This window comes from Carboxylicivirga longa (genome assembly GCF_050589825.1).
GTDB classification, from domain to species: Bacteria; Bacteroidota; Bacteroidia; order Bacteroidales; family Marinilabiliaceae; genus Carboxylicivirga; species Carboxylicivirga longa.
This window is the reverse complement of the sequence record NZ_JBNGOZ010000031.1, coordinates 1-46,669: the sequence shown is the minus strand read 5'-3', so window position 1 is coordinate 46,669 and position 46,669 is coordinate 1. Positions and strand designations below refer to the sequence as shown.

Genomic DNA, 46,669 nt, shown 5'->3' with positions numbered 1-46,669 from the left:
ATGAAAAACAAAAAGGCTAATCAACAAAGATTAACCTCATATATTGTTCTTCATAAGTATCACTTCTGAAAGTGCCTGCCGTAATAAGCACGAAAAAAAGCCGCTCTAACAGAACGGCTTTTGAGATTATATGGCTTAGCAATTAGCTACTGTAGCTGTTTAACAAGCGAAAGAACAGCCTTGGCGCATCCTTCCTGTCCGCCTTTAAACGAAAAATACAAGTGGTAAACGCCGGTTTTACGACAGATGAACTGGAATGAATCATACAGTTTACCATTATGGAAATTACTACTAATAAGTTTATCGCCTTCCTTAAGCTGCATAATCATTTTCTCGGAATTGGAAGGGCCATTAACGATGTTAAACTTATACTGCGTATTACTATTCAGTAGCACCGTAAATTTTACGAAACCGGTTTTGGTGTCTTTCTTCTCTTTCACCATCTCCACTGAAAAATCTTTGATGTACTGGCTCGATCCCATTTCCTTCAGTGCCGTCTTAAGCAAATCATCACCACATTGCGCTGATGCACTAAAGGCACTTATTACAAAGAGAACTAGGAAACTATAAAATAATTTTTTCATGGTATCAATTTTATATTGGTCTGGGTTAGAACATTTGCAAAAATAACTTTTTTTCAAACACGCAGACTTTACGACACGATGAATTCTCTCAAGGACTTAATTTCGGCGTTTATATTTGCCACCTGCTCAGGTGTGATTTCTACGTGGCTAATTTCGTCCTGCACAATGATTAACTGACCGTCCTGCTCAATGGTTTTAGGCTCGGCAAACTCGGTTGTGATTTTAACCCCCTCGTAAGCAGCTCTTAACTTACCCAAGCGTTGTGCCAACTCAGCGAAATCAGGGTCGCTACCATAGTTTTTAATGATGATCTCGATGATATTAATAATGTCCTTTTGCTCGGCTAAACGATTAACCAGGCTCTCGTTATTAGTCTGTTCAATCACATTGCTTGTCAAATACAAACCTTCAATCCAGGCACCTGTTACGATCAGAGATGATACATTACTACGCTTCTGACTGCGCAGGTAAGAATCCATCTGGTTAAAGCTTGAAATAGAGATCTGCATCAGCGAATCCAGGTTATTATGGTTGGTAGCCATGCGCTTTAGTGAGTTAAAATCGAAGAACTGACCCACTTTAATGCCTTCCGAAAGTGTTTTAATAGCTACCAGGTACGATACTACAATATTGTTTTTATCAAAGGTATTGATGTAACCCAGGTCAGCACTGTAAACACCAAGGTTTAAAGCACGCTTGTAGCTGGTGTTGTAATCATCCACCTTGTCGGTGTTATTCAATATTTTCTGTGAGAAATCAACGCCGGTAGCTTTTATTATTGAAGCCATCTCCACCGGTGATGATATATTTTGAATAACATCGCTCATCACTTCTTCCGATAGCTCCAAAGTACCACTCTGAGCTGGGGCAGAAAGTGTTAACTCATCCTCACTACTTTTCTTCGATGAACCGGAACATGCGGACATAAGAAAAACTCCGGCAATCATCATGGTTAGGTAACTAAATTTTCTCAACATTATCGTACGTTTTAAATTTCGATTGAAGCAATTATACTCCATTAGATAGTAAAAGGTTACTTTTTAAACAGTTTTAATTCGCCAATGGCATCCATCCCTTTTTTCAGCAAGTCGAAATAAAGCACAGCATACAGCATTAAGGTGAGCAGCCATACCACGGCAATATTAAACCACAGTGTGTCATAAAAAGAACCGGCAAAATGCTTTTGCGGAGCAAAGAAATGCGTGCGGAAGGACACGGCCGATTCGGGTTCGGGTACCTGATAGATAGGATCTACTACCTGAATGAGTTTATCGCCATCGCGCAGTATCTTATTCTTATCAAAGGTCTTACGAACAATGTCCGATATACTCTCATTAAAATAGGCATTTCGCACGGCGTCGAACTTTTCGCGGTTATTGCGAATATTCTCCGACATAAAGCGATTAATGGTCTGATCGGCCAGGTTAAAAATATCACGGTAATGCGCCTTAAGCTGCTCGATATAGGCGCTTGCCTTATCGGCAACGGCCACATTAAATGCATCGGGATGCAACTGATCCAGCGCCTCAAACTTGATGGACGGAACCCGCTTCATCTCCCTGCCCAGCTCGTTGCGAAGCAAAGCCAGATCGTTTTTGCAGGTCTCACTGCTCACATCGGCCTTACGACAATTGTCAAGCACCTCCTCCAACTCGGGCAAATAATAGACATTCTTAAAATCAGAACTACTCTGCTTCAGCTCTACCTCGAAGATGTTCTTCTTAAAGTTATTGTGCTTGTACTGATGTACAATAAGTCCCTCGTAAATATAACGCGATGGCATCACCTCAGCAACCAGGGGCACTTTATCAATACTGGTAAAATCTTTGTTAAGCTTATCGAAGGTAAACATAGCACCACCCAGCACCATCTGTGGTATCATTACCAAGGGGATAAGAATGTATATGGTGACAATAGAATTGAAGGATGCTGACAATATTAAGCCCAGGATATTGGCAAAGGCTGATACTGAAAAAAGTGCTAACCAAAATTCAAAATTCATTCCTCTGATGCCCAAAATGGTGTTGGCCACAAAAACAAACAAAGTCATCTGAATAGCCGACATAACGAACAGGATCAAAACCTTAGATGCCAGATAACTGGAGCGACTCAGGTTCAGAAACTTTTCCCGTTTTAATATTTTGGCATCTTTAAAAATCTCTTCGGCACTGATTATCAACCCGAAGAAAAGCGCCACAATAATACCCATAAAAATATAGGGTGCAATATTCTCATTCTCGCGGAATACATAAACGTTAGATTCCGGATCGACGATATAGCGAATTAAATACGCCAGTATAAATCCCAGAAAGGGCGCTTCCAGCAGGTTAAGAAGGATGTACTGCTTATTACTGATTTTCGACTTAAAATCGCGTAGCGTGTAAATAAAAAACTGCTTGAACCACGAGGGTATATCCAATGATTTAGGTGGGGTAGAGGTAACCTGTTCCACCTCAGGCAGCTCAATGTTTTGCTTATAGTGTTCGTGCCACTCCTGCGGCGAAGTTTTACGCTTATTGGTATAATTACCATACTCATCAATTACATTGGCATCGATGATGTTGAAAATAAGCTCGGGGTTAAGATTACCGCAAGTAGCACACTCCCCTTGGTCACTGTTGATTTGCGCATCCAGCTGTTTAAAATAAATGAGCGACTCACTGGGGTTTCCGTAATACACAGGATATCCACCCGTATCAAGAATGTACATTTTATCGAACATCTTATAAATATCCGACGAAGGCTGGTGAATCACTACGAAAATGAGCTTTCCTTTCAGCGCCAGCTCTCGCAACAAATTCATCACATTCTCCGAGTCGCGCGATGACAAACCGGATGTGGGCTCATCGACAAACAGAATACCAGGCTCGCGAATCAGCTCCAGCGCAATGTTCAGTCGCTTGCGCTGTCCCCCGCTAATCATCTTATTCAGTGGAGAGCCCACTTTAAGGTTACGCCGCTCATACAGCCCCAGACTGGTGAGGGTATTGTTCACCATGGTCTCAATCTCGTCCTCCGCCTTGTCCTTAAAGCACAGTTTGGCATTGTAATAGAGATTCTCATATACCGTCAGCTCTTCAATCAGCAGATCATCCTGCGGTATATACCCAATTACACCTTCTACCTTATCCCGCTCGTGGTGCAGGTTATAACCATTAATAAGTACCTCGCCCTGTGTGGGTGTTTCATTACCACAAAGCACATTGAGCAGAGTGGTTTTACCGGCACCGCTGGCCCCCATTATACCAATGAGCTTACCTTGCTCTTCTGCAATATTAACGTTGCGCAAGCCGATGCCTCCCGTCTTAAACTGGAAGCCCACATCATTGACCTCATAAGAGATTTTTGACACGGCCGAATCGGACATAAAGCGCGACACCACGTCAGTATAATAAACCGGCTGTCCTTTGGGTAACTTCACAAAACTACCTTTGGGAAACAGATAGATGCGACGGTTATTAATAAGCAAACCATTCAGGAAAATATCCTGATTACCGGTGTAACGAACGAAATAAAGCCCGGCACTATTGACCCTTAATATCAATACATTGCCATCAATATCACCCGCTTGAATATGCTTGGCCTTTTCAAATTGGGGAGCCTGATGATTGACCACTAACACATCATCCAAGTCAAGCTTCGACAAGTCATTATTAACCGTATAGGTTTCAATGGCCTCAATCTCGTCCTGGGGCAACTTAAACACATCGGCCACGGTATTAATAATGGCCATTCGCTGTTCGGTAAACTTTCGGTCGGCATTAACGAGCTCGTACAAACGAAGCAGCACTACTACCTTTTGCTCCTTATTGAGCTTCTTATTAATCTTCTTACAGATTCCGAGAATCTTCACGGAATCCTTCATGGAAGTTAGTTTAACTTTGCCTTCCTTATCGTCTCGGCCCAGCTTCGAATCTTTAGAAAATTTTAAGAAGAGCGAATAATATTCTTCAACAGCTTCGGCATTGAGTTGCTGCTCAAGGAACGTTCTTACATACTCTGTCTCATTCGCTTCAACACCACCATCCTGTTTGGCAATCAAGCCAAACAGTTGCATCAGTGCTTTCAGAATCTCTTCACTCATACTTCAATATTCTCTAAAAAATAAATGTTCTAGTCGGTGTAGGAAATATAATCAAATGGAATTTCAACAATGTCGGCATACTCCTCGCCGGCTTCTTGCATATCTTCTTCCTCTTCGTGATAATGCCATTTGATCACCACATCATGGCCATTCTCAACAATCTCTTCAAACTTCAGTAGAATATCCAGAATAACCTTTGACGAAGCGGTATTAAAATACTCCAGTTTAAAATTAAACTCTGTTTTATCGGCCGGTGCTTCGGCATAGCCGTCAATCCAATTCAGGATGGGTTCATAAAACATGTTTACATCTTCGGGTAAAGAACGACCCGAGATTTCGAATTTACCATTGTCCTTATCCAGAATTACATTTGGGGTATCGTCAGTGCCCGCAATATTAATTACTTCCATATTGTTTTATCCGATTAGTTACGTTCTACAGTTGATGTTAAGATAAAAAAGCTTACCTCTTCATTAAGTTTCTTAAACTCAAAATTGAGCTTACCACCGGTTTTTTTGGCAATATCGATAAAACCAAGACCGGCACCTCCCTTTTCCGATATCCGTCCTTCACGCATCTGCTTTTTATATAGCTCTGATAAACCCTTCTTATCTAGACTATTCACATGCTCCAGACTGGCTTTTAATTCAGGGACCTTTTCGTTTTTAATAACATTACCTGTAATAATGTTATAGCTACTCTCGCCATGACTTACCATCACGATGCCGCGACGTCCGTCCTCTTCCTCATCCAGCGAATCAGCGTGCTTACTAATGTTCTGAAGACACTCTACCATCACATTGAATACTTTGCGTTGCACCGTATTCGATTCCTGGCTTTTCTCCAGACTTCTTTCGGTTAACGAAGTAAAGGTCTTTGTAATTTCCTGGGTCACTTCGCCCTCGTAAACCAAATTGATTTCATTGGTTTTCATGGTCTTGTACATCTGATATGCAAAGTCCAGAAAACCATGGTTTTCTTTAATCTTATCCATACTTTGAAGTGTGTTTTGCTTACTACTTCTCTATCTTATGAAGATAACATGAAATGCAAAAGTAGAAAGAACAATGAAATTAACATGGCCTTTCTCCCATTGATTTTTACACTTCATGACCGATATTTCTTATTCACACTGGTCATCTTCGACAAGATAGAAATTTTCTTACGCTACCTATCTGTGCTGTTACGCAAAAACCAGATAATTGTTTGAATATTTTCCGCAAATTGACCCTTTGCCTTGACCAATGATCAAATTCCCATACAGAAATAGCTCACATACAGTAAAATAATGAATTATCTCACAGGGCATTAATAAGCAAAAAAATTAGCCAGGCGACTCCCAGGCTTGAGATTGCGCTGATCGAAATAAAGCATCCAATACCTTCTGATTTAGAACCGCATCATTATCCTGAACTAAAAAATCCTCGCGCGATGATAAGCAATCAGCAAAAGCATCAAACATAAGACCATACTGATCTACCGGATCGAGGAATACATCACGGGTGCCATTGGCCGCATCTACGGTTACTTTTGCTGCCACATCATGATGACTGTTGAAGGGCAGATGCACGGTTATGCGACCGGACGATGCCAGAATATCTACCTGCTGAAAGGCCTGAGCACCGGTAGCCACAGAAAATGAAGCATGAGCCGTTCCGAAGTCAAGCAAGGCACTACTCAAACAATCTGTTTCAAACTGAGGATGGATATTGAGCATACCCATTACACGCTGTGGCTCTTTACCCAACAAAAATCGGGGCACTGACACCGCATAGCAGCCAATATCACGTAGTGCACCACCGCCATATTCTTTGATGTTGCGAATATTGGTTGGGGAAGCATTGTTGTATGTGAAAACGGTATGAATCGATTGTATTGAGCCAATATTATTGGTGCGTATAATTTCCTGCACCTTTCGCCACTGAGGATGATACTTATACATAAAAGCTTCCTGCAACAAAACATTGTTTTGCTGACAAATAGCAACAGCAGCCTCCGTTTCAGCGGCCGTCATACAAAGGGGCTTCTCGCACAATATATGCTTACCGGCAGCCGCTGCTTTGCTTATCCATTGGGCATGCAGATGATTGGGCAAGGGGATATATACGGCATCAATGTCCTTATCTGCCAGCAAATCTTCGTAGCTGGAATAGTGCTTTCCAATGCTCCATGAGCTGGCAAAATCGGCAGCTTTAACTGCATCTCTTGATGCTATGGCCTCAATACTCACCTTATCAAGCTTACTGACAGGCAATATAATACGCTTAAGGAAATGATTGGAAATACCCAAAACACCCATACGAAGTTGTTGCATAGCATTTTTATTTTAGTTCACCTGATAATTATATACATAGTTTTCCGCACCTCCCACAAGCAGGTTGAAGCGAGATGCTGATGACTTTAGAAAACCTATACTGAAACGAGATCGTCCTTTGAGGGGAAAGCCTTTATAGGTTTCTCCATCCGCGTTAAGCAGGAAGATACGAGTACCCTGCTTTTCTGATACACCGAACTTGGTATTACTCGCAGAAAACTGATAACGATCTACGTGCAGATTTATTTCTTCCTCAAAAGCCTTTTCGAACACCTCTTTGCCCTTATTCGTTAGACATGTAACCCGGTGCGGCTCTGTAATTAAATAATGAGGTGCCCCTTTCATGGTAAATGCACTTAATGCATGATCCCCATCAATATCCATAAGCTCACGCTGTCGTACTTTTCCGCTGGCCAGATCAATCTTAACCAACTGACCACTACTTGAAGTCGTTACCAGGCAGTCTCCTTTTTTATTTTCGCCTTCAATAAAATAAGGTGAATGGACATTTCTTATAAACTGTTTACTGAGCCTAACACGTTCGGCACCCCTTCTACTGCAAATGTAGTTGCGCTTATCATCAGCAAAGGCGATGTAATCTTTTCCATTAGAGCGAAAATGTTGAATGGGCATACTTACCCGGCCATCCGTTTTATCGAACCGCCAACCGGTGTTTATATTTCCATCGCCATCAAAGAGGTAAATCTTTCGATTGGCACAGGCCACAAAAAGGCGATAGTTACGATTGTTATCGTAATCAAAAACCGCCATACCATTGGTTGCCTCGGATGGTAGTCTCACAGGAAACTTCGCCACGTGATTACCATTTCGATCAAGCAGATAAAGTGATTTCTTCGTATTAAAAAGATACTGTAACTTATTGTTACGGTAATAATCTACCTGTGTAACCTCACTCAGTATGGGTCCGTCCAATGGTTTTTTCCAAAGTACACGCCCATTGTTACTCATCAGGTAAAGGTTATTTTTCTTATCCTGCACAATCACTTCACGTTCATTGGTGTAATGATTTTTGACAAGAGCAGGCTTAAGGCATACGGTAGAGTCAAGCAAGCTTTGCCACACGGTGCGGGGCTCAGATTCGCGAGCTGGCATATACTGCAAAAACCCTGTGGCATAAGTCATGTTTCCTGTACCACTCAGTTGAAAGCCTAAACCATAAAAATTGGCAAGAGCCTCTTTTTGATCATCTCCGAAATCACTGAATAAGGGAGCGAAGGCTTGCCCCAGCAATGGTTGAAAATGTGCGGTTTCACAAAACACAAACGCATTCTCGCGATTGGAGAAATTACGCAAAAAGGACTGATGCGTCTTGCTGTTGCTCAGTGTTTTATTCAGCATATTATCGTAAATAAACTGCTCAATTACCACGGGAGCATCAGCAATTAAAAGGTTATCCTCGTAAAAAGCTACGTACCTTTGCGGAACTTTCGGAAAGAGAACGCCCAACAAGTCCTTAATCATATCATCCGAGAAACCCCGGTAAATAGGGTAACGGATACCACTATCGGGCTGATACACTCGCGCCACACTTTGCCCTCTTCCTTCACCTTGCATCTGACGAAGCATCTCCAGGCATACGTCGCGGCCTACACTCTGACTTTTTAGCTTAAGAACAAGCAACCCATTGGCTTCGGGCTGCAGATAATTATAATCGCCAAAGGCGAGCCCCAGCTCTCCATTCAGCAAGTCAAAAAATTTATCCTCGGGATTAAACTGATACTTTTGTTCCAAACGATGCACCGCCTGCTGATAGGTGTCCCGGTTATTATCCTTATGAAAAGCAGCCACTCGCTTTTTTAGTTCACTTCCACTACCCAAGGAATAGGACATATAAGCGCGCGTATTTTGTGGTAATACTTGATGCAATTTACTACGCTGTGGCTTGGCATCGTTCATTAAATAAGGAAGAATTCCTTTATTGTTTCCATTGATAAAGCCGTTAAAAAGCAGAGACTTTTCATTGATATCTATATCAAACTCACCCCAGGTACTTTGCTGCTGAAGAATACCCATGCTCTGCTGAAAGGAAGCAGCAGCGAATGACTTGAGTACAGCCGGCAGACGCTCAAAATTAAAAAACACATTTAGCTTTGTGCCCGCACCAATTGTCTTATAAATCTGTTTAAAGTCGGCCGCATCGGTCCAGTTACTACCGGTTTGCTGCTGCCTAATGGAAGCCTCAATCAATAGACTGGAGCGACTAAGCAACAAAAGACCTTTGTTGATATTAAGATACCAATTTTGCCCCTTACCTGCGATATGATGAATACGTTGGGCATTATAATTACGGCTATTATGAGTAAATCCAAACTGAGACGCTTGTGTAACTATGCGCTCTATTTCACTTTCCTTCCGGCGGTTGGGCAACTCAAACATGAATAACGCACTTACCTGATCCTTCCCTTGAGGATGCAAGGAGCATTTAAGGGGACAAGCTCCAATAACATTGGAGATAGGAATACCTTCACTAGTCTTGAGAGAATCAAGGCCTGTCAAGTACTTCCGCAATCCACCTCCAAGCGCAGAATGTTGCAACTCCTGACCATACGCAATGGTATTATGCATGGCCTCGCTGATAAATTCAAGACTCTCGGCTTTAATGATAATAGCCACATCTGCAGGAATAGCTGACAATGCACGTCCATTATCGTATTTTTTATCACGATTTACCTGAAATAGAATATATCCGAGTAGTAAACAACAAATAGCAACAGTAGCCAGCGCCCAGCCTTTCTTCATACAAAAACGTCAGATTGGTTTAACAAACATGTGAACTTACGATATAAGTGCGTTTCTACAAAACTAATTTTGATAACTTACATGCGCAAATATCACTAACAATTTATAAGCCATCATTGCCTGACGAAAAGATGTTGTGGCTATCATCGCGAACCCCTGTCTTAATATCACAACAACCAAGAATAGAATGAAAAAGCAAGGATGTAGTGAAGTGCTTAGCAGAATTCTCTTTGGCACTTCGATACTTTGCCTTGTTCTTACTTTTAAACTTCTCTGACATCCATATGAAGCAAGCGGCATCGTGCAATACATGATGTTCTGCAGCATGCAACCACATCCCATCCTCACCAAGTAACTCACCATGATCAGACATATAGATCATAATCGCATTATCATCTTCCAAACGTTTGATAAGCTCATCAATAAAATAGTCCATAAACAGGATAGAATTATCGTAAGCATTAATAATTTCATTACTAGAATTATGATGAATCGATCGTGATTTTGTAACGGGTACAAAATGCTTAAAGGAGTTGGTATATCGATAATTGTAATACCAATGTGAACCGATGGTATGTAAACAAGCAAATGTCCTTTGACCATCAAAGGGCATAATCTCGTCTAAATGGGCAAGAATATTTTCATCTGTCCATTTCTTATCGGAATAGCTACTGGAAGTTAGCGCAACGTTCTTGTACCAATTTGCTGACTTAGCAAATCCATCATAAGTATAATCGGGCGTCTGGTTGCCTAACCAAAATGTCTGAAAACCACATCGATTCAATATGGAGATGATGGATTCTTCGGTATAAGCGAATTCAGCGCTATTAATATCTGCGCGAGTAAGCAACTGAGGCACAGATGCCGCAGTGTAACTATGTAACGACCTCGTTTTGCTAAAAGAAATAATTTCACGTTGAGACAAACGGGGTGTAGTGTTTCGATGGTAGCCGTTAAACCCGAGATGATCATTGCGTACAGCCTCACCTAATACCAAAATCACACGCAGTGTATCCTTACCACTGACAATAGCATCCAGACCAACATCCGTTCTTGGCAAGGCGTTTAAATTTTTAATTTTCAAATACTCCTGAGAAGCTCCCAGCAAAGTGAATGGAGCTCTGTTTATCATGGTATTCGCCCGAAGGGCATTTGCCATAATGCAAGGTAAAATAAGCACTACTGAGATTATTATATGTAATAATATACGACGGCGAAATAACGGACTAATATTAAGACGTAAACGCATGATAAATCCAATTGCAAGAATACTTGCAACGGCAAAAAACAATAGTTCTACAGACATAAACTCACGACTTACTTGCCAGTCTGTATTCAAAACTGCATCCACCACTGCACCCGTTATAGTAATATTATAAAAAAGCAGATAATAGCCACTTAGCAATGTCAGAAAAACAAAGGGTGGAAATGCAATAATGAATACATATCGATTAATACTTATGGCATACAGGATACCCATTATACCTCCCACCAAAATAGCAGCATGGAGAAAATACGAAATACCATCTGCAAGAGATTTTAGTGGAATACGAATATAATTGCTAAGCCCAACAATTACACTAACTGATAAGATGGAAATAAGATACACAATGCTCCATTGCATGCATTTTTCTGACTTTGCCATGAATACTCTTAAAGAAAATTCGTTCATTTAAATAGAGTCAATCGTCTCTATCGCACTATTAAAACTTTAATAACATCACTCTCGGAACCATCTTCACTGGCTACATAAATGAGGTACACGCCGGTTTTTACTTCTTTACCATTATAATTGCGACCATTCCAATAGGCCTTACCTCCCAACGAGCGCGTCTCATAAACCAGCTTACCACTGATCGTTGTTATCTTAACACTACTATTCTCCATCAATCCTGTAATGGTAATATCACCTTTAAAATCTTCGCGCACAGGATTGGGGTAAGCATACACTCTACTAAAGCTGTCGGTGCCTTGGGTAGCTTTTGCCTTGTATGACACAATTCCCTTGGCTGTACCGATAAAAACCTCCCCACTAACCGGATCAATAGCCACACTGGTAATGCTATTGGAGGGCAAAGGACTATTACTCATATTAAAAGTGGCGAAAGTTTTCAAACCATCCGCCGATACCAGGTAAAGACCGGAATCCTCCGTACCAATCCATTTGCGATCAGCTCCATCAACAGCAATACTGGATATTCGTTCTTTCTCCAGTAGGTAATCCACCAGATTACTGCCATCGTTGCGAGGTACCTTTATGCGGCTCGCGACTGGATAGGGCTCGGAGAAAATAGCCCACGGTCGATAATAAACTAATATACCCTGATCGGTTCCCAGCCAGATATAGCCATTTTTATCTTCGGCCATAGATAACACTGTGCGGGTAATCTCGGTTTTGTTTTCATCCCACAAGCGAAGAACACCTTTATTTCTAGGGTCATTTCCATAACCAACTGCAGCACCACTCCTGTACTCATCATCGTCGTCATCGAGCAAGGTCCCTTTTGTATCAATTACCATAATACCTTGTCGCTCACCAATGGCTCCTCGGGGTATGGGAATCCATACCTGATCACTACTCGTAATCATAATCTGACCAGTACTATGCAGTTTATTAGCGGCAGCATAATCAAATTGATACCAATCATCACCTGACTTAACAACGATTCCCGCATCCACGCCGGCATTCATCATCCAGATGTTACCCTCACTGTCACTGGCAATCCCTCCGACACGAACATACTTCCGTGAATCGGGATAAATATCCTGCAAGCCACTATTGTTTTCATCGTAATGAACAGGTGCATCGCTACCACGCACTTCAAAAATACCTCCACCCCAGCTACACATATACACTAATGAATCGTTTACCGAACTGGAGCAGATCCGCAGTAAATCTCGAGCCGTAGAGGAGCTGCCACGCACACTACTAAGGTAACTACTCCAATGCCCTTGCCCAATGTTATAAACCGAATACTCTATAGTGCGATTCAGGTTGTTATTATCTGCCGTAAGACCGCCTGCTGTTGAATAAACGACGCCTCTACTCGCATAAACATCAAAGGTATGATTCGAATAAGGTCCATTAGCCACGTAAGAAATATCGATGCCATTGGCAACCTCAACCAACCCAAAATTTCGATCTGCTAAAAAGAAGACATCTTCAAATGGCGAATAGATAGCATCCTGTACTCGCAGATTACCATCAAAAGAATAGGATTCAATGACCTGGTCAATAAGATAGTTTTCATTATAGACCGTAACAAAACTCAAAGCTGCTACAACCAATTTACCAGCCTGACTGCGCATACTTTGAAAATTTCGCAAAGAAACTAATCCGTTCCACGAATATTGGTCTCCATACAAAATACGTGTTTCATCATTCGCTTTCTCCGCCATTACAAGGTCATTACCATGCTGATCGACAGCCACACAGGCGGCATATCCCGATGATACCAATTCCCATCCTTTATCATAAACAATTAAAGGATTATCCAAAGAAGCACGAAGCAAGCCGCGGTCAGTGGCCGCATAAATCTGTTCGTCGCGCACTAGCGTCTGATAAATTATCAAACGCTCTGAATTAACACCAAGAAAATATGTGTCAGTCACCTCATTTTTTTCAACATCAACGACGAGAAGTGCATAATCGGTGCTACAATATACTCTTTCACCATCCACATAAAAATGGTTAATGCGTTTGGAGCCCTGTATATTTTTAATTTTAAAATCGGGAATATTAATGGTACCCTCCTCACTTACAAGGTCAATATTCCCCGTGGCATAACCCACTATAAAAACATCATTTGACAATGCCTGCACTGCCGTGATATCAACATCGCTTAATCCATTTACACGGCTGAGTTTACGCACTTCTGGATTTAGTTTATCAAAAAGCATCAGCCCCATTTCAGAAGCAACTATTGCAAAATTTTCTGATTCAGCGATACTCTTAGCATTTCGATATGAGAAATGGTCACGCCACCGGCTTTGTCCTTCACTGAGAAATACAGCACTGAGAAAAAGCACTATTAACATCAGGTTTTTACTCATATGGTCTGTTTAAAAAATCAACAAGTTTAACAACAGCACGCCCCCGATGGCTTATCTTATTTTTCTCTTCCAGCGGCATTTCGGCAAAAGACATATTGTAACTTTCCGGCTGAAAAATGGGATCATAGCCAAAACCAGCATGCCCCGTCTGCTCGCTTAGTATATCGCCCTCAACACAGCCTTCAAACTGATGAAATTTACCATCGATGATTAAGGCCATAACAGTACGAAAACGTGCCTTACGATTGACTGCTCCCTCCAGCTCCTGAAGCACCTTTGTCATATTGGCTTCCGCGTCGCGAGCAGGACCGGCATAGCGAGCCGAATAAACACCAGGTGCTCCATTCAGGGCATCAATCTCAAGGCCTGTATCATCGGCAAAGCAATTCATTCCGTATCGATCGTAAATATATCTTGCTTTTTGCAGCGCATTGGCCTCCAATGTATAACCTGTCTCGGGTATTTCATCACTACAGCCAATATCCATCAGGCTAAGCACTTTAATATGCTGACCTAACAAGACCTGTATCTCGTCAAGCTTATGCTGATTGTTTGTTGCAAAAACCAATTCCATATATTTCCTATCTTACTTTTTTTAAACGTCTTCCTTACAAAAGTATTTTAATTCCTATAAAAAAAGACGATCCTCAACAAAGAACCGTCTTCCGCTAATATTATTTAGAGCTATTTATCAACCAAATCCACCGTAACCGTACTTCATCAAATCAGTTCTCGGATTAATGACCAAAACGGGCATTTTAGCACTATTGGCAATTATATATTGCTCGTAGGCTCCAAGCATATAATCATGAAAAGCAATGTCGCGGGTTGTCATCACCAACACCAGGTCAGCATCGATCTTTTCGGAAAACCGAATAGTCTCCTTTGAGAAAGACTCCTCACCATCAGACAGCACTAACTCATAATCAATACCCTTTTCATGCAGATAGTTTTTAGAAAATACCACATTGGCCTTCGTCCTGCTATCAATGATACCTTCCTTGGTAGCCGCGGCATACATATAAATCTTTGGCCGCGAGAATTGGTACATAAACTGAATCCACTTCAGCTTTTCCTTACTCTCTGACTTATAGTCGACCGGAAACACAATCTTTTGATAATCCTTACGCTTGGGAGGTGACTGAACCACCAGATAGGGGATTTTTGAGCCCACAATAACCTTCAGCGCCCAGCTACCGGTAAGCTTTTGTAATCCCTTCATGCCATGGGTGCCCATTACTACCAACAGACAATCCAGCTCTTCTACTACTGCGTTAATGGTTTTAAATATTGTACCCTCCCTTACCAAGGCAGAAGGTCGAACACCCCAGCTTTCTCCAATCTCATCGGCGCGTTTATTAAGTTTCTCTTCCAACGCAGCCATTTCCTCCTCTTTTTTGGCTATGTGCAATATATGAATGCTTGCATCCAGCTCATTACCCACCTTAATAGCATGCTGCACGGCATTATCGGCTACCTCGGTAAAGTCATACGGAACCAGAATTGTGTTCTTTTTTGTGTCCATAAAAAGCTCTCCTGAATGTTCTTTATTAACGGAATAAATATAGTACTTTTGATTCTAATTGCAAGTAAGAGGCGATAGCAAAATATTATGTCGAAAAAAGCAATCAACATATCACTTTCTAAATTACTACGTTTCAAAATATATTACTTAGTCGCCTTAGTGTACGCAGCAGCGCCGTTTTTGTTCGCAAAAAATGCAGCCCCACAAAATCCCCCACTTCAAGTATGGTTGGAAACACCGGATAACAAAACACAAATACTAAATGGGGAAGGAGTAAAAATCGATCAAAAAACCTTTGCCATCTATTGGCATAGCGATAGCTCCTTGCTGTATAAGTACCGCTTGGTACCGCACACACAACAATGGAGCAGTTGGTCGAAGCGTAATGCTGCTACTTTTTTCAAGGTGAAGGAGGGCACTTACCGTTTCCAGCTTGAACTATCCAATGGCAACAAACATGAGGCCACCGTACTTATTGACCTGCCTTTTTGGAAGCAAACAATGTTTTATATTGCCCTCATTGTGCTCATCAGCTTCATGATCTTTGTGGTAATCATAATTGCCTTTAAACAGCGTATACGCCTCCTAACTCATAGCATTGAAAACGAAGTAAGAAAAACCTTTCGTATTAGAGACAAAGCCAACCAAAGAACGCAAGGCACAAAAACTAACTCCGCAAGACAAACCCGCACCCGATCGCGAAAATACAAGAAGGTAACTGTTCTATTTGCCGATATACAAGGGTTTACCAAGATAGTGGAACACATTAATCCTGAAACACTGGTAGATGAACTTGATCGTTTCTTTATTCAGTTTGATGCTGTCGTAGAAAAATACAACATTGAAAAGATTAAAACCATTGGCGATGCCTATATGTGTGCCGGTGGCATTCCCAATATCAATCGTACCAACCCAATAGAAGTTGTACTGGCAGGGCTGGAGATGCAGAAATTCATGCAGGATAGTCGTGCTGAACAAAAAAGCGAACTGGGCTTTTGGGAGCTACGCATTGGCATACATACAGGACCTGTAATCTCAGGAGAGGTAGGCACCAAAAATGTATCTTTTGACATATGGGGCGACACTGTCAATATTGCCTCACGAATGGAAAGCTCAGGAATGGCAGGCATGATTAACATAACAGGCGTAACCTACGAACTCATTAAAGACTTTTTCATTTGCGACTATCGCGGTAAGATGCCTGTAAAATATAAAGGCGAAACAGATATGTACTTCGTACGGCGCCTAAAACCGGAACTATCGGCTGATGAAACAGGGGCGTTGCCCAACCGAAAATTTCGTATAAAGCTTCAACACATACGCCTGGGCGATTTGGAAACATTTATTTTGAACAAACTGAACAATGAGCTGTCTGAAAATATACAGTACCACAACGGAGCCCATACCAAAGATGTACTAACCCGCGTGGAGATTCTTGCCCGCGGAGAAAAGGTTAGCTCGGAAGACCTGCTTCTACTTAAAACGGCAGCATTGCTGCACGATGTAGGCTTTTTAGTGGAATATGACAATCATGAAGACAATAGCATTAAATTTACTAAGGAAATACTACCTGGCTTTAAATATGAAGATGATCAGATTGAACAGGTTGTTGAACTAATTAATGCCACTCGCCACGAAAACAAGCCACGAAACTACCTGGAGCGTATTTTAAAAGATGCCGATTTGGACTATTTGGGTCGAGCCGATTTTATCTCCCTTTCCGACAAATTATATAAAGAGCTGAACACTTACAACGGAAAAATGAGTATTAAAGAGTGGAATCAGCAACAATATGAATTTATTGGATCACACACCTATTACACAGCAACGGCACGTGAGCTAAGGCAAGTTAACAAGACCCGTCAGCTCCAAAAATTAAAAGCTCTGGTAGATAATAAATAAGACGAATAAGCATAAAATATCTATATTTGCTTTATTCTTAAAACTAACAACAGGAAAATGGCTAAGAATTTCGATACGGAAAATAAACTACCCAACATGATTGGGCCAGGCACCAAAATCAAAGGTGATATTGAGACCAACGGAGATATTAAAATTGATGGCTCCATCGATGGTAACATTATCTCTAAGGGAAAGGTATTGGTGGGACAAAACGGCATTGTTACCGGCGAAGTGAAATGCACTAACTGTGATATTTACGGCTCATTCGATGGAAAACTGACCGTTACCGAGCTATTATCGCTCAAAGCCTCCAGCAAACTGCATGGCGATGTTAAAACAAGTAAACTTTCCATTGAACCAGGCGCTGTATTCACCGGCACTTGCAATATGGATGATAAAGTAACACCTGCGGGTACCGCCCCATCAAATGGCAAAAAATAACACCCCTACTCCGCGTACTCACTAGGTCTTGCTTATCCCTTTAAAAGACCTGCTGCCAGAATACTGACATCAGAACCATGGGCAGCACTTTACTAAAATAAACAGAGAAGGTGAGGGCCTGCTTGATTTCTGTCGGGCACCTACCTTCTTTTTTATTACGCATTTGCAGGCATTCTAAAAACCCTCAACAGCATTAGCTTTATCTTCTTGATAATGTTAAACTTAAAGCTATCCTTCCTTTTTGTATATCTGTTTCTTTTCTTAAATCCTCAGGCCTCTGAAAACAAAAGAGATATACTATTGTTGTTTAATGAACTATTTCGCACTTATCAATGGCGGACATAATCATTAAAATTCGCATACTGAAATACGAATCATAAACTGCAAACCGCTTGAAGCAAACGATAAAACTACTATTTGCAGTACTGACGCTATGTGTGCTACCGTATAGCACATATGCCTCCGATACTGTGGAGACTCATTCCGAAGAGGAATTTGATCCCATGGCAATGATTATGCATCATATTGCAGATGCCCATGAGTGGCATGTAATTTCTTACAACAATAGTGAAGGTCAAAAAACAGATATCACCATTCCCTTACCCATCATCCTTATTGATGATGGCCTGCAGCTGTTTATGTCTTCAGCTTTTGACCACGGCAAAAAAACTGTTCAGCAAGGCAAAAACTATTACAGCCTCTACCACGGAAAGATCTATAAAACCGATGCCGAAGGCACCCTGAACTTCGATGATAAGCATGAGGTATTAAACGAAAAACCCTTCGACCTTTCCATCACCAAGAATGTAGCTTCCATGTGGATCAGCGTTCTAATAATCATTGGGCTTTTTACAAGGGCAGCGCAACTTTACCGCAAAGAAGCAGGCGCACCCAAAGGGATACAGTCCTTTCTGGAACCCCTGATATTATTCGTGCGCGATGACATAGCCTATGAGCAGATGGAAAAAGAGAAAGCAGATAAATTCCTGCCCTTCCTACTCACCCTTTTCTTTTTTATATGGATTAATAACCTCATCGGCTTAATCCCATTCTTTCCGGGCGGAAGCAACCTCACAGGAAACATCTCATTGACCATGGTGCTGGCACTCATCACCTTTTTTGTAACCAACCTCAACGGCTCAAAAAGCTATTGGGCACACATCTTCTGGATGCCGGGCGCACCCATTGCAATACGCCCTTTGCTTGCCATCATAGAGTTTGTTGGGCTGTTCACAAAACCATTTGCCTTGATGATTCGTTTATTTGCCAACATCTCGGCCGGTCATATCATCATCCTGAGTCTTATGTCATTAATCTTTGTCATGAAGTCACTGGCTATTGCTCCTGCCTCAATACTAATGGGGCTCATGATGTTTATGTTGGAATTATTAGTAGCAGCATTACAAGCATATATATTCACACTCTTATCGGCTTTGTTTATAGGCATGGCCGTAAAAAGCGAAGAACATTAAAACTAATCTATAAACAGTAATCATATGGAAGGTTTATCATTAACCACAATTGGACTCGGCTTAATTATTATTGGAGCAGCCTATGGTATTAGTCGCATAGCATCAAGTGCCATGGAGGCGATGGGACGACAACCCGAGATAAGCTCTAAAATACAAACAGCAATGATTATTGCTGCGGTACTTATTGAGGGCGCCGCCTTGTTTGCCATCGTAGTAGTCTGGATGAACGGTTAATAAAACAAAAGGATTATGGGATTTTTAACACCAGATCCTGGCTTGGTATTTTGGTCTGCCATTACCTTTGGGCTATTGGTTTTTATCCTAAAACGCTATGCCTGGAAACCGATATTGCACGCCGTTAAGTCGCGCGAGGAAACCATTGAGTATGCGCTGGCAGCTGCCGAAAAGGCCAAAGCGGAGGTGGAGGACATAAAAGCCACCAAGGTAGCGATTATGAACGAAGCCAAGGTAGAGCGCGAAGCCCTGATAAAACAAGCACGGGAATTAAAACAAACAATGTTGCAGGATGCAAAGAACAAAGCACAGGAGGAAGCAGATAAGATCATTACCACTGCCCGCCTTCAGATCAAGCGCGAGAAAGATGAAGCCATCCTTCAACTGAAAGAAAAAGTAGCTGAGTTTTCGGTGGACATTGCCGGCAAACTGCTGGAAGAAGAGTTAAAGGCAAGCGATAAGCAGCAGGCCATTATTGATAAATACTTGCACGAGGTTAACTTTAATTAAGTCAGGTAATACATCAGGGAAGCTTTAATCCTTTTGAATAAGGGAGTTAAAACAATTGCTAACATAAACAAATGAACAGAAGTTTAATAGCCAACCGATACGCCAAAGCGCTTTTTATGCTCGCCCAGGAGCAGCAGGTGCTTGATGACGTGTATCAGGATATGAAGTTACTACTAAACTACTGTAAGGAAGCCGAGGGGTTTATTGAATTATTGTATAGTCCTGTAATTAAACCTGGACAAAAGAGAAAGGCCTTTCACTCGGTGTTAGACGGGGCTATTTCTATCAATTCACGGAATCTGGTGGATTTGCTCATTACCAACAAACGCGAGGTTTTGCTCGAAGATATCAGCAGGCAGGTCGTAGAACTTTATAAAAGTGATAAAGGCATTAAAACAGTTACCGTGTTTACGGCTATCGCATTGAACGATTCACAGTTTCAGGCGCTAAAGCAATTCCTGCATGACCATTTAAGGGCATCTATTGAATTAACTATAAAAGTGAAGCCTGAACTACTAGGCGGTTTCATTCTTATGGTAGATGGTAAGATGGCCGATGCAAGCATGAGTTCAAAACTGAAAAAAATAAAAAGGCAATTGCTGAGTTAAACACATTAAATTGAATTTCGCATGGATACCATAAAACCCGCTGAAGTATCGGATTTATTAAAAAAGCAGATCGCCGGCTTCCAAACAGCCACCGACCTTGAGGAGGTGGGCACCGTGTTGCAAGTAGGCGATGGCATAGCCCGCGTATTTGGCCTTACCAATGTGAAGTCTAACGAACTGGTGGAACTGGAGTCGTGTATGGGGGTGGTGCTTAACCTGGAGCAGGACAATGTTGGAGTTGTGCTTTTTGGCAGTGCACAGGCCGTTAAAGAGGGTGACCTGGTAAAACGAACCGGACGCATTGCCTCCATCAATGTGGGAGAAGGGCTTGTTGGCCGGGTGATCAATGCAATTGGTGAGCCCATCGACGGAAAAGGTCCCATACAAGGTTCTGTCTTTGAAATGCCCCTGGAACGCAAAGCCCCACAGGTAATCTATCGTCAGCCGGTTAAAGAACCTTTGCAAACAGGGCTGCTGGCTATTGATGCCATGACACCCATAGGCCGTGGTCAGCGAGAATTGATTATTGGGGATCGTCAAACGGGCAAAACAGCAATTGCCATCGACACCATTATTAATCAACGCTCGTTCTACGAGGAGGGAAAGCCGGTTTTTTGTATATATGTGGCCGTGGGACAGAAAGGAAGTACGGTAGCTCAAATCGTAAACACTTTGCAGAAGCATGGCGCCATGGAATATACCACTGTGGTATCTGCACCAGCTGCCGACCCTTCGGCCATGCAATTCTATGCACCCTTCTCGGGCACTGCCATAGGTGAGTACTTTCGTGACACAGGGCGCGCCGCTCTCATCGTTTATGATGACCTTTCCAAACAGGCCGTTTCTTACCGCGAAGTAAGCCTTTTACTGCGTCGGCCCCCTGGGCGCGAAGCCTATCCGGGTGATGTTTTCTATCTGCACAGCCGCCTACTGGAGCGAGCAGCTAAAATTATTGAGTCAGATGAGATTGCTGCACACATGAACGACCTTCCTGAATCGCTGCATGGTCATGTAAAAGGGGGAGGGTCACTAACAGCATTGCCCATTATTGAAACACAGGCAGGCGATGTATCGGCCTACATACCCACCAATGTAATCTCCATTACCGACGGTCAGATATTCCTTGAGAGTGACCTCTTTAACGCAGGTGTGCGACCAGCTATTAACGTTGGTATCTCTGTATCGCGCGTTGGCGGAAGTGCACAGATCAAACCCATGAAAAAAGTGGCGGGCACCCTCAAGCTTGATCAGGCTCAATACCGCGAATTGGAGGCCTTTGCCAAATTTGGTTCTGACCTGGATCCGGCCACCATGCTGGTGCTTGACAAGGGCCGTAAGAATGTGGAGTTACTGAAGCAGCAACAGTACCATCCCATAAAAGTAGAAGAACAGGTAGCATTAATCTACTGTGGTACCAAAGGACTATTGAAGGATGTACCGATAAGTGCAGTGAAAGAATGGAAAAAAGAATTTATCGAAAGACTCGAGCTGCATCACCCCGACTTGTTGCAGTCCATCAAAAACGGCACTTATAACGATGATGTAACCACCAAGCTAGAGGCAATTGCCAGTGATATTGCCCATAAATACCTAAGTGAAGAATAGACCATTATGCCAAGCTTAAAGGACATACGTATTCGGATTAACTCGGTAAAGACGACACGACAGGTTACCAGTGCCATGAAAATGGTATCGGCAGCCAAGTTTAAGAAAGCTCAGGACGACATTTCCCACATACGTCCTTTTGTAGATCGTTTGGCCGGCATTATCTATAAACTATCCGGCGCACTCGAAGATAACTTTGAGGTGATCTGGTCAAAAGTACGTCCACCTCATAACATTCTCATTGTGCCCATTGCATCTAACCGTGGCCTGTGCGGCGCTTTCAATACCAATGTAATTAAAGAAGTAGAAAGGCTCTGTAAAGTGAATTTCAGGGCACAGAATACTCTTGGCAAAGTAGATATATTGGCCATTGGCAAGCAAGTACAAAAGGTATTGAAACAAAGAGGCTACAGGGTCATACAAGATCATAACGAAGTTTATACGCATCTTAACTTTGATAAGGTGATTGACATAGCAAGTGAGCTTATGAACGCCTTTGCCACCGAGAAATACGACCGCATCGTGCTCGTATACAACGAGTACAAGAATGCCGCTGTGCAAATTATGCGCTCTGAGCAATTCCTGCCCATGGAATTGCCCAATGCCGAGGAGGCCCAGATCCTTTCTAGCGACTACATAATTGAACCAGACGTACCCACTTTTATTAAGCGTGTAATTCCCGATGCTCTTAAAACCATGTTTTACCGCGTTATTCTCGAATCGCTGGCCTCAGAGCATGGCGCCCGCATGACCTCCATGCACAAAGCCACCGATAATGCTACCGAAATGCTGGGTGAATTACAGCTACAGTATAATAAAGCACGTCAGGGAGCCATCACCACCGAGATACTGGAAATAGTTGGTGGCGCCGAAGCGCTGAAAAAATAGGCAAGGGCTTATCAAAGTTGCCATCCTAAGCCAACCGTAAGCACGGCACTAAAATTTTTGGCCGATGAATTAAATCCGTAGTAATTGCCGGACTGAATACCCTTCTTATAACCATTGAGCGAAGGGGACATGGTGGTTTTATAGTCATTGTTGTACACAGCATCCAAAGACCGTAAACCGAAACTTAGGAGTAAATCCACATTCAGAAAGAGCCTGGAAGAGAGAGCTTGATTGAAACCGGCACCCGCAACAAGGCCGTAATCCCATTGCTGAGTTTGTTCATTTACAAAATAGTCTTCATTAACAACCATTGCATAACTGGCATCAATAGGTTGATCTTGCACATACTGATAATCGTCTCCCGTTAAAAAATTGCTTCGAACAGCACCTTCCATATCAATATCTACACGATTGTTGAGCAGGTAGGCCAAATAAGCACCACCCTGTACATAAAATCGATTGTCTGCGGTGATGTACTTACGCACTGCCATCGGTAATACGAGATAATGATTACTCACCTCCATTGTATGGTGCTCTTGCATCATCCACATAGGCTCCGCATCTGTGTGAACTTCTTCATAAACGTTATCCAGGGCAATTCCCTTCCCTTCATAGTTCAGAGACAGTGATAAAGACCATGTGGGCTTGAAATAATGTTCGATACCCAGGCCCACCACAAAATCGTATCGCATATCCTTCAAAAAACGAGGCTCATACTGCCATTCGTCATAAACAGAAAAAGGTATCAACACATAGTTATAGGAGGGACTAATAAGCTTGTGTGGCGCCTCTGCATTTATAAAGTTGGCCGCGCCCACACCAGCATGCACGGACAAAAGGGTTTTTCGACCCTCATTTGTTTGGGCGAACAAGCCGTTAAAAACGAATAAATACAGCCCGATAAGGTATATATTTCTCATATATAAAGTACAATTAGTAGAATTTGAAGGTTCCATATTATTAAACTCTTTACGGAACCGTTCTTATAAATGCCTTGTAAGAGAGAAGCGTTACATAAAGCTCTACCAGGCAGGATTTGAGAAAAAAAGTAAAGATAGGAGAGAGATGTTGAAACCGAAACATCTCTCTGCCTAATGAAAAAGATTAAAATAAAGCCAATTAAACCCAGCTTAAAACAGCGAGTAAATCACCGTCAGGCCAGACATAACCACAGAAACCATAGTCATTAATTTGATAAGGATATTCAGAGATGGGCCTGAAGTATCTTTGAAGGGATCACCCACCGTGTCGCCCACAACACCGGCCTTATGGGCTTCGCTGCCCTTACCTCCATAATGTCCTTTCTCAATGTATTTCTTGGCATTGTCCCAGGCACCACCTGAATTATTAAGCATCACCGCCAGGGTAAAGCCGGTTACCAAGCCGCCCATGAGCAAGCCGATCACCCCGGCAACACCAAATACAATACCTACGATGATAGGAACAGCAATGGCCAGGATAGAAGGCAACATCATTTCGCGTTGGGCTCCTTTGGTTGAAATGGCCACGCACTTGGCATACTCGGGCTTACTTGTCCCCTCCAGGATACCGGGTATCTCCTTAAACTGACGACGCACCTCATCCACCATGGCACCGGCTGCACGTCCTACCGCCTTCATGGTCATGGCACAGAACAAGAAGGCCATCATGGCACCGATAAACAAACCTGCCAGCATTAGTGGATTAAACACATTCAACTCATAATAATCAACAAAGTTCTGAATGGTAGCCTTGGTTAAACTCTCAGCACCTGTCACCGCAATAAAATGATCTCCCAGCTCCGGTACTTTTTTCAGCCATATACGCACTTCCTCCATATAAGCTACCAGCAGTGCCATAGCGGTTAATGCGGCCGATCCTATGGCAAAGCCCTTACCTGTGGCAGCTGTGGTATTACCCAACATATCGAGAGCATCGGTGCGCTCACGCACTTCCTTGGGCAATTCGGCCATCTCAGCATTACCGCCGGCATTATCAGCAATGGGTCCAAAGGCATCAGTGGCCAGGGTGATACCCAACGTTGAGAGCATACCCACTGCGGCAAAGCCAATACCGTACACCCCTTCACTAAAATTGGTGAAGCCCCCGGCAAAACCAAAAGCAGCAATGATACCCGCCACAATAGTTACCACAGGAATCCAGGTGGAATACATACCCACGGCCACGCCATCAATAATGGTGGTTGCAGGTCCTTGAAGTGCCTGTTTGGCAATGCCCTGTGTGGGTTTATAGCCATCGGATGTATAATATTCAGTGCCTTGCCCAATGATGATACCCGCCAGCAGACCGGCCACCACCGCACCAAAAATACCCCATCCAAACCAACCAAGATAGGCCATTGCAGCAATGGCTACGAGGATTAATACAGATGAACCAGCCGTACCTACCAGCAGCGAATTTAATAGATTCTTTGCCGAAGCATCTTCACGGGTACGTACCATAAATACACCTAAAATGGAGAAGATAATGCCTATAGCGGCTACAATCATCGGGGCGATAATGGTTTTTTCATTAAAAGCACCAGAATTCATCGATATAGCAGCACCAAGTGCTGCGGTGGCGAGTATAGAACCACAATAGGACTCATACAGGTCGGCGCCCATACCGGCCACGTCGCCCACATTATCACCCACATTATCGGCTATGGTTGCCGGGTTACGTGGATCATCCTCGGGGATACCTGCTTCTACTTTCCCAACTAAATCGGCACCCACATCAGCTGCTTTGGTATAAATACCTCCGCCCACACGGGCAAACAAAGCCTGTGTGGAAGCTCCCATACCGAAAGTAAGCATGGTGGTGGTGATATGTACCATCTTGGCATGTGTCCAGTCTGCATTATTCACAAAATCGGCAGACCAGGCACCCATTAATTGCACCTCCTCGGCAATTGCAAGTCCCAATCCAAAAATGTTATGATCATAAATATGGTTTAACAGGTAGTACCATAGCGCTATATCAATCAGCCCAAAGCCCACTACGACAAGCCCCATGACAGCGCCACTGCGAAAGGCAACTTTCAAACCCCGATTGAGTGAAAAAGATGCCCCATGAGCCGTGCGTGCCGAGGCAAAAGTGGCGGTTTTCATCCCCAAAAATCCGCACAAGCCCGAAAAGAAACCACCTGTAAGAAAAGCAACCGGCACAAAAGGATTTTGAACACCAATAAAAGCCAGAATGGTAAGGATGATAAACAGAACCAGAAAAACGATGCCTACCACCTTGTACTGACGCGAAAGATAGGCCATGGCTCCCTCCCGTACGTGCTGAGCTATCTCTTTCATCCTATCAGTACCTTCTGACTCTTTCATCATGGTTTTGAAGAAGATCCACGCGAATACCAATGCTAAAACCGAAGCAAACGGTATAAACCAAAAAATTAATTCCATAGAAAAGTAGTTATAGTTAGTAAATGAGTTTGGCTAACAGGAGGATAGGAGTGTAGCCCATTATGTGTGCAAATCATTGTATCAATGCACACGCTGCCTGGCAAGTTTAAAAATGACTGTTTCTTAGGAATGAAATGATTCATGCGCCAGCGATTTCAGGAGATACTCCTATTCATCTTTCTCACACAATGACTGCCCCACACTCACAAGATAGTGATTTTAAGCAGCCTGATAAACGATTCCGCAAAAATATTAAGATAGGAACACATCTTCACATAGGTTGAGGCCACTATTAAAAAGAGGCCGCTGGCCTACTCAGCGTGTTTTATTACGGATAAGTCTAAGACTGCCAAAACCGGAAATAATAGCCATGTAAAAACCAAAATCGTACCACCAACCGGTATTAAAGGATTCGTAAAGCGTAATATCCTTATTAAAAATACTGAGTACAAGAGATATTGGTGCGATCCAACCATGCCAGATACCCGTGAAAAAACCCGCCGGATATTCGGGAGAATAATTACCACCACCTGGCAGACAAGCAGTACATAACATTAAGACGCCCAACAAAGCAAATACTATTCTGTATTTTATTTCCTTCTTCATAATCTCATTCATTTATCGTAGCCATCTAAATTACAGAAGACTAATGATAATTACAATGCGTAAGCCCACTGAGAGCTTAGCAAAACACAATAAAATATTGAATAATCTATTTGATAATAAAAAATTCTTAACTATTTTTGCATCCGCTGAAAAGGTATAACACCTTATAAAGCCGGGCCTATAGCTCAGTTGGTTAGAGCACCTGACTCATAATCAGGGGGTCCCTGGTTCAAGCCCAGGTGGGCCCACTTCATTATCAAGAGGTTACAGTCGAAAGATTGTAACCTTTTTTTGATTTGCACTTAATTTGCACTTAACACTTGTAAGTGTCAGATTTAATGAAATTTAACACAATTTGGGTGCATTTGAAACACCTTTTTGAGGTATTTTCCTACATTTATTTCTGCCAATAGACAGAGCTCCCTCACAAAAGAAAATAACAGGGCGAATGCCGTGTTGTAATTGTCTCTTTATATTGTTTCTGCCGTATAGTGTATCGCTCCTCCGAAAGAATGAAGAATAGAACTTTCGCTCACTGCAAGGTCGACATGTTTGGATGGCGTTCATCTACCCTTGCGGGAGAAGAAAGGGCTATTAATTTTAGAAGGAGGAGGGAGAAATGGGCGGTAGAAATTTGATAGTTTTATACCCTCTTTTTGCTAGAAGATAATTTTTAATTGTTTACGTTAGTTTTTTGAAAAATGACGTCCAGATTCAGAAAATCATACAATTTGAATTGATTTGTAGTGTTTTGCTTATTGTTTAGTAATAAGCGTGTTGGTAATTTAATGAGGTAAAATAACACTCATAAACTACCCATATGAAACTCAAAGAATTATTTAAAAGCCATGCCTTTTTATACATGCTTCAGCAAAGATGTGACCGGTCATGGTTTGACGCAAAAGCGTTCGGCATAAACGCGCCAAAATCAATCAAAGACATTTTCTTTCCCATCGCACAGGCCCGACAGCAAATAGCTTGGTATTATTGCGTGCCGCAAAATACAAGTCCTTTGCTCTGTCCGCTCAAAATCTATTTGAATTGATTTCTCTTCCCAGCGCACGAGGCTTTTTATTCCGCTTCCTTTTGCCAAACCATGACCTTTAAATATGGGTGGCTTACGCATGTAAAAAGGCCTCAGTATATGCAAATGAAGATGTAAAATTCAATTTTAAGACAAGCGAATTTATTGTGAGCTATTAAGGTTGGTCTCTTAAGCGAAGCTATTAGCAAGTTTATGTTTTGGTGCGACCAAAACCCTGAAAAGCATCCCGTTGGTCTAAATAAAGCAATGCAAAAAATGATGAATAAAGGTGGACGTCCTCGTTTAAGCGCTTCTCAAAAGAAGAAGTACAAAGTGGATGTGAAAATGTCCACAGAGGATTACTACACCTTAAAGTCAAAGGCCCGATTAGCAGGCATGACCAACAGCGAGTACATGCGACAATGTATTCATACTAGTTCAGTCAAAGAGAGACTTAACCCTGAGCATCAAGCGCTCATTCGTCAACTTTGCGGAATGGCCAATAATCTGAATCAAATAGCCAGAAAGGCTAATGCTGTTGGTTACGATAATGCCAGGACTGAATACTTGGACCTGGCCGAACAGATAGACCAACTGTTAAACCAACTCTAGCATGATAGCCAAAATTGTTAAAGGGAAAAGCTTTCGAGGTGTGGTTAACTATGTTCTGGATAAAAAGAAAGGAACGGAGCCGTTGCACGCGGAAGGTTTACGGTTAAAAGAAGCAGAATCCATTATTAAGAGTTTTAACAGTCAGGTAGAGCTCAATAAGCGCATCACTAAACCGGTCTATCATATTTCGCTGGATTTCTCTGTTAAGGATAAAGCTAGACTCACCAATGACCTGATGGTAGAAATTGCCCAAACTTACATGGCCAAGATGAATATGGAACAAACACAATACCTGATTGCCCGGCATTACGATAAGGAGCATCCACACATTCATTTAATCATCAATCGGGTGGACTTCAATGGCAAGACCATTTCGGATAAAAATGACCGGATACGAAGTGAAGGTATATGTAAGAAACTCACCCGAGAATATCAGCTCTATTTTGCTAAAGGCAAGGAGCAGGTTAAAATACATCGCTTGAAGGGAGCCGATAAAACCAAATATGAAATCTATGAAGCCTTAAAGCAATCCATCCCCCGATGTAAGAACTGGAAGGAACTGGAACATCGACTCAGTGAAAAAGGAATTACCATTCATTACAAATACAAAGGGCAGACCGATGAAGTTCAAGGTGTCAGCTTTCGAAAGGACGAGTTGAGTTTTAACGGCTCCAAGGTGGATCGGCAATTCAGTTACTCCAAAATCAATTACCAGTTGTATTGCAATGCACATAAAGCATCACAATCCTTCTCAGAAAAGTTAGATTCTAAAACCTTTAGCGCTTTGAGGATAGGTGCAGAGTTGCTCAATCCCGATTATCTGCATAGCTCACATGAGCAGCAAAATAAAATCAAAAAACAGAATCGATTCAAAAACAAGAAACGGCGATTTGGCCCTAGACTATAATTCCTTAAGCTATGACAAAGAATGAAATGACTACAGCCATGTTTGAAGAAATCAAAGAGAAGATGGCTTTAATGGATGAGAAATTGGACGATCTTAACTTTAACCAGGAACAGGCGAGAGCCACAATTCTTGATGATATAGAACAACGAAAGAAGAAAACGTTAAAGATTGAATACGTTGTAGACTTCATTTTAGATTCAATGGATGGTGTATTAAATGCTTCAACAGACAAGTTATCTAAAGAAAACAAGCAGGTACTTTCGAAAATAGATGAGCAGGCTAACGCGCTTGTGTTATCTATGGATGAGATGAAGCGAAGTCTTCACAAACGAAAACTTCAGACTATTAAAATCTTTGCTTTTCAGGTACTGTTTGCAATTGCGGCTTCTTTCTGTTTTTATTTGATTTATGAGAACCAAAACTTAAGAGACAGTGACCTTCAATTAAGATACCTTAAAGCAACCAATAATATTGATATGGAGGTGGCCGGTCAGCTGGATACCGTTTTTAATGTTTATCGGGATGAGGAGGCGATAGAGTCTATCAAGCAAGCTGTTAATAGTATTAAGTAGACACTATTGATGTGATAATTCTTCTTTTTAGTTACCGCTATAATAGACAGTCTCAAAAATTGAATTTAATAATCTGGTTTGTGGTATAAATTATTTGAAGCATCATGTGAAGGGACTGGCGTGGTAGCAGGGGGTAAGGTAAAAAAGCCCCGAAGATAGTCGAGGCAGCTAAATGTTTTCACAACGGAATAATCCTTATTGTGAATTGCTCAAATTGTATTTCAAATATATATTTTCCATTTTTTATATCCAAATTTCATAATCCAGTTAATCACAATTACTATACTATTGTCTAAGTTTTATTATATTGGTCATACTAGTTACTTTGATTAACTCTAAAATATATTTAATGAAAAAAATATTAGGACTCGACTTAGGAACCACTTCAATTGGGTGGGCATTTGTTCACGAAGCAGAAAAAGAAAGTGAACATTCAGTAATAATAGATTTGGGTGTTAGAGTTAATCCATTATCGACCGATGAGCAAACAGATTTTGAAAAAGGACGGACGTTGAGTGTAAATGCTGATCGTACTTTAAAACGTAGTATGCGTCGTAATTTACAACGATTTAAACAGCGAAGAGAAAACCTAATACAATTATTAAAAAAGCATAAGCTTATAACAAATGAAGTGGTGTTGACGGAGAATGGTAATGCTACAACTTTTGAAACCTTGAAGCTAAGGGCAATAGGAGCCCAACATCGAATAGAATTGGATGAGTTTGCGCGGGTGCTTTTAGCTTTAAATAAAAAGCGTGGATATAAAAGTAGCAGAAAAACCAAAAGTGACGAAGAATCGGGGCAGTTGATTGATGGGATGGATGTTGCAAAGTATTTATACGAGAATCAATTAACACCAGGACAATACTGCTTCCAGCAGTTAGAGCAGGATAAAGCGAATTTGCCTGATTTTTATCGCTCCGATTTGCAGAACGAATTGGATAAAGTATGGCAATGTCAACAGCAGTATTACCCTGAAATCCTTGATGTGGAATTATATAAGGCAATTGAAGGGCAAGGTCAACAAAATACCCGAAAGCGCTTTTTAGCCATAAAAGGTATTTATACGGCCGAAAATAAAGGCAAGCGGAACGAAATAAAGCTACAAGCCTATCAGTGGCGTAGCAATGCCATTAATCAGCAGCTATCAATTGAACAAGTGGCCTATGTTATTACAGAAATAAATAATAACCTGAATAATAGTAGTGGCTATTTGGGGGCAATTAGTGACAGAAGTAAGGAGTTGTATTTTAATAAGGAAACTGTTGGTGAGTATTTGTACAGACAACTACAAGCGAATCCACATACATCGCTTAAAAATCAAGTTTTTTACAGACAGGATTACCTGGATGAGTTCGAGCAGATATGGGAAACACAAAAGAAATATCACGCCGAACTCAGTGATGAACTTAAAGAGGAGGTACGCGATGTAGTCATTTTCTATCAGCGTCGTTTGAAATCACAAAAAGGATTGATTAGTTTTTGTGAGTTTGAAAGCAAACAAAAAGAGGTTGCAGTTGATGGAAAAAGGAAGCTAAAAACAATTGGATCAAGAGTATGTCCAAAGTCATCACCTTTATTTCAGGAATATCGTATATGGCACGATTTGTCTCATGTCTTACTGAAAGCCAAAGATGCAAAAGAAGGGGTTGAACTATCGTTGGAAGATAAGCAGGTGCTTTTTGAAGAACTAAATATTAAGGAGAAACTATCAAAAAAAGAGATATTAAAGCTACTTGGCTACACAGTTAATGACTATGATTTAAATTATACTGAGTTAAAAGGTAATACAACTAATAATGCGCTATATGCTGCCTTTGCCAAAATTATTGAGCACGAAGGGTATGAATTGAATTTGAAAAGTGATGATGCTAAAACTGTCTATGATAAAGTAAAAGAACTGTTTAAGCATTTGAATATTAATTCATCCATTTTGAAGTTTGATGCTTTGCTTGATAAAAAAGCGTTAGAGAAACAGGAGTATTATCAATTGTGGCACTTGCTTTATTCATATGAGGGTGATAAATCCAAAACTGGAATGGATGCCCTGTATCAAAAGCTGAATGATAAGTATGGATTTAAAAAAGAATGGACACAATATTTGGCTAATGTGCAGTTTCAGGATGATTACGCCAGCCTAAGTACAAAAGCCATTTCCAAAATTTTTCCGTACATAAAGGAAAGTTCATACTGTAAAGCGTGTGAACTGGCTGGATACAACCATTCAGCTTCGCTTACCAAAGAAGAGAATGCGAAAAGGATTTTAAAAGACAAGTTGGAGTTATTGCCTAAAAATAGTTTGCGAAATCCAGTTGTGGAAAAGATACTTAATCAATTAGTTAATGTTGTTAATTCAATCATTGAAAGCCCCAATATGGGCAAACCTGATGAAATACGCATTGAGCTGTCTCGAGAGTTAAAGAAAAATGCGAAAGAAAGGGCTGAATTGACGAGTGCTATTAATAAAGCACATTCTGAGCATGAGAAATACCGTAAAGAATTGCAAAAATCATTTGGAATTAAAAATCCCAGCCGTAACGATATCATTCGATACCGTTTGTATAAAGAGTTGGAAATGAATGGTTACAAAACGCTCTATACAAATACATATATTTCTCCTTCACAGTTGTTTTCAAAAGAAGTGGATATTGAGCACATCATTCCTAAAGCACGATTGTTTGATGATAGCTTCTCCAATAAAACGTTAGAGTTCAAAAAGCTGAATATAGATAAAGGGGAAGAAACTGCTTATGATTACATAAAAAACAAGTTTGGAGCAAATGTTGCTGATGCTTATGTGGCACGCGTGGAGGATTACTACAACAATGGTCATATCTCTAAAGCCAAATATTTAAAACTTTGTAAAAAGGCTGAAGATATTGGAGAAGGCTTTATTGAGAGAGATTTAAGAGAAAGTCAGTATATCGCTAAAAAGGCCAAAGAGATGCTGTTTGAACTTTGCGAAACAGTTGTCTCGACTACCGGCTCAATAACAGCTCGCTTGCGTGAAGATTGGGGTTTGATTAATGTGATGAAAGAACTCAATATGGAGAAATATCGAGCCCTTGGAATGACGCATGTTGAAGAACGTAAGGATGGGCAAAAAATTGAGCAGATAACAGATTGGACAAAGCGTAATGACCACAGGCACCATGCCATGGATGCATTAACCGTAGCATTTACAAAACACAATCACATTCAGTATCTGAATAATCTTAATGCCCGTAAAAATGAAAAAGATAAAAAGCGCAGTAATATAATTGCGATAGAAAATAAAGAGACAACAAAAAATACCGATGGTAAACGCGTGTTTAAGGAACCTATACCGTTTTTCAGGACAGTTGTTAAACAGCACCTTGAGTCTATTCTAATTTCGCACAAAGCAAAAAACAAGGTAGTAACACGTAACAGAAATAAAGTAAAAGGTAGTGATGTTATTCAAACAGCATTAACACCGCGTGGCCAGCTCCATAAAGAAACGGTTTATGGTAAAATGCAACAGTACGCTACTAAATTAGTAAAGGTGGGTGCATCCTTTGATGCAGCAATGGCTAAAAAGATTTCGAAGAAGGCTTATAAAGATGCCGTGTTGGCTCGCTTAAATGAGTTTGATAATAATCCTAAAAAGGCTTTTGGCGGGAAAAATAGTCCTGCAAAGAATCCTGTGGTTACTAAAGCAGGTGAGGTGGTGCCCGAAAAGGTTAAAGTGGTTTGGTTGGAAGATAATTACACCATTAGAAAAGAGATTGTAGGATCCAATCCAAATTCTAAGCAGTTTGTTCCTGATTTTAAGAGTATGGAAAAGGTAATTGATCGTGCGGTAAGGGGAATATTAGAAAGACGATTACAACAGTTTGGTAATGATACTAAAGAAGCTTTTTCTAATCTGGATCAAAACCCTATTTGGTTGAATAAAGAAAAAGGAATTGCTATTAAACGTGTTACAATCAGTGGTATTAATAATGCTGAGGCTTTACATTGTAAGAAAAATCATCTGGGAGAAGTTATGATGGATGAGCAGGGGCGCGAAATTGCAGTGGACTTTGTTAGTACAGGAAATAACCACCATGTGGCAATTTATCGTGACGAAAATGGGAAGCTACAGGAGGAAGTAGTGTCGTTTTATGAAGCTGTTGGCCGGGTTAATGCAGATAGTCCAATCATCAATAAGGAACACCCCATCGGTTGGGAGTTTTTGTTTTCCATGAAACAAAACGAGATGTTTGTGTTTCCATCCGACGATTTTGATCCGCTTGAGATTGACTTGCTAAATCCTGATAATCGTAGTGTAATTAGTAAGTATCTGTTTAGGGTGCAGAAGATTGGTAGCAAAGATTATTGGTTTCGACATCATCTTGAAACGACAGTAGAAGTGAAGAAAGCATTGGTAGATACAGCTTATAAGAGAATTCAGAATACGCAAGGGCTAAAAAACTTAATAAAAGTCAGAACTAATCATTTAGGTCATATTGTTAAGGTTGGAGAGTAAAATAAGCACCCACTGTTTCTAATGATAAAAATAGGAGCAGTGGGGTGTTAATCAAAGTATTAGATTAATTGGTCAAGTAATCTGTCTATTTTGACAATTGCTTTAGTACCAAGGGCTTGGTTTTTCGTATTAGTAAATAGCCAACAGAAATCAGCTTACTATGATTAAACGTACCCTTTACTTTGGTAATCCTGCTTATTTGCATAAGCAGCAACAGCAATTAAAAGTATCAGAGCCAAAAACAAAAAATGAGTTAGGCTCAGTGCCAATTGAAGATATTGGTGTTGTTTTGTTGGATAATCCGCGAATTACAATAACTCATGCTTTGATGTCAGCTTTGCTTGAGCGAAACGCAGCATTGATTAGTTGTGATGAAAAACACATGCCAACAGGCCTGATGTTACCTTTAGATGGTCATACTTTACAATCAGAGAGATTTCGGGAACAACTAAATGCTAGTGAACCACTAAAAAAGAATTTATGGCAGCAGACGGTAAAGGCTAAAGTAGAAAATCAGGCCGATTTAATGGCGCGCTTTGGTATTGAGAGTAAACGTTTAAAGGCGTTAGTTCCGCAAGTGCAAAGCGGCGATCCTGATAATGTTGAAGGTCGTGCGGCTTCGGTTTATTGGAAGATGTTATTTGAAAATGAGGAGTTCATCAGGCACCGGTACGGAGAGGCTCCCAATGCCCATCTGAATTATTGCTATGCAATACTTCGTGCCATTGTTGCACGAGCATTGGTCAGCAGTGGTTTATTACCTACTCTGGGAATTTTTCATCGCAATAAGTACAATGCCTATTGCCTGGCCGATGATATTATGGAACCTTATCGTCCGTTTTGTGATGAATTGGTGTATCAAATGTGGCAAGAAGGTGAAATAGAAAGCGAGGAGATTACGCGTGAACACAAGGCCAAAATGCTATCAATAGCTACGGTAGATGTGTTGTTTGATAATAAGAAGAGTCCATTAATGGTTGGTTTAAGTCGTACAACTAATTCGCTCTATGAATGTTTTGAGGGAAGCAGACGACGTATTGTGTATCCGCAGTTCATTAATTAGTAGCTATGCCGTATACAGCTTTAAATCAATATCGAATTATGTGGGTACTTGTCTTTTTCGATCTTCCAACCGAAACAAAAAAGCAGCGAAAAAATGCAACACGTTTTCGTAAACAGTTAATAGATGATGGTTTTTCTATGTTTCAGTTTTCGATTTATCTGAGGAATTGTCCGAGTAGAGAGAACGCTGATGTGCACATCAAACGAGTAAAAGGGATGTTGCCTGAGCATGGACACGTGGGAGTACTTAAAATCACTGATAAACAATTTGGAATGATGGAGTTGTTTTTGTGCCGGAAGCCGGAAGATAAACCAGAGGTGGTGCAGCAATTGCAATTATTCTAGAAATGAAAAAAAACGATGAACAATAAAACCAAGTCTAGTACAGGCTTGGTTTTATTATTCCTATAGTCTTTGATAAGTATTTGTGAATTTGATATTTGCAGTGATGACCTTGTCAAAGACCGCACTAAAGTTACAATTTGAGAGCAATTCACAACACTTGCTTTATCTATAGAATCTTGGATTGACTTGTCAAAGACCGCACTAAAGTTACAATTTGAGAGCAATTCACAACATGCAAAGCTGCATAAAAACATAGCTAGAACTTGTCAAAGACCGCACTAAAGTTACAATTTGAGAGCAATTCACAACCTATATCATTATTAAACCGACAACTACTATCTTGTCAAAGACCGCACTAAAGTTACAATTTGAGAGCAATTCACAACAGGGGAATTAGTCAATATGTGCCTGAAGGACTTGTCAAAGACCGCACTAAAGTTACAATTTGAGAGCAATTCACAACTAGCCATTACTGAACAAATGTAGCATTCTCCTTGTCAAAGACCGCACTAAAGTTACAATTTGAGAGCAATTCACAACTCGACCTCAGTCTTTATGAATATCCTAGCCCTTGTCAAAGACCGCACTAAAGTTACAATTTGAGAGCAATTCACAACAGGCTGCCATCGGGATTCAGGGAGTAATAGCTTGTCAAAGACCGCACTAAAGTTACAATTTGAGAGCAATTCACAACTTGCCGAGGCGGCAGGTAAGGCAGGGGTGAGCTTGTCAAAGACCGCACTAAAGTTACAATTTGAGAGCAATTCACAACTGAAAAACTTATTCATCATATTAAGCATTGCTTGTCAAAGACCGCACTAAAGTTACAATTTGAGAGCAATTCACAACTACCTATGTAGATGTAGAGATACTGGGGATCTTGTCAAAGACCGCACTAAAGTTACAATTTGAGAGCAATTCACAACCGCGGAGGCTGCAAAAAGTATCTGATGAAACTTGTCAAAGACCGCACTAAAGTTACAATTTGAGAGCAATTCACAACCATCTTCCAATTGATTAACCACTTCTTAACCTTGTCAAAGACCGCACTAAAGTTACAATTTGAGAGCAATTCACAACTATGATAGCTATGGTGGAATTATGGAGTCTCTTGTCAAAGACCGCACTAAAGTTACAATTTGAGAGCAATTCACAACTTTAAGGAGTGTTGATTCAATAGTTGTTGTCTTGTCAAAGACCGCACTAAAGTTACAATTTGAGAGCAATTCACAACTCTCCATACTTTACCTCGAACGAAAAAGAACTTGTCAAAGACCGCACTAAAGTTACAATTTGAGAGCAATTCACAACTTACCTAAGCTACTGGAGAAACAAACCTACCTTGTCAAAGACCGCACTAAAGTTACAATTTGAGAGCAATTCACAACCTTGATAGATATACGATTCCTTGATATGAACTTGTCAAAGACCGCACTAAAGTTACAATTTGAGAGCAATTCACAACACGCATCTTCTGCATAAATAGCATACACATCTTGTCAAAGACCGCACTAAAGTTACAATTTGAGAGCAATTCACAACTGGTGGCCAGTTCTAAACTTTCAGCCCAATCTTGTCAAAGACCGCACTAAAGTTACAATTTGAGAGCAATTCACAACACAAAGCTCACTTTCAAGAATTGCGATATCCTTGTCAAAGACCGCACTAAAGTTACAATTTGAGAGCAATTCACAACTCCGAAATATACCAACCAATTTGGTTTATTCTTGTCAAAGACCGCACTAAAGTTACAATTTGAGAGCAATTCACAACTTACCTATCGTTCAAGTTCAGATTCACCAACTTGTCAAAGACCGCACTAAAGTTACAATTTGAGAGCAATTCACAACATAAAATTGCATGCATGTCTGTTTCATATACTTGTCAAAGACCGCACTAAAGTTACAATTTGAGAGCAATTCACAACCCGGGCATATTTGTTACATGGCCTTAGTGGCTTGTCAAAGACCGCACTAAAGTTACAATTTGAGAGCAATTCACAACAGGACATCATGAATTTGCATTCATCTTCATCTTGTCAAAGACCGCACTAAAGTTACAATTTGAGAGCAATTCACAACCATTGGATGAGGTTTATTACAGCAGGATATCTTGTCAAAGACCGCACTAAAGTTACAATTTGAGAGCAATTCACAACGGAACTACTTCATAAAATAAAAGAGGCAATCTTGTCAAAGACCGCACTAAAGTTACAATTTGAGAGCAATTCACAACGAAAAAATCATATTAACCACGAATTGGGCTCTTGTCAAAGACCGCACTAAAGTTACAATTTGAGAGCAATTCACAACATTTAACCCTGAGCGATTCGCAAATTAATGCTTGTCAAAGACCGCACTAAAGTTACAATTTGAGAGCAATTCACAACTGCTGAAATAAAAGAAGAAATTGTGCCTAACTTGTCAAAGACCGCACTAAAGTTACAATTTGAGAGCAATTCACAACTGCAGGGCGTAAGGTTGGTAAGTCCATCATCTTGTCAAAGACCGCACTAAAGTTACAATTTGAGAGCAATTCACAACCACATGCAGCAACTTCAATATTATCGTCGGCTTGTCAAAGACCGCACTAAAGTTACAATTTGAGAGCAATTCACAACTAACAGGAAATTCAAGAAGAATAGATTTACCTTTCTTCAGTTAATGGGGTTGCGTTATTCTGCATTGACCGCAAATTATTGTAACTAGCATAAGTGGACCAGTTTCTCGTTTTATATACGATGTTGTGCGTTCGGCTTTTACTTTTTAACCAATATAAATTGTATTATGCCTAGTATATCAATTCAAAATTATTGACCCACAACTCACTTCCAATAGCTCCTGTAAAAAAGTCGCCAAGTGCACTCGACGAAAACACCACGGTTATATGAGTAGGCGTTGCTTGTGGGTCGCCCCAGGATTCTCCTTCACGGATATTTGCATAATCAAATTCAGGATCAGCGGGAGTGATTTCGCCATATTTAATAGAGACTTCAATGTTGGTAAAGTCAACCTGTTGAATATCGCTTCTAAACCATCCTGTGCCAATTCTTTCAACAGAATTTCCATCTCTGCGTTCTAATAATACATAGATGTCACATTCATCAGTTCCAGATAGTAGATTGCCATTTGCATCTTCGTATGATGTTCCCGGAATGTATTTATAATCAACGCTGAATGATTCAGGCCGTCCAATAAAAGGTGTGCCAAAATCTATATTGGATCGTGGGTCCGTGGGATTCGGAAAACCGGTGGTAAATTTACCTGTGAAGAGGGTAGCAGCTGCCATGCGAACTAACAATGGTGCGGCAACACTTTTTAAATGTGCTGCAAAATCTCCGCCACCAAGGTCTACAGGGTTAGTATTAGCATCTCCTGCAATTGCTAACGCCCGGTTAGCAGTTCCCCATACTGTTGATTCTGCGTTTTCTCCAGGCTGCTGGTAGCTGCCGACGTTGTACCAAAGATCAAAGTTACTGTTTGGTAATTGAGGGTTAGGTAGTGCCGGCACTGCAGAAACTGTCCAAACAGCAATTGTTCCATCTTCAGCAGTAACTGTGTATTTTACATCATTGGAAAAATCCTGTGCTTCTTCAGCAGACGGCGAAAGTGTTGCAAAATTTGATACCACAATATTGCTAGGCGCCAAGGCTTCTAAATCTGACCCTTCACTCATTGGAATAACAATAGTCTGTTCTTCTTTTTTAATGGTTGTAACTCCCGCTTGGCCGGGCAATTCAAAAACCCTTATTTCCTTGAAAGAAGAAAGACCGAATTCATCCTCTTTTATACAAGCGTTTAAAACAGAAAGGCTAAATATAAGCAGGATAAATGAAGTTATGTTGAAGAAGTTTTTTTCAATTAATTGTTTTCTGTTTTCCATATTTCTTTGATATTTAGTTTAGCCTCTAAAAATAATATGCAACACCCAAGTTTAATTGCAGCAGGTTAATTCTAAAATCCACTCCAGATTCTACAACTCTTTGTCGATTATCACGGTCATCATTCGTAATTTCTTCCTCAATTCGCATAGAAAGTCCTGCGATACCAACTGTGGTTTCAAATGCCCAATGTTTATCAAAAAACAACACCATGCCAGGGCTTATCCCTAGTTTAAGGTCTACAAAATCACCCTCCACTTTCTCAATATCATCCATGCGGAATGTCCTCTGTAGCGATTCACCAAAAGTTACATTTAATTCTGTTTGAACTAAGACCTGTAATTGTCCTTTCCCTATCGGTATGTAGTTTCGCATATTGGGAGCAAGAGACAAACCTTGTTGTAATCTTTTAGAGGTTACATTTTCGCCATTTTCGTCAACAAAAGTAATCTCCTCACGTGCACGACCATATCCTGCTAACAGTCCCAAGGTCATGTTATCCTTTATGGCATAACCTCCATTGCCAATAATCCGATAGTCATATCTATTCTGATCAACCACCTGTCGTATTAGCTGATCTTCATTCTTGGCTATACGTGAATCCAATGAAAACGTTAGAGAGCTATAGTACTTGCCTTTGGTAATTCTAAAATCACGTTCATTTGTATTGACATTTTCTTGAGAAAAAACCAATGAAGTATTGAGAAAGAATATGCCAACAGTTATAAGTAATTTGTAATGTTCCATATCATCAGCTTTTTATTTATAAATGTTTAATCTAAAGTCTGCACTCCGCCACCATTCACAAATAATACTTGTCCACTAACCCATTCTGAAACCGGGCAAGCAAAATAAAGCACTGCTCCGGCAATATCCTCCACTTTTCCTAACCTTTTTATTGGGGTTCCTTTCAGCATTTTTTCTTCGATTTCCGGTGTTAACACCGATTCCAAAGCTTTTGTCCGGGTTGCTCCCGGGCCAACCGCATTTATGCGAATATTATGTACGCCATAATCAAAAGCAAGATTTGATGTCATATGATTAATTGCTGCTTTGGCACTCGCATAAGCGCTAATGTTCGGACTCTTATTAATAGAGCTCATAGAAGTGATATTAACAATGGAACCATAGCCTCTTTTTTCCATTTCAGGTGCACAAAGTTGCGATAATCTCCACGAACTGAATACATTCAGTTCAAATACCCACTTAAAATCTTCTACATTAATATTATATGGATTTTCACGTCCTGCTCCACCACCTCCGGCATTATTCACTAGGATATCAATGCCTCCAAATTTTTCAACCGCTACTTTTACCAGTTTCACCAAATCTTCATCTTTGGTAACATTGCACAATACAGGCAATGCGCTTCCACCATTACTATCAATTTGACCCGCCACCATTTGGGCATCTTCAAATTTTAAATCTGCAACTACTATATTAGCCCCGTGAGCAGCTAATAATTCGCAAATAGCTTTACCAATACCATTTCCTCCACCAGTGACAATGGCTGTTTTATCATTGAGTTCAAAAAGTTTTTTTGTTTGCATGCTTATAGTTATTTTTTGTTGTTGCTGTCTAGTTATTTGTATTAGTTAAGAATTATATTACCACTCCCATCCAATACCCGTTCTTAATACATAGTCGGTATTACTTGCATTTTCAGCAGGCTGATTATCATAGTTAAACGAAATGTCTAATCGTATAAAAAGGTCAATGGGAAGTTCGTATTTTAAATCGAAATTAGCATCTGCTCGATAGCGGCTAATGTCTGATAAACCTGAATAACCCATAAAAACCAATAATAAGTTTATATCACTTATATCGTATAAATTTAATTCAGTACCCAGGTAACCTTCCCAACTGTTTTGACTCGATGTTTCATTTGAGAACTCTTCATAGTTGTTATTAATCCCGGTTTTCGTGCCCCAATAGGCTTTGTTTGTGCTGTAAATAAAGTTTCCTAACCCTAGCTGGGTATTTGCACGAATATCTAATTTTTGTTCTGTATTAGATAAAGATGAAATCGTAGAGATTATATACCAGCGCCGAATCAATAAATGACGAAAATTAAGTTCGCCATCGCTTCGTTTAATAGGGTCTGCGTTATTCTGTATTGACCGCAAATTATTGTAACTAGCAGCAGTGGACCATTTTTCTGTTTTATATCCGATAAAGCTTCGAGTAGATAGTTGCCGCATGTCTTGAGCCTGAGCCACATTGATTCCTAGTTCAATAGCAGCACTAAACCGATTCAAAAACCCTTCTTTAATTTGAGTTAAATTGACAATATCCCCAAGATTACAAATAACATAAACGGTATCACTATCATAAACCTTTATTTTTTTGCCTTCTATTGTAGTTAATTTCCCATGATAGAGGTTATTTCTTGTCGCAATCAGAAATTTTGATTCTGTATAAATCTCATCAATGCTTAACCACTCAATCTTAAAGTTGGTATTGCCAAATGGAGCATCAATTTCAAGCACCCCTCTTTCCATGTTTTTTATTTCTCCGACAATCATATTTCCGGCATTAAAAAGAAGGGTGTCAGATACTCCAAATGCATTTTTATATATGAATACAAAAACGAAAAGGGCAATGAATTTTATTCTTAGAAGCATATTTATTTTGAAATAAGGTATTTAGCAACTGCATGAAATGCAGGTAGGGATGTTGGGTCTATTTTTGAATTTTTTGCCTCCGGATGTGAAGCAAACCTCACTATAACCATTTCTGCCTTGGGATCTATGTAAATGGTTTGACCGTGTACGCCACGAGCAGCAAACGCACCATGTTCGTTATGTGTATGCCACCACATATTACGATAACTCCATCCTTTCAAAGAAGAATAAACTGATTTATTAAAGGCATCTTTGTTGCCTCCATTCATGATGTCCTCAATTAGGGCTTCTGGTAAAATTTGTGTTTTATTAAACTTGCCTTTCTTTCGAATCATCTCTCCAAACAGGCCCATGTCTCGCATGTTTGCACTCAATCCTCCACCAGCAAAAGCAATCCCCGCTCCGTCAACTTGATAATAGCCATCCACATGGGTACCAAGTGGTTTCCAAATTCGTTCTGATAATAACTCTGGAATACTCTTGCTAGATACTCTTGAAATAATCCAGCCCATTACATCTGTATTAATTGTTTTGTAGCCAAAGACTTTCCCATGCTCACCTTCTTTCTGAACTGTTACTAAATAGTCATAGTAATTTGTTGGACCGCTGTAAGATGCAGGTTTGGGAAACGGATTACCCGCAGCTGAAAATGCCCAGATTTCAGCATTGGGATCAGAATAGTCTTCGCTGTATTTTAATCCTGTTGTCATGTCCAGAATTTGTCTGATGGTTGCATCTCCAAACGCTGATTTCTTTAGTTCAGGAACATAATCTGCTCCCGTTTTATTTTCGTCCAATAGACCTTCTTCAACGAGCAAAGCACCAAGTGTCCCGGTAAATGTTTTACTTACTGACATGGCGGCATGAACCCCATTAAGTTCTAATGCGCCAAAATATTTTTCATAAACAACCTTCCCTTTATGCAGAATTAATATGCCATCTGTGTAATTCAATTCAAGCGATTCTAGCCACGTTATAGTTGCAGAGCTATTCAATGGTCTAAAAGTTACCTTATCAATATTTTTATCAAGCTTTTGTCTGAACTTGTAATGCTTGTCTGTTGATGCCTTCACCACCTTAGTTGGCATAAATTCTCGCAAATGGCAAACACTATAACGCAAAGCAGGAAACCGAAAAAAACTACCATCTGAAGCAGATATTATTTTTCCTTTTGGCGGCGGGAATCCCTTCATCCACCCTATTTCATTAGGGTCCGAAGTCTTTGCATCCAGATAAACTTGACTGAAACTCGGCAATCCTGCCACTAATAATAGCAAGACACTTAAATTCATTTTAAATCGTTGTTTCATGGCTTATGTTATTTATTATCATTGGGTGGTAACTCACTGCTTTTAATGTGCAAGTCACGCTGTGGAAAGGGAATACTAATACCCGCCTCATTTAGCGCATCATGTATTTTAAAAATCATCTCACTCTTGATGATGATCCAGTTGTCAAAATTATCGGTCCAGAATAATAAACGGAAATCGAGTGAGCTTTCACCCAAGTCGTTAAATAAAACAAGAGGAGCCGGATCCTGAAGTACATCAGGATGTTCGGAAATAGCTTCTAGTAAAAGTGTTTGGGTTTTATAAACATCAGAACCATAAGCCACACCAGAAATGATTTCAATACGTCGTCGTTTGTCAGAAAGTGTCCAATTGATTAATTCGTTGGATATCAGATTCGCATTAGGGACTATTACTTCAGCACCATCAAATGTACGGACTTTACTGGAGCGGATACCCATTGATTTTATTGTGCCTATCAGTGTACCAATTTCTACGGTATCACCAATTTGAATGGGTCGCTCAAATAATAGGATAACACCCGAAACAAAGTTGTTAACGATGTTTTGCAATCCGAAGCCAATACCAACACTAAAGGCGCTAAACAGAATTGTTAATTGATTCAGGGGCATTCCCACAGCACTAATGGCCAGAACCACCCCGGCACTAATAAGGCTAAAGCGAATAACAACAGAAATCATCCGGGGTACACCTTTGGACAGGGAAATATTATGCAGAACATCATCTTCAAGAATGGCCCGGATGATGCCGGATATAACGACTGATATCCAGATGATAACAAAGAAGAGCATTACGCTACCCATACTAAAGGAAATTAGGCCCAACGAGACTTCTGCATTGAAAGCTGATGTAATAGTTTCATAAAAAGACCTACTGATGCGCAGTATTTTAATAACTGAATCGAGCCAGAAGAATATTGCAAGGAGTATGACAATAATGTTTAGTCGCTTTTTAATAACATTTTTATGCGTTTGAAGCACATTCAGGTGACTGAGCTGTTTTAAATCAATAAGCAAATGGAGTAAGCCCAGAAGTGTTATGGAAGATACCATTAAGAGTAATCCAACCAATGTATTGGTTATGGACAGATCAATGGCTATTTCGGCTAATTGCAACTGACCGACTACTGCTGCTATCAAACCAGTTATAGCTGCCAGCAGGTGAAAGATAAAGATAAAGCGTAAAAAGTAGCCCAACGCCTGAATATTCATTTTTTTTTGACTAAAATGATGAATCAGACTTACCCAAAAGCTAATTTCGATACCTCCCATTAGCAGCAAAATAATTCGGTTGAATGGACTTACTGGTGGAAAGATATAATTGATGAAGCGTAGTAAGATTAATAAAAAGAAAACTACCAGATACCGTTTTTCACGGTGATGTGTGATATGTGCCAGGATGTCTGTTAATGGTATAATCAGCAGGATGATGGAGATATCTATCAGGATCGGTGGTCGGTGAATTAAAAACAACCCGGAGGAAAAAATAGTGAGTAGTAATGCAACGCTAAATGGGCGTTGAAGAATCAATATGGTTGCTTGTTTAAACATGTTGCCACTGTAATGCCTATTCTTTAGGTATTTAATGGAGAGGATGTATAAACCAGCTAATAAAAGCAGGAAGTAGAGAATTAGATAAGTGAGACGGTTTGAATTGCTCTGATAAAACTGTTTGATAGCAGAGGTGTTATCCTGCCAAAAGAAGCTTAGGTGTTTGATAAGTTGATGGTAGTTAAGGCGTTTAAAATCAATGTTCCACAAGGCGGGCTGTGTGCGCGAAAATAGTTGCGCATATTGCTGTTTATTGATGGAATTTATGCGCAGCAGGAGTTCGTCAATTGACAATTGACTTTTTTTGACATTTTTAAGCAGTGGAAATACCAGGTTGCTTTTATAAAGTACCAACCTCTGCAATTCTTCTGCTTTAGTTATAACTTCATTGATGGAGTTTGTTATTAAAGAATCCATGGATAAACTATCCATTTGCTGTAGGGTGTTTTGCCATTGATGAACGGTTGTGTTAATAGTCTTCCGCTTTAGTGATAAGTCTTTTATTATTCCCTCGAGTTGGGCATCCCGTTTTTTTAGTATGCTTTGATAATTAAGCCAGAATGTACGTTTGTTTGTCAAGTTGCGAGGCACTATACTATCGATGGAAATTCCGGCTTCTAACAAAATAAGGGAATCGATATGCGATAATAACTCATTTGTAATCCGATGCTCTTCTTCCAGAATTTCATCGTCTATCAGTTGTGATGCCATCTTGTCAAAACGAAAAATTACCTCGATGGATGAACCGGGTATCTGCTCAAAAGCAATCTGATTCATTGGAAGAGTGTCTTTCACGGAAAACAAATCTTTCTCCTGTGAGAACAGGTTCGAAGCTATCAATAAATAGCCAAAGATGATTAATGACTTCAGCACAATAATGAATTTTAAGAAACTCACATATAATTGTAAGTACACCAGTTATACAAATTGCTTATTGAACGGTCAAAACAATTTAATTCGGTTGCTGTATGGATGTTGATTTATTGTTCTGATCGAGTGCATCATATTGCTATAAACATCTGTATGTCAATATTGTTCAATCAACAACTTTTCAAATGTAATACCACACGCTCTCTTTTTGTCAAAAAACTTCAATATCAAAATAATCTAACATTACTTGAAAAAGAATTAGTTCTTAATGATGATTAAGTACAAGTACTTTAATTAATTTTCTTGTGTAAACAGAGTCTTTTGGGTAATGAAGTTGTTTAAAGTCCTAAAATAGAACGAATTAAATGATTAAATTAATTGATATTCTGATGATTAAATGGTATATTTAATAAATATTCATCAGGTGTTAAGTACTCAAATTATAAAAA

34 protein-coding genes, 1 tRNA gene and 1 CRISPR repeat array are annotated in these 46,669 nt (G+C 40.4%); of the genes, 15 read left to right on the top strand and 20 right to left on the bottom strand.

Annotation, left to right across the window (positions count from 1 at the left end):
* Positions 1 to 146: 146 nt before the first annotated feature.
* From ACRD7A_RS18065 to ACRD7A_RS18015, 11 genes are all read right to left on the bottom strand, one after another.
* Positions 147 to 584 (bottom strand): hypothetical protein, encoded by a 438-nt coding sequence (locus ACRD7A_RS18065; RefSeq protein ID WP_430812714.1) that lies wholly within the window; start codon positions 582 to 584, stop codon positions 147 to 149.
* A 68-nt stretch (positions 585 to 652) separates the two neighbouring features.
* Entirely contained in the window at positions 653 to 1,561 is a 909-nt protein-coding gene (locus tag ACRD7A_RS18060) for a hypothetical protein (protein WP_430812715.1), read from the bottom strand.
* Positions 1,562 to 1,617: 56 nt separating this feature from the next.
* Positions 1,618 to 4,668, bottom strand: coding sequence for an ATP-binding cassette domain-containing protein (locus ACRD7A_RS18055; protein ID WP_430812716.1), 3,051 nt, complete (start codon positions 4,666 to 4,668; stop codon positions 1,618 to 1,620).
* 29 nt (positions 4,669 to 4,697) lie between these two features.
* A complete protein-coding gene (locus ACRD7A_RS18050) occupies positions 4,698 to 5,078 on the bottom strand; it encodes a DUF1987 domain-containing protein (protein WP_430812717.1) in 381 nt (126 codons plus the stop codon).
* A 14-nt stretch (positions 5,079 to 5,092) separates the two neighbouring features.
* Positions 5,093 to 5,662, bottom strand: a complete 570-nt coding sequence (locus ACRD7A_RS18045) for a SiaB family protein kinase (RefSeq protein ID WP_430812718.1) — start codon at positions 5,660 to 5,662, stop codon at positions 5,093 to 5,095.
* Positions 5,663 to 5,992: 330 nt separating this feature from the next.
* Positions 5,993 to 6,982 (bottom strand): Gfo/Idh/MocA family protein, encoded by a 990-nt coding sequence (locus ACRD7A_RS18040; protein ID WP_430812719.1) that lies wholly within the window; start codon positions 6,980 to 6,982, stop codon positions 5,993 to 5,995.
* 12 nt (positions 6,983 to 6,994) lie between these two features.
* Positions 6,995 to 9,742 (bottom strand): DUF3352 domain-containing protein, encoded by a 2,748-nt coding sequence (locus ACRD7A_RS18035; RefSeq protein ID WP_430812720.1) that lies wholly within the window; start codon positions 9,740 to 9,742, stop codon positions 6,995 to 6,997.
* Between the two features lie 103 nt (positions 9,743 to 9,845).
* Positions 9,846 to 11,387, bottom strand: coding sequence for a phosphoethanolamine transferase (locus ACRD7A_RS18030; protein ID WP_430812721.1), 1,542 nt, complete (start codon positions 11,385 to 11,387; stop codon positions 9,846 to 9,848).
* A 47-nt stretch (positions 11,388 to 11,434) separates the two neighbouring features.
* Positions 11,435 to 13,795 carry a type IX secretion system anionic LPS delivery protein PorZ gene (porZ, locus tag ACRD7A_RS18025; RefSeq protein ID WP_430812722.1) on the bottom strand — a complete coding sequence of 787 codons (2,361 nt, stop codon included), beginning with the start codon at positions 13,793 to 13,795 and terminating at the stop codon, positions 11,435 to 11,437.
* Positions 13,788 to 14,369: a non-canonical purine NTP diphosphatase gene (locus ACRD7A_RS18020; protein ID WP_430812723.1), complete on the bottom strand. Its 582-nt coding sequence runs from the start codon at positions 14,367 to 14,369 to the stop codon at positions 13,788 to 13,790. The genes porZ and ACRD7A_RS18020 overlap by 8 nt, the downstream gene beginning before the upstream one ends.
* Positions 14,370 to 14,486: 117 nt before the next feature.
* Positions 14,487 to 15,320: a universal stress protein gene (locus ACRD7A_RS18015; protein ID WP_430812724.1), complete on the bottom strand. Its 834-nt coding sequence runs from the start codon at positions 15,318 to 15,320 to the stop codon at positions 14,487 to 14,489.
* An 87-nt stretch (positions 15,321 to 15,407) separates the two neighbouring features.
* Between ACRD7A_RS18015 and ACRD7A_RS18010 the strand changes: the two genes are divergently transcribed.
* From ACRD7A_RS18010 to atpG, 8 genes are all read left to right on the top strand, one after another.
* Positions 15,408 to 17,222, top strand: a complete 1,815-nt coding sequence (locus tag ACRD7A_RS18010; protein WP_430817963.1) for an adenylate/guanylate cyclase domain-containing protein — start codon at positions 15,408 to 15,410, stop codon at positions 17,220 to 17,222.
* A gap of 57 nt (positions 17,223 to 17,279) precedes the next feature.
* A complete protein-coding gene (locus ACRD7A_RS18005; protein ID WP_430812726.1) occupies positions 17,280 to 17,663 on the top strand; it encodes a bactofilin family protein in 384 nt (127 codons plus the stop codon).
* A 392-nt stretch (positions 17,664 to 18,055) separates the two neighbouring features.
* The gene (gene atpB / locus ACRD7A_RS18000; RefSeq protein WP_430812727.1) at positions 18,056 to 19,135 is read left to right on the top strand and encodes a F0F1 ATP synthase subunit A; all 1,080 of its coding nucleotides are present in this window, start codon (positions 18,056 to 18,058) and stop codon (positions 19,133 to 19,135) included.
* 24 nt (positions 19,136 to 19,159) lie between these two features.
* Positions 19,160 to 19,369: an ATP synthase F0 subunit C gene (locus tag ACRD7A_RS17995; protein ID WP_430812728.1), complete on the top strand. Its 210-nt coding sequence runs from the start codon at positions 19,160 to 19,162 to the stop codon at positions 19,367 to 19,369.
* Positions 19,370 to 19,384: 15 nt separating this feature from the next.
* On the top strand, positions 19,385 to 19,879 hold the full coding sequence (gene atpF, locus ACRD7A_RS17990) for a F0F1 ATP synthase subunit B (RefSeq protein ID WP_430812729.1): 495 nt from the start codon (positions 19,385 to 19,387) through the stop codon (positions 19,877 to 19,879).
* A 71-nt stretch (positions 19,880 to 19,950) separates the two neighbouring features.
* Positions 19,951 to 20,487, top strand: coding sequence for an ATP synthase F1 subunit delta (atpH, locus tag ACRD7A_RS17985; protein WP_430812730.1), 537 nt, complete (start codon positions 19,951 to 19,953; stop codon positions 20,485 to 20,487).
* A gap of 21 nt (positions 20,488 to 20,508) precedes the next feature.
* A complete protein-coding gene (gene atpA, locus ACRD7A_RS17980) occupies positions 20,509 to 22,092 on the top strand; it encodes a F0F1 ATP synthase subunit alpha (RefSeq protein WP_430812731.1) in 1,584 nt (527 codons plus the stop codon).
* A 6-nt stretch (positions 22,093 to 22,098) separates the two neighbouring features.
* Positions 22,099 to 22,980 carry an ATP synthase F1 subunit gamma gene (atpG, locus tag ACRD7A_RS17975; RefSeq protein WP_430812732.1) on the top strand — a complete coding sequence of 294 codons (882 nt, stop codon included), beginning with the start codon at positions 22,099 to 22,101 and terminating at the stop codon, positions 22,978 to 22,980.
* A gap of 11 nt (positions 22,981 to 22,991) precedes the next feature.
* Here atpG and ACRD7A_RS17970 read toward each other — a convergent pair whose 3' ends face one another.
* The 3 genes from ACRD7A_RS17970 to ACRD7A_RS17960 all read right to left on the bottom strand — a co-directional run bounded on the left by ACRD7A_RS17970 (position 22,992) and on the right by ACRD7A_RS17960 (position 26,975).
* Positions 22,992 to 23,900, bottom strand: coding sequence for an outer membrane beta-barrel protein (locus tag ACRD7A_RS17970; RefSeq protein ID WP_430812733.1), 909 nt, complete (start codon positions 23,898 to 23,900; stop codon positions 22,992 to 22,994).
* Between the two features lie 210 nt (positions 23,901 to 24,110).
* Positions 24,111 to 26,369, bottom strand: coding sequence for a sodium-translocating pyrophosphatase (locus tag ACRD7A_RS17965; protein ID WP_430812734.1), 2,259 nt, complete (start codon positions 26,367 to 26,369; stop codon positions 24,111 to 24,113).
* 315 nt (positions 26,370 to 26,684) lie between these two features.
* A complete protein-coding gene (locus ACRD7A_RS17960) occupies positions 26,685 to 26,975 on the bottom strand; it encodes a hypothetical protein (RefSeq protein ID WP_430812735.1) in 291 nt (96 codons plus the stop codon).
* A 174-nt stretch (positions 26,976 to 27,149) separates the two neighbouring features.
* Here ACRD7A_RS17960 and ACRD7A_RS17955 point away from each other — a divergent pair.
* The 7 genes from ACRD7A_RS17955 (at position 27,150) to cas2 (ending at position 35,986) form a co-directional block, all read left to right on the top strand.
* Positions 27,150 to 27,223, top strand: a tRNA-Ile gene (locus ACRD7A_RS17955).
* 1,052 nt (positions 27,224 to 28,275) lie between these two features.
* Positions 28,276 to 28,611, top strand: coding sequence for a plasmid mobilization protein (locus tag ACRD7A_RS17950; RefSeq protein ID WP_430812736.1), 336 nt, complete (start codon positions 28,276 to 28,278; stop codon positions 28,609 to 28,611).
* A gap of 1 nt (position 28,612) precedes the next feature.
* Positions 28,613 to 29,518 (top strand): relaxase/mobilization nuclease domain-containing protein, encoded by a 906-nt coding sequence (locus ACRD7A_RS17945; protein ID WP_430812737.1) that lies wholly within the window; start codon positions 28,613 to 28,615, stop codon positions 29,516 to 29,518.
* Positions 29,519 to 29,529: 11 nt separating this feature from the next.
* On the top strand, positions 29,530 to 30,090 hold the full coding sequence (locus tag ACRD7A_RS17940) for a hypothetical protein (RefSeq protein ID WP_430812738.1): 561 nt from the start codon (positions 29,530 to 29,532) through the stop codon (positions 30,088 to 30,090).
* Positions 30,091 to 30,439: 349 nt separating this feature from the next.
* Positions 30,440 to 34,579 carry a type II CRISPR RNA-guided endonuclease Cas9 gene (gene cas9 / locus ACRD7A_RS17935; RefSeq protein ID WP_430812739.1) on the top strand — a complete coding sequence of 1,380 codons (4,140 nt, stop codon included), beginning with the start codon at positions 30,440 to 30,442 and terminating at the stop codon, positions 34,577 to 34,579.
* Between the two features lie 160 nt (positions 34,580 to 34,739).
* A complete protein-coding gene (gene cas1 / locus ACRD7A_RS17930) occupies positions 34,740 to 35,642 on the top strand; it encodes a type II CRISPR-associated endonuclease Cas1 (RefSeq protein ID WP_430812740.1) in 903 nt (300 codons plus the stop codon).
* A 5-nt stretch (positions 35,643 to 35,647) separates the two neighbouring features.
* Positions 35,648 to 35,986, top strand: a complete 339-nt coding sequence (cas2, locus tag ACRD7A_RS17925) for a CRISPR-associated endonuclease Cas2 (RefSeq protein WP_430812741.1) — start codon at positions 35,648 to 35,650, stop codon at positions 35,984 to 35,986.
* A gap of 108 nt (positions 35,987 to 36,094) precedes the next feature.
* Positions 36,095 to 38,606: a CRISPR direct-repeat array (repeat unit 47 nt; unit sequence CTTGTCAAAGACCGCACTAAAGTTACAATTTGAGAGCAATTCACAAC).
* Between the two features lie 170 nt (positions 38,607 to 38,776).
* On the opposite strand, the gene ACRD7A_RS17920 is transcribed toward cas2, so the two are convergent.
* From ACRD7A_RS17920 to ACRD7A_RS17895, 6 genes are read right to left on the bottom strand one after another with little or no spacing between them, the layout of a single operon-like run.
* Positions 38,777 to 39,868 (bottom strand): PCMD domain-containing protein, encoded by a 1,092-nt coding sequence (locus ACRD7A_RS17920; RefSeq protein ID WP_430812742.1) that lies wholly within the window; start codon positions 39,866 to 39,868, stop codon positions 38,777 to 38,779.
* Positions 39,869 to 39,893: 25 nt separating this feature from the next.
* Positions 39,894 to 40,613 (bottom strand): hypothetical protein, encoded by a 720-nt coding sequence (locus ACRD7A_RS17915; RefSeq protein WP_430812743.1) that lies wholly within the window; start codon positions 40,611 to 40,613, stop codon positions 39,894 to 39,896.
* 26 nt (positions 40,614 to 40,639) lie between these two features.
* Entirely contained in the window at positions 40,640 to 41,416 is a 777-nt protein-coding gene (locus ACRD7A_RS17910; protein ID WP_430812744.1) for a glucose 1-dehydrogenase, read from the bottom strand.
* A 57-nt stretch (positions 41,417 to 41,473) separates the two neighbouring features.
* On the bottom strand, positions 41,474 to 42,490 hold the full coding sequence (locus ACRD7A_RS17905; RefSeq protein ID WP_430812745.1) for a DUF481 domain-containing protein: 1,017 nt from the start codon (positions 42,488 to 42,490) through the stop codon (positions 41,474 to 41,476).
* A gap of 2 nt (positions 42,491 to 42,492) precedes the next feature.
* Entirely contained in the window at positions 42,493 to 43,800 is a 1,308-nt protein-coding gene (locus ACRD7A_RS17900; protein ID WP_430812746.1) for a serine hydrolase domain-containing protein, read from the bottom strand.
* Positions 43,801 to 43,808: 8 nt separating this feature from the next.
* Positions 43,809 to 46,223 carry a mechanosensitive ion channel family protein gene (locus ACRD7A_RS17895; protein WP_430812747.1) on the bottom strand — a complete coding sequence of 805 codons (2,415 nt, stop codon included), beginning with the start codon at positions 46,221 to 46,223 and terminating at the stop codon, positions 43,809 to 43,811.
* Between the last annotated feature and the right edge of the window lie 446 nt (positions 46,224 to 46,669).

What these genes read in the sequence shown, in the direction of transcription:
- ACRD7A_RS17910 (WP_430812744.1), bottom strand. Translation starts at nt 41,416, where the DNA reads ATGCAAACAAAAAAACTTTTTGAACTCAATGATAAAACAGCCATTGTC.
- ACRD7A_RS17970 (WP_430812733.1), bottom strand. Translation starts at nt 23,900, where the DNA reads ATGAGAAATATATACCTTATCGGGCTGTATTTATTCGTTTTTAACGGC.
- atpH (WP_430812730.1), top strand. Translation starts at nt 19,951, where the DNA reads ATGAACAGAAGTTTAATAGCCAACCGATACGCCAAAGCGCTTTTTATG.
- atpF (WP_430812729.1), top strand. Translation starts at nt 19,385, where the DNA reads ATGGGATTTTTAACACCAGATCCTGGCTTGGTATTTTGGTCTGCCATT.
- porZ (WP_430812722.1), bottom strand. Translation starts at nt 13,795, where the DNA reads ATGAGTAAAAACCTGATGTTAATAGTGCTTTTTCTCAGTGCTGTATTT.
- ACRD7A_RS18065 (WP_430812714.1), bottom strand. Translation starts at nt 584, where the DNA reads ATGAAAAAATTATTTTATAGTTTCCTAGTTCTCTTTGTAATAAGTGCC.
- ACRD7A_RS17995 (WP_430812728.1), top strand. Translation starts at nt 19,160, where the DNA reads ATGGAAGGTTTATCATTAACCACAATTGGACTCGGCTTAATTATTATT.
- ACRD7A_RS18010 (WP_430817963.1), top strand. Translation starts at nt 15,408, where the DNA reads ATGTCGAAAAAAGCAATCAACATATCACTTTCTAAATTACTACGTTTC.
- ACRD7A_RS18055 (WP_430812716.1), bottom strand. Translation starts at nt 4,668, where the DNA reads ATGAGTGAAGAGATTCTGAAAGCACTGATGCAACTGTTTGGCTTGATT.
- ACRD7A_RS17960 (WP_430812735.1), bottom strand. Translation starts at nt 26,975, where the DNA reads ATGAAGAAGGAAATAAAATACAGAATAGTATTTGCTTTGTTGGGCGTC.
- cas1 (WP_430812740.1), top strand. Translation starts at nt 34,740, where the DNA reads ATGATTAAACGTACCCTTTACTTTGGTAATCCTGCTTATTTGCATAAG.
- ACRD7A_RS17940 (WP_430812738.1), top strand. Translation starts at nt 29,530, where the DNA reads ATGACAAAGAATGAAATGACTACAGCCATGTTTGAAGAAATCAAAGAG.
- ACRD7A_RS18050 (WP_430812717.1), bottom strand. Translation starts at nt 5,078, where the DNA reads ATGGAAGTAATTAATATTGCGGGCACTGACGATACCCCAAATGTAATT.
- ACRD7A_RS17905 (WP_430812745.1), bottom strand. Translation starts at nt 42,490, where the DNA reads ATGCTTCTAAGAATAAAATTCATTGCCCTTTTCGTTTTTGTATTCATA.
- ACRD7A_RS18035 (WP_430812720.1), bottom strand. Translation starts at nt 9,742, where the DNA reads ATGAAGAAAGGCTGGGCGCTGGCTACTGTTGCTATTTGTTGTTTACTA.
- ACRD7A_RS17915 (WP_430812743.1), bottom strand. Translation starts at nt 40,613, where the DNA reads ATGGAACATTACAAATTACTTATAACTGTTGGCATATTCTTTCTCAAT.
- atpA (WP_430812731.1), top strand. Translation starts at nt 20,509, where the DNA reads ATGGATACCATAAAACCCGCTGAAGTATCGGATTTATTAAAAAAGCAG.
- cas2 (WP_430812741.1), top strand. Translation starts at nt 35,648, where the DNA reads ATGCCGTATACAGCTTTAAATCAATATCGAATTATGTGGGTACTTGTC.
- atpG (WP_430812732.1), top strand. Translation starts at nt 22,099, where the DNA reads ATGCCAAGCTTAAAGGACATACGTATTCGGATTAACTCGGTAAAGACG.
- ACRD7A_RS18005 (WP_430812726.1), top strand. Translation starts at nt 17,280, where the DNA reads ATGGCTAAGAATTTCGATACGGAAAATAAACTACCCAACATGATTGGG.
- ACRD7A_RS18015 (WP_430812724.1), bottom strand. Translation starts at nt 15,320, where the DNA reads ATGGACACAAAAAAGAACACAATTCTGGTTCCGTATGACTTTACCGAG.
- ACRD7A_RS18040 (WP_430812719.1), bottom strand. Translation starts at nt 6,982, where the DNA reads ATGCAACAACTTCGTATGGGTGTTTTGGGTATTTCCAATCATTTCCTT.
- ACRD7A_RS18020 (WP_430812723.1), bottom strand. Translation starts at nt 14,369, where the DNA reads ATGGAATTGGTTTTTGCAACAAACAATCAGCATAAGCTTGACGAGATA.
- cas9 (WP_430812739.1), top strand. Translation starts at nt 30,440, where the DNA reads ATGAAAAAAATATTAGGACTCGACTTAGGAACCACTTCAATTGGGTGG.
- ACRD7A_RS18030 (WP_430812721.1), bottom strand. Translation starts at nt 11,387, where the DNA reads ATGGCAAAGTCAGAAAAATGCATGCAATGGAGCATTGTGTATCTTATT.
- ACRD7A_RS17950 (WP_430812736.1), top strand. Translation starts at nt 28,276, where the DNA reads ATGATGAATAAAGGTGGACGTCCTCGTTTAAGCGCTTCTCAAAAGAAG.
- ACRD7A_RS18045 (WP_430812718.1), bottom strand. Translation starts at nt 5,662, where the DNA reads ATGGATAAGATTAAAGAAAACCATGGTTTTCTGGACTTTGCATATCAG.
- ACRD7A_RS18060 (WP_430812715.1), bottom strand. Translation starts at nt 1,561, where the DNA reads ATGTTGAGAAAATTTAGTTACCTAACCATGATGATTGCCGGAGTTTTT.
- ACRD7A_RS17900 (WP_430812746.1), bottom strand. Translation starts at nt 43,800, where the DNA reads ATGAAACAACGATTTAAAATGAATTTAAGTGTCTTGCTATTATTAGTG.
- ACRD7A_RS17920 (WP_430812742.1), bottom strand. Translation starts at nt 39,868, where the DNA reads ATGGAAAACAGAAAACAATTAATTGAAAAAAACTTCTTCAACATAACT.
- ACRD7A_RS17945 (WP_430812737.1), top strand. Translation starts at nt 28,613, where the DNA reads ATGATAGCCAAAATTGTTAAAGGGAAAAGCTTTCGAGGTGTGGTTAAC.
- ACRD7A_RS17965 (WP_430812734.1), bottom strand. Translation starts at nt 26,369, where the DNA reads ATGGAATTAATTTTTTGGTTTATACCGTTTGCTTCGGTTTTAGCATTG.